Origin of the sequence: Allobosea thiooxidans (genome assembly GCF_900168195.1) — a bacterium.
Classification (GTDB): Bacteria; Pseudomonadota; Alphaproteobacteria; order Rhizobiales; family Beijerinckiaceae; genus Allobosea; species Allobosea thiooxidans.
Genome location: NZ_FUYX01000013.1, coordinates 108,275 through 161,728 on the forward strand (window position 1 = coordinate 108,275; position 53,454 = coordinate 161,728).

Sequence of the window (53,454 nt, forward strand, 5' to 3'; positions counted from 1 at the left end):
CCCTCAGTGCTGCAGGCGGAGCTGCGCCGACGCCTGCCGGGCGCCGAGGTCTCGGTCGTCAACAAGGGGGTGGGCGGGCAATCGGCCTACGACATGCTGCTGCGCATGGATGCCGACGTCATCGACGAGAAGCCCGCCATCGTCATCTGGCAGACGGTGATCAACGACGCCATCCGCGATATCGGCGAGGACAAGCTCGCCAAGATCCTCCGCAAGGGCATCGGCAAGGCCCGCGCCGCCGGCATCGACATGGTGCTGATGGATCTGCCCTGGCTGCCGCGCGAGGGCCGCTATCCGCATTACGACGATTATCGCAGGGTCCTGGGCAAGACGGCGCAGGAGCAGGGCGTCTCGCTCTTCCCGCGCTATGCGCTGATGAAGGGCTGGTCGAATACGCGCCAGTTCACTTCCGAGGAGCTCGTCGGGATGGACGGCCTGCACCTGGTCGACGCGGCTTATCGCTGCCTCGGACTCAGGCTCGCGGACGGGATCGTGGCCGGCATCGGCTCCGTCCGGATCGAAACGGCCGGCGGCAAGGCAAGGCCGTCCGACTGACCGGCCGGGCAACCCCGGCTGGAGGTGCTACTTGGCCAGCACCTCGATATCGCGGTCGCTGCCGGATTCGACCTTGAAGTCCCGCGAGTAGATCTGGCCCTCCTGCCGGGCGATCAGCACGTAGTCGCCCTCGGCCAGAATGACCTGGGGAAAGGCGCCGATCGCCTCGCGGATGACGTCGCCGCCAGGGGTAAGGACGCTGAAGGCGGTGCCGGCGAAGGCCTCTCCGCCGGTGGCGGCGACGAGCTTCAGCGTGACCTTGGCCGCGCGATGATGCAGCGTCGCGTCGGTGACCTTGCCGGTCTCGACCTTGACGTCGGCGCGCTGGATCGCGTTGGAATCGCCATAGGTCGAGACGACGTGGTAGGTGCCTTCCGGCAGGCGGATGACCTCTCCGGCCTTGGCGCCGCTCGTCACCAGCCGCCCTTCGGAATTGCCCTGCAGTGGGACGAAGACCGAGAAGGAGAGCTGCCCGGCGGGAATCGGCGCATCGCCGATCGAACCGGCGAGCGAGAGCGCACCCGCGCTGATGGCGACCTGGTCGCGCAGGCCCTGCGGCCCGAGGCTGACGCGCTTCGTGCCGCTGGCGAAGCCATAGGCGGCGTGGACGACATAGTTGCCGGACGGCAGCGAGAAGCTCGGCTCCGGGTCGTTGGAACGGGCGACGATGCGCGGAGCGGAGCCGTCGGCGGATTCCGTCAGGATGCGCCAGGCCAGGCCGGAGCGGATCGGCTTGCGGTCATTGGCGAACTGGGCCGAAATCGCGAGCTGGGCCAGCCCGTTGACGGCGGCGGGCTGCTCCGGGGCGGGGCGGGGGGCAGGCAGCGGCGTGTCGGCGCCGGGGCCGGTATCCGGCGCCGGAACCTGGGCCGAGACCGGCGAAAGCAGGACGGCCATGGCGAAGACGACGCCGGCGAGGCGGCGGCCAGCTTCAAACCCATCCAATTCCAGCATGCTTTCCGTCCTCGGCGACCCTGCGGCGATGTATGAGCAGGCTCGCTTGTCCTCATCATGGCGAAGGAATAGGTCATTTCCATCGCCATCGTCCGGATGTTTCATGACCGATACGCTCTCTCTGCTCAAGCTGCGTCGCTCGGTGCCGCCGCAGTTCCTTTCCGCCCCGGGCCCGCAGGGCGCGCAGCTCGACGAGTTGCTCGCGATCGCGGCGCGCGTGCCCGACCACGGCAAGCTCGCGCCCTGGCGTTTCATCGTCTTCACCGGCGCGGCGCGTGAGAAGGCGGCCGCGGTGGTAGCGCGCGTCTATCGGGAGAAGAACCCGCAGGCGAGCGAGGAACAGGTCGAGTTCGAGCGCAAGCGCCTGCTGCATGCACCCGTCATCGTCGGCGTGGTCTCGCGGGCGCGCCAGCACGTCAAGATCCCACTCTGGGAGCAGGAGCTCTCGGCCGGCGCCGTCTGCATGAATATGCTCGTCGCCGCCTATGCCATGGGCTATGCCGGCTCCTGGCTGACGAACTGGTTCTCCTTCGACCGCGAGATCATGACCGCGTTCGGCCTTGCCGAGGACGAACGGATGGCCGGCTTCATCCATATCGGCACGCCGACGGCGCCGATCAGTGATCGCGACCGGCCGGTGATGTCCGAGATCGTCAGCTACTACGGAGCGTGACGTGACCTATTATTCGGCGACCAAGGACGATCTCGGCTTCGCCCACGACCCCTTCAAGGCGATCGTGGCGCCGCGGCCGATCGGCTGGATCACGGCGCTGAGCGCCAAGGGCGAGGTGAATCTCTCGCCCTACAGCTTCTTCAACGCGATCTCGTCGCGGCCGAACATCGTGATGTTCTCCTCCGAGAACAAGAAGGATGCGGTCGCCTTCATCGAGGAGACGGGGGAGTTCACCTGCTCGCTGGTGACGAAGGCGCTGGCGCAGCCGATGAACCTGACCTCGGCGCCGCTGCCGCGCGGCGAGAACGAATACATCCATGCCGGGCTCGAGATGGCGCCGTCGCGCTTCGTCAAGCCGCCGCGCGTGGCGGGGACGCCGGCCGCGCTCGAATGCAAGCTGCTCTCGATCCAGCAGCTCAGGGATCTCGAGGGCAACGAGGTGCCGCGCTGGATGGTGCTGGGGCAGGTCGTCGGCACCTTCATCGACGACGCCTTCGTCAAGGACGGGCGCTTCGACACGGCCGGCGCCAACCCGATCGCGCGCTGCGGCTATGCCGATTATGCCGAGGTGACGAGCCTGTTCTCGATCCAGCGGCCGGCGGGCGGCTGACGCTGCCCGGCGTCATGCTCGCCCTTGTGGCGAGCATCCACGTCTTGAACACGGCCTCGATCGATGAAGACCTGGATGGTCGGGACAAGCCCGACCATGATGGGGAGGCAGGGGACGGCGCGTCGCGAAGCGGCGGCCGGCCTTATCCGGCCAGCGGCTTGGCGCGGTAGTCGCCGAGCGGGGCGAGGGCTCGGTTGATCGCTTCGGCGTCGAGGGCGACGCCCTCCGGCAAGGTCAGGCGCGGCGGATCGAGCGTCACCTTCGCGCCCGGTGCGAGCGCCGTGGCTGCCTGCTGGACGCGCGAGGCGCAGCCGCCGCAATGCATCCCCGAAATCGCAAAAACCTGAGTCATCCGAATCGCCTCCGGCCGTTCATTCAGCCAGTTTCCGAGCTCGCGCGAGGAGCCGCTGCGCCCTGATCAGATGGGGACGATCCAGCATCTCGCCATCGAGGCCGATGACGCCGGCGCCGGGATTGGCCTCGAACAGCGCGACGATCTGGCCGGCCTTGGCCAGCGCCTCCGGCGAGGGAGAGAAGATCTCGTTGATCGGGGCAACCTGCGCGGGGTGGATCGCCATCTTGCCGGTGAAGCCGTCGCGCCGGGCGGCCAGGCACTCGGCTCGGAAGGCGGCATCGTCGCGGAAATTGGTGAAGACGGTGTCGACCGCGTCGATCTGGGCTGCGCTCGCGGCGAGGAGCGTCAGCGCGCGGGCAAGGCGATAGGGGTCGGTGTAGGAGCCGTCCTCGAGCCGGTTGGTCTCGGCGCCGAGATCAGCCGAGAGGTCCTCGGCGCCCCAGGTCAGCGCCATCAGGCGATGCGAGGAGCGGGCATAGCTGCCGAGGCCGAAGATGCCCTTGCCGTTCTCGGTGGCGATCGGGAGGATCCGGGTCTTGCCGTCGGGCAGGTCGGCCTCCGCCTCGCGCACGGCGATCTTGGCGGCGAGGTGGCCGACATCGACGCCGCCCTCCGATTTCGGCAGCATGATCGCGTCCGGCGCGCCGGGCATCACGGCGTCGAGATCGGCGTCGCTCATGCCGGTCGTCAGGCCGTTGATGCGCACGATGAGCAGCGGCCGCTTCGCCAGCGGGCGGGTGGCCTCCAGGAAGGCGCGGGTGATCTCGCGCGCCTGCGGCTTGCCGTCGAGCGCGACCGAATCCTCAAGGTCGAGGATCAGCGCGTCGGCGCCGCTCTCCAGGCCCTTCTGCTGCTTCTTCGGGCTGTCGCCCGGCACGAACAGGAGCGAGCGCATGCCGTCAGACCGCGACCGTTGCGGGGGTGGGGCGCTTGCGCATGAAGGCCTGGCGGCGGCACTGGGCGACCAGCGTGCCGTCCTGCTTGTAGGCCTTGTGCAGGAAGTCGACGATGCCGGCATCCGGACGCGAGCGCGATTCGCGCTTGGCGACGATCTCGGTGGTGCAGTTCACGGTGTCGCCCTCGAACAGTGGAGCGGGGAAGGCGACGTCGGTCATGCCGAGATTGCCGATGGTGGTGCCGACGGTGGTGTCGTTGACCGAGATCCCGATCATCAGGCCGAGCGTGAACAGCGAGTTCATCAGCGGCTTGCCCCACTCCGTCTCGGTCGCGCAGAAATGCGCATCGATATGAAGGGGTTGCGGGTTGAGCGTCATGTTGGAAAACAACATGTTGTCCATCTGCGTGACGGTCCGCGTCAGGCCGTGCTCGATCACCGCTCCGACCTGGAAATCCTCGAAATAGATCCCGCCACGCTTGTGACGCATCACATCCGCCATCGACGCCTCCGCCTTCGCATCGCCGGCCGCTGAGCCGGCGCGAAAGTCGTAGAGCGCGATCCGCCGGGAGGGAAGCGGAAAGCGCGGCGTTAAGCTCCCGAGGGGCGTTCTTAACGCTTCGCTTACCATAATGGAGCAGGCTGAATCATGCGCTCCCGCATCGCGCGGAGGCGGTCCGCCGAAGGTCTCGATGTTCCTCTTCACCACGCCGCAGAGCCGCGAGGCGCAGCCAGCCAATCCGGTCGTCAGCGCCATCCGCCAGGGTGCGGAGCGGACGGGGGCGGGGTTCGATTACCTGCTCAAGACGGCGCAGCGCGAATCCGCCCTGGAGCCCGACGCCAAGGCGAGGACATCGAGCGCGACCGGGCTCTTCCAGTTCATCGAGCAGACCTGGCTCGCCATGGTGAAGCAGGAGGGCCCGAAGCAGGGGCTCTCGCAATATGCCGACGCGATCTCCGAGAGCGGCGGGCGGCTCAGCGTTTCCGACCCGGCAGCGCGGGAGAAGATCCTGCAGCTGCGCAACGATCCGCAGGTCGCCGCGGTGATGGCGGGCGCGCTGACCCAGAAGAACCGCGACCAGCTCGCCGGCGCCCTCGGGCGGCAGCCGCAGGCGGGCGAGCTCTACATGGCGCATGTGCTGGGCGCGCGCGGCGCTTCCGACCTGATCCGCGCCGTGGCCAGCGACCCGAGCCGCGTCGCGGCGCGGGATTTCCCCGAAGCCGCCGCCGCCAACCGCTCGATCTTCTACGACAAGGCGGGACGCGCGCGCAGCGTCCAGGAGGTCTATGGCGTGCTTGCGGCGAGCCATGCCGGCACGCAGGTCGCGGCCGGTACGGCGCAGGCCGGGCAAGCCGGACAGGGCGAGATTCCCGAAGCCGAGATCGCGGCGGCGCTGCGTCCGGGCCGGGCGAAGGGGCTGGTCGGCCTGTTCTCCACGACCGGCTCGCGCGATCCGGTCTCCCGGGCCGTGGCCGATCTCTGGACGACGCCCAGCCGGGGCGGCACGCGGGTTGCCTCGCTCGACAGCGCCGAACGCTATTTCCCGCGCCGCAACCAGGGCGGTGCGACCGAGGCTGCCGCCTCCGGCGTCGCACCAGCTGCCGGCGCGGGCAAGCCGGTCAATGCGCCCTTGCCGCCGGCGCGGCCGGACGACCTGTCGCGGCCGACGGCTGCGGCCGCGCAGACGGCCGGCAGGGCTCGGCCCGGGCCGCTCGACCTGTCAGCCTTCATGGTCCGGAGGGGCGGAGCATGATCGTTCGGCGTTTTCTGCTCTGGGCCCGCACGGCGCCGGCCGAGGCGCGCGCAGCCGGCGCCGGGGCGCTGGCCGGGGCCTATCTGCGCTCCGAGATGTCCGAGGACGACCGGCATGAGGCGGAGACGGCGCTGATCGCGCTGGTCGACGATCCCTCGCCGCTGGTCCGCCGCGCGATTGCGGAGGAGATGGCGCCCTCGATGCGCACGCCCCGCACGCTCGCGCTGGCGCTCGCCGCCCATCAGAGCGACGTCGCGGCGCTGATGCTTGCCCATTCGCCGGTGCTGACCGAGGCCGATCTGGTGGATGCGGCGGCCGTCGGCGACGTGCTGGCGCAGCGCGCCATCGCGATGCGCCGCCGCCTGCCGCTCGGCGTCTGCGCCGCGCTGGCCGAGGTCGGCTGCGAGGAGGCGCTGATCACGCTCGCCGGCAACCGCACGGCGGAGATCCCGGATTTCTCGCTCGAACGGATGGTCGAGCGCTGCGGGGACAGCGGCGCCCTGCGCGAGGCCCTGCTGGAGCGCGTCGACCTGCCGACCGGCCTGCGGCAGGCGATCGCGGCCCGGGTCTCCGACACGCTCGCCCGCTTCGTCGCCGGTTGCGGCTGGCTCACACCTGAGCGCAGCGCCAGGCTTGCGCGGGAATCGGCCGAGCGGGTGGCGGTGGCGCTCGCCGCCGGCGGCGAGGCGACCGATGCGCCGGCCGTCGTCGAGGTGCTGCGCGCCACCGGGCGCCTGACGCCCGGCCTGATGCTGCGTTCGCTCCTGAGCGGTGAGCCGGCCCTGGCGGAAGCCGCCTTCGTCTCCCTGTCCGGCCTGCCTTCCGGCCGGGTCGCGGCCCTGTTGCGCGACAGGCGCGGAGCCGGCCTCAAGGCGCTCTGTCGTAAGGCCGGGCTGCCGGTTGCGCTCGAACCGGCCTTCACCGCAGCGATCCTCGCCCTCAACGCCCGCGGCTTCGATGCGGGGGGCGCATCCTGCGGCATCGACCGTGAGCTGCTGCGCGCGGTCCTTACCGTCTGCGAGGCGATGACGGGGCCGGAAGCGGATGCGCTGATCGCGCTGCTGCGGCGCATGGACGTGGAGGCTGCCTGCGAGCAGGCCCGCCTCATGGCGGATTCGCTGGCGGACGACGCGGCGCTCGCCCTGCTGGTCGAGGCCGATCCCAGTTTCCTGGTGGGACTCGAGGCGGCCGATCTGCGCGCGGCCTGAGCCGGTTCAGTAGCCGAACTGCTCGCGCAGGATGCGCTCGTCCAGGCTGTGGCCGGGGTCGTGCAGCATGACGAGATCGACGCTGCGGTCGATCGCGATCGAGACCGAGCAGACCTCGTCGATCTGGGTGTGGTCGGCGACCGCGCTGACCGGACGCTTGTCGGCTTCCAGCACCTCGATGAAGACCTCGGCATGGTCCGGCAGCAGGGCGCCGCGCCAGCGGCGCGGCCGGAAGGCGGAAATCGGCGTCAGCGCCAGCAGCGGCGCGTCGAGCGGCAGGATCGGCCCGTTGGCCGAGAGGTTGTAGGCGGTGGAGCCGGCCGGAGTCGCGAGCAGGAGGCCGTCGGCGATCAGCTCCGACAGGCGGACCTGCCCGTCGACCGAGATGCGCAGCTTCGCCGCCTGATAGGAGCGGCGCAGCAGCGAGACCTCGTTGATCGCCTTGGCCTGGACGGTCGCGCCGTTCTGGTCGACGGCCTGCATCGAGAGCGGATGCACGACGCTGCGCTCGGCCGCCTCGAGGCGCTTGCGCAGGCCACGCTCCTTGAACTCGTTCATCAGGAAGCCGACCGAGCCGCGATTCATGCCGTAGATCGGCTTGCCGGTGCCGAGGAAGCGGTGCAGCGTCTGCAGCATCAGCCCGTCGCCGCCGAGCGCGACCACGACATCGGCCGCGGCCGGTGCGGCATTGCCGTAGCGCTCGACCAGCTTGTCGAGCGCCGCCTGCGCTTCCGGGGTGTCGCTGGCGACGAAGGAGATCGCGCCGAAACGTTCGGTCATCATGTATCCTGGAGCGGCAGGCCACGGTATCGCCGCAGGCTTAACACGGCCGGGCCGCTGGCCGCGAGGCCGCGGCAGCGAGAAAGTCGCGCAACGAAAAAGGCCGGGCGCGGGGCCCGGCCTGTCGAAGGCGTTACGGAGAGCCGGTCAGATGGCCGGGCTCCATTGCACCGGCACCATGTCGAAGCCGCTCCCGTCCCTGGCGATGTGCCCGACGGCGGGGAAGGGCGCATGGTAGAAGGCGACCTGCATCCGCTCGGCCGAAACCATGTCGAGCAGCTTGCGGCGGGTGGCGGCAGCCTGCGGCCCGTCCATGTCGAAGACCGCCGACCAGTCCGGGTTGCGCACGAAGAGCGCCGGGTGGTTGGTTGTGTCCGACATGATCATCAGCTTGCCGGTGCCGGAGGCCAGGGCGAAGACGGTGTGGCCCGGCGTGTGTCCGGGCGCCGCGACCGGGGTCAGCCCCGGCAGGATTTCCTTGCCGGGCTCGAACTGCTTCACGTCCTTGGCGATCGGCCCGAAGACGCGCCGCACGCCGGCGAAGGCGCCCTTCATCGCCTCCGGGGCGGCATTCATCTTCGCGTCGTCCATCCAGAACGCCCATTCCGCTGCCGGCACCATCGCCTCGGCATTGGGGAAGACGGCGCTGCCGTCCTTGAGCCGGAAGCCGTTGATGTGGTCGCCGTGGAAATGGCTGAAGACGACGGTGGAGACGTCCTTCGGGTCGAAGCCGGCCGCCTTGAAGTTCGTCATCCAGCGGCCCGAGGTCGGTGCGCCGGAATCGCCGTTGCCGGTATCGATCAAGGTGAGCTTGCCGCCATGCTGGACGGCGAGCGTCGTGAAGGTGATGTTCAGCGCGTCCTGAGGCAGGAAGGCCTGCTCCATCGCCTTCTTGACGTCGGCCAGCTCGGCGTTGCGGACGAAGCCTTCGAGCGGGCGGCGGGCGAAGCCGTCATTGATCGCCGTCAGCGTGATGTCGCCGATCTTGTAGCGGTAGAAGCCAGGGGCCTGGTTCACGGGAACTCCTTGTGCCTTGGCCGGGCCGAAGCCGGGCAGCTCCAGTGTCGCAGCGGCGATGAGCGCGCCTGTGCCGGCAAGGGCAGCGCGGCGCGAAAAGGGCGTATCGTGCATCGGATGGGTCTCTCCTCGGGGCGCCGCCAGAGTAGCGGCGAGGGGAGCGCGTTCAACCGCGGCGACTTGCCGATGGGTCAAGTTTCCGTGAGCCCGTTCGGCCGGGCAGGCGCCTGCGGCGAGTCGTCTGCGGCCTTCTCCGCTTCTGGCGGTGGGCGCCGGGCGAGGGCGCGCAGCATCGCGGCGCAGAGCGCGAGAGAGCCCATGACGCCCTGGCCGGAGCAGTCGGCGACGAGGGCCTGGAAGGCGACCGGGTCGTCACCGGCAAGGCATTGCAGGCTCCAGCTCCAGTCCGGCGCCTTCTGGCGCAGCAGCGAGACCGCCACGTCGATATCGGCGCTGACGGCGCCGAGCGTCTTCCAGAAGGAGCCATGCTGATAGATGCCGCCTGCGGGCGTGCGCCGGGTGGCGAGCCGCGTCGGCTTGCGCCGCACGGTGAAGCCCAGCGCCTCGTAGATATCCGCATCCAGCTCGCGGTTCGGCTTGCTGGATGCCTCGCAGCGCGTCGCGAGGGTGAGAAGATGCGTCCGGTCGTCCATTCCGTTCCGTACGGGAATCGAGCAGCGAGCCGCATGCGGCGGCGGTCAGGCCGCGACATCTAACCCATCAGGAGGCCGGGCGGCCAGCGTTCGATCGCCCGGTCGTGGCCGCCGCAGGTCAAGGCCCGACGACGGTGCCGCGGGCGCGGCCGCCAGGCACGCGGCAGGAGCAGCCGACGCCGAGCGGCGCGGGCTCGTAGAGCGTGCAGACCTTGACCGGCGTGGCGCATTGGCCGCCATCCCCTGCCGGCGCGACCTCATAGGCCGGATAAACCGGATAGGCGGGATAGTCCGGGTAGTAGGACGGGTAGCTCGCGATCGCTCCGATCGTCGCGGCGGTGGCAAGGCCCGCGGCGGCGCCCCAATAGGGATAGCCGCCCCAGTACCGGCGATAGGGCCGGTAGCCCGCGCCCCAATAGGGCCGGTAACCACCGCCCCAATAGGGTCGATTCGGATAGAAGCCGGGGCGGCCCCAGCCGCCGCCCTGCCAGCCGGGGCGGAAGCCGGCGCGATAGGCCGGGAAGGCCGGCCTCATGCCCATCGGCCTCATGCCGAGGCCGGGCGCGCCGAGACCGTGAGTCCGGAAGCCGCCGCCATAGTGGAAGCTACCTCCTCCGAAACGCGGTTGTGCGGAAGCCGTGAGACCCGTGGCCAACAGCAGCGGAATCGCATAGGTGGCGGCGAACAGGAGACGACGCATGCGAACCTCCTTCGGGCTTCCCGGACGTTTCCCGGATTGCGCCCGTCCGGGGAAACGCCTTGCGCCCATGCGTGGTTCCGTGAAGGACGCTGCTCAGTCGAACCAGGGGGGCTCGTTGGTGCAGCGATAGCCGACGAAGCAGGCATCGCTGTCGCGGCTCTGGACCCAGGCCGGCTTGAGCACCTCGTCGCGCAGGCAGAAGCTGCGATCGCGGACGAAGCGGTCATAGGTGAAGCCGCCTGTGCCGAGCACGATCGCTCCGTTGGTCTGAACGTCCCGCTGGCTGGCCGCGCAGGGGCGCGTGACTGTCGACGGGCGCGTCTGGGCGGCCGCGATCCCTGCATTCAGCACGAGAACGAGCATGAGAGCGATGGCTTTCATCGAAGCCTCCCGAACTGGCGAGAACCTGACAACGATTCCGCCCGTCAAACGTTCCTCCGGCACGGCGGATGTCAATCCCGCCACACGACGTCGTGGCATGACGAGAGCCTGGGAAACCTGAAGAAAATGGTGCCGGCTGAGGGGATCGAACCCCCGACCTTCGGTTTACAAAACCGCTGCACTACCGCTGTGCTAAGCCGGCGCCTCTGGCTGGTCGGCCAAGATTGCCGCCGAGGAAGTAATGCCTCGGCGGTGCCGTAGCGGTTACCAGCCGGTGGCTGCGAGGGCAAGCGTCTCCGGTGTAGCTGGCCCGGCTGTGCCGCGGATGCAGGCGCCGCGAGGGCCTTCGTGGATCCTGCGGTCCGGCCCGCCGCTCAGCCGACCGAACGGATGATCTCGCGATAGGCTGCTTCCGGAAATGCCTTGAGGGTCTCGGTGCGGACATTGCCGAGCATGCCGAGCTGCAGGCAGAGGCGCGCCTGCACCGCATCGTCGGGCGCCTCGCAGACGATCACCATGTCGTATCTGCCCATGGTCATGAAGAAGGCCTTGAACTCGCCTCCCATCTCCTTGATCGCCTGCTTGGCCGAGTCGAGGCGGCCTGGCGAGGCCGTGACGTTGCGGGCGCCCTGATCGGTCCAATTGGCGAGCATGATGTAGGTCGTCATCGCGCTACTCCCTGAAACCGGTCCGGTCTGTTCATCGGAAGTATCGGGCGGCGGCTCGATCGCGCCGCCTGTTAGGATTGGCTTCAGCCAGTCCCGCCGGACCTTACGTAAGGATAGCACAGCGCGCGGCAGAGGCCGACGGCAAGAAAAAAGCCCCGCCCTTGCGGGCGGGGCCGATATGGCGGTCCGAAGTGAGGATCACTTCAGGATGTCGCGGTCCTTGGTTTCCGGCAGGAAGAGCAGGCCGATCACGAAGGTGCCGAGTGCCACGATGATCGGATACCAGAGGCCGGAGAAGATGTTGCCGCTGGCGGCCACGATGGCGAAGGCCGTCGGAGGCAGGAAGCCGCCGAACCAGCCATTGCCGATGTGGTAGGGCAGCGACATGCCCGAGTAGCGGATGCGGGTCGGGAAGAGCTCGACCAGCAGGGCAGCGATCGGGCCGTAGACCATCGTCACGAACACCACCAGGATGAACAGGATGCCCGTGGCCTGCAGGGCGCGGCTGTCGGTCAGGACCTGACCGATCGACGGCGTCTTCAGGATGGTCGGGTCACCGGCCTTGGGATAGCCGGCGGCCTGGGCGGCAGCGACGAGCTCGGCGGCGGTCGCGGGCGCATCGGCGCCGTTGATCGAGGCCTTGAGCGGCGAGCCGGCCGGGCCGGGGACCAGATCGTAGTGGATCGAGTTGGTCGCCAGCGTGCGGCGGACGACGTCGCAGGGCTTGGTGAAGGTGCGGACGCCGACCGGATCGAAGAGCGTGCCGCACTGCGCCGGATCGGAGGTGAGCACCAGCTTGACCGTGTCCGTCGCGGTGATCAGCTTCGGATTGGTGGTCTTCGCCAGCATGGTGAAGAGCGGGAAATAGGTCAGCGCCGCGATCAGGCAGCCGGCGAGCAGGATGGGCTTGCGGCCGATCTTGTCCGAGAGCCAGCCGAAGAAGATGAAGAACGGCGTGCCGGCGAGCAGCGACAGCGCGATCAGCAGGTTGGCCGTGGTGCCGTCGATCTTCATCGTCTGCGTCAGGAAGAACAGCGCGTAGAACTGGCCGGTGTACCAGACCACGGCCTGGCCGGCGGTGCCGCCGAGCAGCGCGATCAGACCGATCTTGGCGTTCTGCCAGTTGCCGAAGGCTTCCGAGAGCGGGGCCTTCGAATGGGTGCCTTCCTCCTTCATCTTCACGAAGGCCGGCGATTCGGCGAGCTGGAGGCGGATCCAGATCGAGAAGCCGAGCAGGATGATCGAGAGCAGGAATGGCACGCGCCAGCCCCAGGCCGCGAAGGTTTCCGGTGACATGCTCAGGCGCAGGCCGAGAATCACGATCAGCGACAGGAACAGGCCGACCGTCGCGGTCGTCTGGATCCATGACGTATAGAAGCCGCGTCGGCCCATCGGGGCGTGCTCGGCGACATAGGTCGCGGCGCCGCCGTATTCGCCACCGAGCGCGAGGCCCTGCAGCAGGCGACAGATGATGAAGGCTGCAGGCGCGAGATAGCCGATCGTCTGGAAGCTCGGCAGCAGGCCGACGACGAAGGTCGAGATGCCCATCACGGTCATCGTGACGAGGAAGGTGTATTTGCGGCCGATCATGTCGCCCAGGCGGCCGAAGAACAGCGCGCCGAAGGGGCGGACCGCGAAGCCGGCCGCGAAGCCGAAGAGCACGAAGATGAACTTCGCCGTGTCGTTGTCGCCGGGGACGAAGGTCTGGGCGATGTTGGCGGCGAGCGAGCCCGCCAGATAGAAGTCATACCACTCGAAGACCGTGCCGGCCGACGAGGCGATGATGACTTTCCTTTCTTCCTTGGTCATCGGCCGAGGGGCGGCCCTCGAGTCCGATGTCTGTGATGCCATGCTCATGGCGCTTGTCTCCCCTGGTGAAGCCTGAAGCCGGGGGATGCCCGGCTACCTCGTTCCGCGCGCCTCGCGCTTCTGTCGTGGCGATGATCGCGCTGCCGGACGGCGAAAGAATCCCGCCATGCCAGCCTGGATCAGAGGTTTGCGCGCAGATTGTCGCAGGGGCAATCAAGCACTTGGTCTTGCACCGTTCGTCTTAAGACTATTGGGGAGTGCTTGGGCGGCGGCGCGACGATGCTGGATGAGAGGCTTTCGCGCGGCGGCCGAAACACTATAATCACAAGTCGGAGGCCGGACCAGATGCGGAAGGGGAGGCGCGCGATGTCGCGGCTTGTCGTCACCTTGGCTTGCGCGGTCTTCGTAGCGGCGGGCCTGTTTGCGCCGACGGCTTTCGCGGCCGGGCGCAGCATCGGGCCGGCGCCGGTGGCCGCCCCGGGTTTTGCCCGCCCCGCCATGCGCTTTAGCCCGCGTGCGTTGCCGGCGATGCGACCGGCCGGTCCCTGGCGGGCCGGGCGGGCGCATTTGCGCCATCACCGCGGCTTCGACTGGGCCGGAACCGGTTGGCCCTGGCTCGATACGATGATGCCGGGGCCAGGGCTGACCGTCGTCCAGCGCCCGGCGCCGGAGATCCGGCCAATCGATCCCGACGCCTTCGAGAATCTGCCGGTGCGCAGCGGTATCCGGCGGGGTCCGACGCCCGAGCCGACGATCTACCGGCTCGAAGGGCCGGCCTCGCGGCCGGTCGCGCGCGTCATCCGGGTGGCGGGCGGAGATGAGAAGCGGGCCGGCGTCCGCAGCCGGTTCGCGCATGCCGAGACCGGCGCCTTGCTGCTCACCGTGCCGCGCCGCTGATCCCGCTCAGCGACGGCGGCTCGCGACATAGAGCGCGATGGCGGTCGCGTTCGAGACGTTGAGGCTGGTGATCGCGCCCGGAACCTCGAGGCGGGCGACATGGTCGCAGAGCTCGCGCGAGCGCTGGCGCAGTCCCTTCCCCTCGGCACCCATCGCCATCACCAGCGGGCGGCGCAGCGCGACGTCGTCGAGCGCGACGTCGCCGTCCGAATCGAAGCCGATCCGCAGGAAGCCGCGCTTGCCCAGAGTCTCCAGCGCATCGCCGAGATTGCGCACGGCGATGAGCGGCACATGCTCCAGCGCGCCCGAGGCGGATTTGGCGAGGACGCCGGTGGCGGCCGGCGAATGCCGGATCGTGACGATCACCGCGGCGGCGCCGAAGGCGGCGGCCGAGCGCAGGATGGCGCCGACATTATGCGGGTCGGTGATCTGGTCCAGCGCCAGCACGACGGCATCGTCGGGCAGGCTGTCAAGATCGGGCGAGGGCAGGGGCTCGCAGATGAGGTAGAGTCCCTGATGCACCGAATCGGGCGTCAGCAGGCGGTCGATCTCGGAAGGGCGCACGATCTCGGGCTCGACCGGCAAGGTGGTGCCGACGAGTTCCTGCAGCCGCCGCAGCGCGTTCTCGGTGGCGAGCAGCCGCTTATGCCGGCGCTGCGGGTTGCGCAGCGCCTCGACGACGGGGTGGACGCCGTAGAGCACGGCCTCGTCGATATCGCCCGGCCGATGCGGCGGCGGTCCGCCGGCACGGCGAGGGCCACCGGGACGGCCTCCCGCGGGCCGGGCATGTTTCGGGCGGAATGGCGGCGCCATCGCTCTCTCCAGACTTCACCGGATTGCCGTGCCACGGCGCGGATCGCTTGGCCAGCGCGAAGACGGCGCCGGGCCCACATCATGGAGGACAGAAATGACGGACGAAGCTGCCACCGACCGGTTGGTCGTGATCACCGGCGGGCCGGGTGCGGGCAAGACGACAATGATCGAGGCGTTGGCGGCGCGGGGCCATGCCGTGCGGCCGGAGGCCGGGCGGGCGATCATCCGGGACCAGCAGGCGATCGGGGGCAGGGGCCTTCCCTGGGCCGACCGGGTGCTGTTCGCCGAGCTGATGCTCTCGGCCGATCTGCGCAGCCATGCGCAGGGGCAGGAGCAGGAGGGTCTCGTCTTCTTCGACCGCGGCCTGCCCGATATTGCGGGCTACCTCGCGCTCTGCGGCTTGCCCGTGCCGGAGCATGTCGACCGGGCAGCCGCTCGCTTCCGCTATCGCCGGACGGTCTTCATCGCGCCGCCCTGGCCGGAGATCTTCAGCCAGGATGCCGAGCGGCGGCAGGATCTCGCCGAGGCGGAGAGGACCCATGACGCCATGGTCGCGAGCTATGCGCGGCACGGCTACGATCCGATTCCGCTGCCGCTGGCGAGCGTCGAGGCGCGGATCGCCTTCGTTCTGGGCCATCTCGCCGGTTCGGGCTGAGCGACGCGGCGCCCCCGCGACGAAGCGTCCGCACAGGGAATTCGCGCGATCGGTCTTTTTGCCGTTGACAGGGAGCGACCCGGTCACCATAAGTCCGGCCGCGCCTGCCGGTCGTCGCAAAAGCGACACACCGGCGGCCCTCGGCTCCGAGAGCCGATCAGGGCGCAGGCGGGGGAATGTCCCGAGCGGCAAAGGGGGCGGACTGTAAATCCGCTGGCTATGCCTTCGCAGGTTCGAGTCCTGCTTCCCCCACCATCTTTTTTCTTAAGAATCTGATTTCCCTTCTTTTTTAGCGGCGGTTCCCGCGCCTGATGGCGAGGTGCGGGAAAGCGCGGGCCGGGCATATCTTGAATCACAGCACGACCTCCTCTTCCTGCTCAACAGTGACTTGCGAGAGGTCTTGCTGCTGCCGAGCATTCTCCCCGATCAGCACGCGAATGGTTCCGTCCGGCGCCACCTCTGAGACCGTGCGCACGCGCGCCTGAGCGACCGCGCGAACCGTGCGGGCGATGTCGGCTTGTGTGACCGTGGCGGCGGCGCGGGGCAGCGATATCGCGGCTTAGGCCGGCGTGTGGCCGATCGATGGCGTCGCGAGCCGTCTTGCGCCAATGGCTGTCGCTCATCCCCGCCTCCTTGGATCGAACGGCACGTTTCCGTGAGCTTCGGAAAGGGGATCGGGCTCGAATGCCGGTGCCAGCGCTGGGTAAGCTTTCGAAAATTGCTTTGCAGAGCGGACTTCACCCATTCTGAGGCAGCTGAGCTTGGGGCGCCGGCCCGAGAAACTCAGGTTCCGGCGCATTCTTCGAGGAACTTCCCCGCATTCGATTTGATGAGGCTGGCCATGGCTTTCGTTTTCGATGCGCATACAGCACCGGACCTCGCGAACTGGCGGCAGGGCGTTCGATTCTGCATGGTTGATGGAACCAGGCGAGCGACCTGCCTGATTGGCACTTCGACGCTGCGTGAGCTCGGGCCGGATGAACTCGAAAGCGACAAGCAATGTCTCGCTCAGTTCTACTTGCACTGCGGCGTGATCGCGTCCGCTGCTGCGCGCCTGCTGGGGGCGGGTGTTTCCGAAGGCAATTCGATCGTGCAAGTCATGCTTGCGAACCTGCTCTGAGAGTCCGTGCGACCGAGTGTGAGTTCCGTTCACTTGTGGTCCCGGGACGTCGCCGTGCGGCTCAGCCTCGGGACCGGCCCCGTAGGCCCGGCGATCGATCCGGGCGGCTGCCTTGGCTTTCGCCTTCAGCGCGGTATAGCGGTCGATCTCGGCGCGGAGCCGAGTCGAAGACGTCTTCGCCGCTGATCTGGCGGTTGCCTCTGCGGCCTGATTCGTAGAACCTGCACGAGAGTTTGCCGCAGCCAATCGAATACCACCGCGGGCCGTTCGATGAACGGAAGCTTATGAGCCGGCTGGACAGCTTCATTCGCCGCCTCGAGGCGCAGCGGGCAGTTTTGAACTGGGCGGCAGCTATGATCCGGGATCGGGAGGGGCTCGTTCTGGAGCTAGGCCTCGGCAATGGGCGGACCTACGACCATCTGCGGGAGTTGCTTTCGGGCCGAGAGATCCATGTGTTTGACTTGGAGCCGAAGCCAAACCCGTTTTCCATGCCGCCCGCACAATTCCTCGTCGTCGGCGATATGGCAAAGACGCTTCCGGCGTTTGTGGAACAGCATGGGGCGGCGGCGGTGCTTATCCATGTCGACGTCACGGTTGGCGTGCCCGAGCAAGACGCCGCCGCATTCGTGTGGTTGCCGGCCCATGTCGCAGCACTGGCAATGACCGGAGCGATCATCGTGAGCGGTTGGGCGCTCGAGCATGACAAGCTCGAGCCGTTGGCATTGCCTGACGAGGTTCCGGAAGGTCGATACTTTGCGTACAGACGCGCTGCGTAACTGCCGCCCTCCCTTCAGAGCCGGAATCCGCGCCTGCGTGAGGACGTTGATGGGGCCTCGGCCTACGATTCTCCTCGGGACTATCCTCCGGCGCTCCGGTCAGCCGATCCTTGACGGAACGCAGATACCAACCATCGGCACGAAGCAGGTCGCGCGCCGGCTGAAGACGCTCGAGGACGAGAACGCCCCCCTCAGGAAGCCGCTGGCCGAGCAGTTGCTCGACAATGCGATCCCGAAGGCCGTCGCCGCAAAAATGCGGATGGTGTGAATCGATTAGCCCGAACGCCTCGCCAGTTCGCCCGTGCCCATAAAGGGGGGGATTTTTCATATTAAAACTATCGGAATTCCTGGGGCATAACCTTTTGGAATGCCTGATGAAGCAATTGGAATTTGACGTTAATACCTACAGAATGCGAGATTTCTGAGTAAGACAACGTCATGCGAAGCAATCGCGTGGCGGATTATTTTCGTATTCGTCCCTTCGGCGCCAATTCTACTGTGCGACTTGGCGGGATGATCGCTGGGGCTGCGTGAGTCTGTCGGCAGGCGCGGACGCCTGGCCACGGCGGCTCCGGCGCCGCACATCGCATTCCGTAACTCTAAGGACCTCTCCATGACTCGGGCCGTTACAACCTACGCTGTCATCGGGGCGACGGAGCACGCGCTCGCGCTCGCGGCGGAGCTTAGTCTGGCCGGCAATCGGGTCATCGTGGCGGAGCAGGCGGCTCGCAAGGCAGCCCTGGATGCGCTGGCTGCCGCGCCCGGCCTTGACGTCGACTGTCAGGTCGAGAGCGTCGTCGGCGGCAAGCAGCGTGCGCTGGTGACCGGTATCGAGGTCGCCCCCGCTATCACGGCTGCTGTCGAGGCTGCGGAGGTCCTGATCTTCATGACGCCACAGACGGCTTATGAGGAAATCCTGACCGCATCTGCCGGAAGCCTGCGTAACGATCAGATCATCCTGCTCTGCCCGGGTGGTCTTGGCGGAGCGCTGCTGGTTGCCGGGATCGCGGCGAAGGCGGGCGCTCCCGATCTGCTCGTGGCCCAGACCTCCGCGATGCCGCTGGGTGGCCGCAATGCCGGCCCAAATGCTCTGCGTATCGCCAGCAAGAAGAAGATCCTGCCCGTGGGCGTCTTCCCGGCCTCGCGCACGCAGGAACTGCTGGAGCGGCTCGCCGCGGACTTCCCGCAACTGATCGCCAACGCCAACGCCATCGAGACCGGCTTCGCCGGCGCCGCGATGGGACTCCATCCCATCCCGATGATCATGAATGCGGCCCGCATCGAGGCGGACGGCCCCTATGTCTACGACAGCTACGAGATCACCCCGAGCATCGCCCGGGTCATCGATGCGGTCGATGCCGAGCGGCAGCAGATCCTGAAGGCGCTCGGCGCCCCGCTGACGACCTTCGCCGATATCCTGAAGCAATCCTATGGCGTTCCCGGCGACAGCTTCTATGAGGTCGTTCACGCCGTGCCGGGTTACAAGCAGGTCAAGAGTCCCCCGGACCTGCGCTATCGCTATCTCAGCGAGGATGTTCCCACCCAACTCGTCCCGGCTGTCGCACTGGCGCGGGCGCTGGGCGTCGCGACGCCGATGCTCGACGCGACCGTGAACTACACCAACGCCATGCATGGCTGCGATTACTGGCAGAGCGGCTGGAACCTCGAGAAGCTTGGCCTGGATGGGCTCGATGCGGCCGGGATCGCGGCGCTGCTCGCAAGCGGTTTCGATGCGCGCTGAGCGCGGCCCTACCTGACCAGATGGACCACGGGGCCACCCAGCCATGAACATCGTCGTGATAGGCGCCGGCATCGTCGGCGCGAATGTCGCCTTCCGGCTCGTTGAAGGCGGGGCAAAAGTCACGGTGGTCGAGGCCGGGCGTGTCGGAGACGGCACCTCGGCGCGAAGCTTCGCCTGGACCAATGCTCATCGCAAGACACCGCGCGCCTATCACGACCTGAACATCGGCGGCATGCAGGCGCATCGCGCGTTGCGCGAAAGATTTCCGCAGGGCGGCTGGTGGCACGGCGCTGGGACCGTCGAATGGGCTGCGCCCGGCGAGGACCGCGACGTCTTCAACGATCGCGTCGAACGCCTGCGCGACTGGGGCTATGCGGCGGAGATCATCGACCGCGCGCGGTTGCGGGAGATCGAGCCGGATATCGACCCGGTTGCCGTGGGCGATGCGCCGATCGGCTTCTTCCCCGATGAAGGCTGGGTCGATCCCGTCCTGATCACCCATACGCTCCTGCGTGAGGCCGTACGGCTGGGCGCTACGCTGCTGACCGAGCAGGGTCCGGCGAGACTCGTCGTTCGCGGCGGCAAGGCGGTCGGCGTCGCCTGTGCGGCGGGCGAGATTCCGGCCGACCTCGTCGTGAACTGTACCGGGTGCTGGTCGAACTCGATCACGGACGAGAAGCGCCTTCAGGTTCCGCTCGCGCCGACCTCCGGGATGCTCGCCTATACGGCCCCGGTCGCCGCCAATCTGCGCACGGTCGTTCTGGCCGCACAGTGCCACATGCGGGCGGACGGGGCAGGACGGATCGTGATCCGGCAGGATCACTATGATCGCACCATCTTGCCGGGCACCCCTGTCGACACCGCCCTTCGCGAGGCGAGCGAACTGGTCGCGATCGCGGCGCAGGTCGTGCCGTCGATCGGCCGGGCGAAGGCCGAGGCGGTCCGCATCGGTGTCCGGGCGCTCCCTGCCGACGGCAAGCCGGCGATCGGGCCCATCGGAGGGTTGGCGGGCTACTACGTCGCCGTGACGCATAGCGGCGTCACGCTCGCCCCTTTCCTGGGCCAACTGATCACCGAAGAAATCCTGTCCGGCAAGGAACGCAACGAACTCGCGGCCTTCAGGCCGGACCGGTTTCATCAGGAGAACGCGCCAGCGGCCGTCGCCTGGCGGGAGGATTGAGCTGGGCGAGACGCACCCTGTCGCCGGAATATTACTTCGGCCGGAGTCTATAACCTGCAGGAATAGGCTTCCGGCGATTTCGACTTGGACATGTCCAAGCTGCGCCCGTCATCATCAGACCAGAAAAATACCATCTCGGAGGTTCGAACATGATCAAGGCTGCGTTGCGGCTCTCCTGCCTGGCCCTTACCGTCTGCCTGCCCGCGCTGGCCACGGCCCAGGAGGTGGTGCTGAGGGCGAGCTCGGGCGCCGGCGACGTGTCGACGCTCGATGCCCATCGCGCCAGCGCCACGAGCGACAAGGCCATGGTCGGCTGGATCTATAACGGCCTCGTCCGCTTCAAGCCCGGCAGCGCCGATCCCAAGGACCTCGAGGCCGATCTGGCCGAGCGCTGGGAGCGCAGCGCCGACGGCAAGGTCTGGACCTTCTACCTGCGCAAAGGCGTGAAATTCCACGGCAGCTGGGGCGAGATGACCGCGGACGACGTGGTCTACTCGCTGACCCGGTCGGGCGACCCCAAGCGTTCCACCTTCGCGAACGACTTCCGCGCCATCGAGAAGATCGAGAAGGTCGACGACTACACCGTTCGCGTCTCGCTGAAATATCCTGACGTCAACTTCCTTGGCCGCGTCTCGAACTACCATGGCGGCAACATCGTGAGCCGCAAGGCCGCCGAGGAACTCGGCGACAAGTTCGGCGCCAATCCCGTCGGGACCGGTCCGTTCCAGTTCGTCGAGATGGTGACGCAGCAATATGTGAAGCTCGCCGCTCACAAGGACTATTTCCGCGGCAAGCCCAAGATCGACACCATCATGGCCCGCGCCATCGCGTCCGACAGCGCCCGCGAGCTCGCCTTCAGCTCCGGCGAGATCGACCTGATGTACGGCAAGCGCGAGCAGCGCTGGGTCGATAACGCCCGCAAGCGCGGCGGCTTCAACGTCGACGTTTTCGCACCCGGCGAGTTCCGTACGCTGAGCCTGAACCGGACCATGCCGCCGCTGGACAATGTGAAGGTCCGCCAGGCGGTGGCGGCGGCCATCAATGTCGACGACCTCGTCCGCTTCGTCGGCAAGGATGTCGGCCCCAAGGGTTGCTCCGTGGTGCCCCCCGGCTATCTCGGCGAGGATTGCTCGGCCGCCTACAAGTTCGACCTCGCCAAGTCGAAGGCCCTGCTGGCAGAGGCGGGATTCAAGGACGGCTTCACGATCAAGTCGATCGTCTCGAACATCTCGGCGCAGCAGCCCTTCATGGAGATCATCCAGTCGCAACTGGCCAAGGTCGGGATCAAGCTGGACATGCAGGTCGTCGACCACGCCACCTATCAGGCGCAATCGCGCAAGAACCTGAGCGGCATGGTCTTCTACGGTGCGGCCCGTTTCCCGATCGCAGATACCTATCTGTCGGAGTTCTTCCACTCGCGCGCGATCGTCGGCACGCCCACCGGCGTCACGAACTTCTCGCACTGTTCCGTGGCGGATGCCGAGATCGACGCTGCGCGCATCGAGGCCGATCCGGCCAAGCAGTTGGCTCTCTGGAAGGAAGCCCAGCGCAAGATCATGGAGGATGTCTGCGCCATCCCGCTGTTCGAGTTGCGCCAGGTTTGGGCGCATAGCGACCGCCTCGATTTCGGCTACGAGCTCAAGGGCGCGATGAACCTCGCCCCGCCGATCACCGAGCTCACCACCGTGAAGGCGCAGTGAGCCGGGCTGCGTACTGATCCATGACCAGCACGATCGAGGCGCTCGCCGCCTATGTCCATGCGGCGCGCGCGGCGCCGCTCACGACGGAAGCGCGCGAGGCCGCCTTGCGGTGCATTCTCGATCTCGTCGCCGCGGCCGCTTCCGGTGTCGATGCGCCGGGGCCGCGCGCCGCACGCAGCGCGGCGCGCATGTTGTACGGGGCCGGGGACTATCCGATCTGGTTCACCGGGGAACGGTCCAGCCTCCTGGGGGCCGTCTGGGCGAACTGCGCCGCCGCGGCGGCGCTCGACATCGACGACGGACACAGGATCGCCCGTGGCCATCCTGGCGCCGCGATCATTCCCGCAGCCTTTGCCGTCGCCCAGCAGGTCGGTGCTGCGGTCGATGATCTGCTGAAGGCGATCGTCGTCGGCTATGAGGTGGGCGTCTCGGTCGGCGCTGCGCGGCGCTTCTATGCCAATACGGGCATGTGGTCGGGCTACGGCGTCGTCGCTGCGGCCGGGCTGCTGAAGGGCACGCCCCCGGAGCAGCTTGCGCAGGCCTTCGCCATTGCCGGCGCCAGCGCGCCAAACCAGCTACATGCCGGAGCGGGGCCGGCCTTTCCGGCGCTGGAGGGGACGGATGTCAAGGAAGGCATCCCGTGGTCTGATGTAACGGCGATCTCCGCGCTCGCGCTCGCCGAGAACGGACATAGCGGTCCGCTCGCCTTGCTCGATACGGACAGCCATTTCCGCAGCGCGGAGATTGTCGCCGGGCTCGGCGACAATCTCTACATTGCCCGCAGCTACTTCAAGTTCCTTTGCTGCTGCAGGCATGTCCATGCGCCGGTGGAGGCACTGCTTGAACTGATGGCCCGGCATGCCATCGCCGCCGACGCGATCGAGGCGATCGAGGTCGACAGCTATAGCGGCGCGCTGAGGCTGACCAACCGTCCGGACCCGGAAGGGTTCACGGAGATCCAGTTCAGCATCCCCTATTGCCTGGGCCTGGTCGCCCTGCACGGTCGCGAGGCATTGCTGCCGCTCACCGCGGATTTCGTCGAGCGGCCGGAGATCGTCGCCATTGCGCGCAAGGTTTCGCTCCGGCTCGACCCTGAGATCGAGGCCCGTTTCCCTGCGGAAACGCTGACCCGCGTGACCATCGAGGCAGGTGGGCGCCGCTACGTCTCCGGGATCACCGCGCCGCGCGGTGAGGCGAGCGCGCCGCCATCGTGGCAGGAGCTCGAGGAAAAGCTGCGCATCGTCACGCGCCGCACCGCAGGGGATGTGCAGCAAGACCGGCTCCTCGGTGCGGTCGACGGGCTGCGCCGGGGCGATCTTGGCGCACTCGTCGCTGCCTTCCGCGAATTGCGGCTGGGCGGGCCGGCGTCTCCAGCCTGACGGGCCGGCAAGCCGTTTCGCGTCAATCCATCGCGGGCATGCTGTGGGAAATCTCCGCCGCGACCTCGCGGGCGGCCTCCAGGAATGCATCGACGAGCCGCGCATTGCGGCTGTCGCGGACGCGGCAGAGATAGAAGTCGAGCTGGATCGCCGGCTCGAAACGGCGGATCGCCAGCTTGTCGCGCAGGCCGCCGACAATCAGCGGATGCACGAGCGAGACGCCGGCACCGGCGGCCACGAATTCGCACAAGGTCGGCGAGACGTTCACCACCATGACCGTATTGGGGACTACGCCATGTGCTTTGAGCGTGGCAGTGGTACGCAGGCTGGTGTGGCTCTCCGGGTCGAAGGAAATGAATGGCTGACCGATCAGATCCTCGGGTCGGATCACGGATTTCGCGGCCAGCGGGTGATCGAGCGGCGCGATGAAGACCACGGGATGGCCCATCATCGGCTCAGTGTCGGTATAGGGGTTGTCGATCGGCGCGATCACCAGGCCGACATCGAGCTTTCGGTCCACGATCCCTTCCGTGATCCATTGTGAACTGCGCGACTGGACGGAGCAGAACACCCCCGGCTGCCGCGCGAGAAACGCCGTCGTCGAGCGCTCGATGAAGGAGCCGGAAAGAGCGGGCATCACGCCGATGAGCAGGCGGCCCTGCTCGTCGCGGCGGATGGTCTCGACCGCGTTCTCCACCTGGCGGAGGCCGGCGAAGATGCGATCGACCTCGCTGTAGAGTCGCATGCCATTGGGTGTCGGCGCGAGGCGGCCCTTCACCCGCTCGAACAGGCGCAGGCTCGTGTCTTCCTCCAGATGCGCGACCAGCTTGCTGATTGCGGGCTGGGAGACGTTCATCACTTCGGCGGCGCGGCTCACCGTGCCGTGTTCGATGACGGCCTTGAAGGCTTCTACTTGGCGGAGATTGAGCTGGCGCGCCATGTCATAACCTTTTGGAATAGAGTATCCATAAATTCGACTTTGACGAAATGGCGAGTAAGGCCCTAGCTGTGTCCGGGCAAGGGAAATCGCATGCGACCGGACATCATCGTCATTGGGGGAGGGACTGTCGGCGCTGCGATCGCCTACGGCCTCGCGGGCTTCAAGCAGAACGTCATGCTGCTCGACGGCGGCGACCGGGATTATCGCGCCGCACAGGCGAATTTCGGGCTGGTCTGGTTGCAGGGGAAGGGCATGGGCCTGCCCGCCTACCAGACGCTGACCCGCACCAGCGTCGGCCTCTGGCGCGAGTTCGCCACCGAGGTCGAGGGGCTCTGCGGGGCAGACCTCGCTTACGAGAACAATGGCGGCATCGCCTTCTGCATGGGCGAGGATGGCTTCGAGAACCGCCGCGCCCAGTTGCAGCGGCTTCACAACCAGTGGGATGGCGGCGAGCCCGACTGGGAGATGATCGACCGGACGGCGCTGGAAAGGCTTCTGCCCAGGGCGCGTTTGGGCAAGTCGGTATCCGGAGCGAGCTTCGGCCGCCTGGACGGCCACGCCAACCCGCTCCGACTTCTGATGGCGCTGCATGAGGGGATCGTCCGCCAGGGGGGCGTGGTGCGCAGCAATGCGATGGTCCTCAGGATCGAGCGCGTCGGGGCGGATTTCCGGCTGCTCCTCGATGGGGAGGAGCTGGTTGCGCCGCGCATCGTCATCGCTGCCGGCCTCGGCTCTGCCGCGCTCGCCGCGCAAGTCGGGCTCGACGTCCCGTTGCGCCCGCAGCGGGGGCAGGTGCTCGTGACGGAGCGGTTCGAGCCGTTCCTGCCGCTGCCGGCGAGCGGGCTGCGCCAGACAGGCGAGGGCACCGTCATGATCGGCGCGACGCAGGAAGAGACCGGCTTCGACCTCTCCACGACCAGCGACGCCGCCGCGCGGCTCAGCCGCAAGACCGTGGAGATCATGCCCGATCTCGCCGGCGCCAAGCTCGTGCGTCAATGGGCGGGCTTACGGGTCATGACGCCCGACAGCTATCCGATCTACGCGCAGTCGCAGACGCATCCGGGCGCCTTCGTCGCGCTCTGCCATTCCGGCGTGACGTTGGCAGCCTTCCACGCACGCGAACTCGCCCGCGCGATCCGCGACGGCGAGCTGCCCGACTTCCTGACTCCCTTCCACCAGAGACGTTTCGATGTTCCGAAAGCTGCATGATCCCGGCCCGTCGGCCGTGACGATCCTGATCGACGGCAAGACCGTATCGGCCGAGGCGGGCGAGAATCTCGCGGCGGTCCTGCTGCGGCAACCCGAGGGCTGGAACCGGACCTCGACGGTGTCGCAGTCGCCGCGAGCACCCTATTGCATGATGGGCGTATGCTTCGAATGCCTGGCCGAGGTCGACGGCGTGGGCTCGGTGCAGACCTGCCTGACCACGGTGCGCGACGGCATGCGCGTGTCCCGTCAGCTCGGACGCCGGGTGCTGTCGGCATGAGCGCGGTCGATCTTCTCATCGTCGGCGCCGGCCCTGCCGGCATGGCGGCCGCCGTCGCTGCCCGCCGCCATGGCCTCGACGTGCTCGTCGTTGACGACCAGCCCGCGCCCGGGGGCCAGATCTGGCGCTCGGTCGAGACCGTCGCGGCAAGCCCGCGCGGCGCGCGCCTGGGCGATTCCTATCTCGCGGGTACCGCGCGCGCCGCAGCCTTTCGCGGCTGCGGGGCGGCCTATGAGCCCGGCGCGCAGCTCTGGCAGATCGAGCCCGGATTCCGGGCCTTCGTCACCAGCGGCGGCAAGGCCCGCACAGTCTCGGCCAGGGCGGTGATCCTGGCGACCGGCGCGCAGGAGCGCCCGGTGCCGTTCCCGGGCTGGACCCTGCCGGGCGTGCTGACCGTCGGTGCCGGACAGATCCTGCTGAAGACGGCAGACCAGGTGCCGGAGAAGCCTGTCTGGATCGCCGGCAGCGGGCCGCTGCCGCTGCTCTATATCACACAGTTGCTGGCGGCCGGCGGCAAGGTCGCAGGCTTCCTCGACACCACCCCGCCCGGGCGCCTCGGCGCGGCGCTGCGGCATCTGCCGGCGGCGCTCGGCAAGGCCGGCGACCTCTGGAAGGGCGTCGCCTGGACGCTCGCCCTGAAGCGCGCGGGGGTGAAGATGGTCAAGCATGTCGCCGAGATCGAGGGCAGGGGCGAGGGCAGGCTGCAGAGCCTGCGCTACCGCAGGCAGGGCGGGACCTGGCAGGAGACGCCGGCCGAGGTGCTGCTCGTGCATGAGGGGTTGGTACCCTCGATCCATGCGCCGCTCGCCCTCGACTGCAAGGTCGAATGGCGGCGGGACCAGCACTGCTATGCGCCGGTGCTCGACGGCTGGGGCGAGAGCTCGCAGCCCGGCCTGTTCGTCGCCGGCGACGGGGCCGGCATTGCCGGCGCCATCGCCGCCGAGCATCGCGGAACCCTCGCGGGGCTGGCGGTCGCCGCTCGGCTGGGTGCTGTTTCGAGCGCGATGGCGGAGGCGGAGGCTGCGCCCGCACGCAAGCTGCTCGAACGCGAGCTCGCCTTCCGGCCCTTCCTCGACGCGCTCTACGAGCCGCGCCCGCAGGTCTTCGCGCCGCCTGACGAGACCGTCGTCTGCCGCTGCGAGGAGGTCACGGCGGGAACCCTGCGCGCGCGCGCCGCGGTCGGCCGGCCGGGCACCAACCAGGTGAAGGCTTTCACCCGCGCCGGCATGGGACCCTGCCAGGGCCGCCAATGCGGCTACACGGTCATGCACATCCTCGGCGGCGCGCAGAACCGCCCGCCGGAGGCGCTGGGCTTCTACCGCATCAGGCCACCGCTCAAGCCGGTCACGCTCGGCGAACTCGCCGCGCTCGAGCAGCCGGACAACGCCGCATGATGCCGGTATCTGCACAAGGCTTCGACGTGGCTGTGATCGGTGGCGGCCTGCATGGGCTCACGGCGGCGCTGAGCCTGGCCCGTACCGGCAGGCGGGTCGTCATCCTCGAACGCAACTGGATCGGCCGCCACGCATCAAGCGCGACGGCTGCCGGCGTGCGCACGCTCGGGCGCGACCTTGCGGAGGTATCGATCTCGCTCGAATCCATGGAGATGTGGCACCGCATAGCGAGCATCGTCGGGGACGATTGCGGCTTCCATGCGCATGGCCAGTTCAAGGTCGCCGAGTTCGACAGGCATATGCCGGCGCTGCAGGAGCGCGAGGCGACGATGCGCAAGCTCGGCTATCGCCACGAGGAGATGATCGACGCCGCCGAGATGCGGCGGCTGATCCCTTCGCTGAGCCCTCATTGCGTCGGCGCGTTGATCGCCCGCAACGACGGCGCGGCGGATCCGCACCGCACGATCGCGGCTTTCCGCGGCGCTTGCGAGCGGGCCGGCGTCACCATCGTCGAAGGTTGTGGCGTCGAGGCCGTCGAGCGCCAGGGCGCCGACTGGCTGCTGCGCTGCGGCGCCCGCAGCTTCCGCGCTCCGGCCGTGGTCAATGCGGCCGGTGCCTGGGCGGCGCGGGTGGCGGCTCTGTTCGGTGAGGCCATCGAACTGGGCGTGCGCGCGTCGATGATGATGGCCACCGAGCGGCTCGCTCCCTTCCTGGCGCCCGTCGTCAGCGTCGTCGGGAGGGCGCTGTCCTTCAAGCAATCGGATCAGGGAACGCTGGTGATCGGAGGCGGGCTGCAGGGCGCCGCCGATATCGACCGCCAGCGGAGCACCGTGAACTTCGTCGAGCTGGCGAAGGGCGCCCGCGCCTCCAGCGACCTGTTCCCGATCGTCCAGGGCGTGCGCATCGCGCGCTGCTGGACGGGCATCGAGGCGCAGACGCGGGACCATCTTCCCGTGATCGGCGCCTCGCCGCAAACCCCCGGCCTGTTTCACAGCTTCGGCTATTCCGGCCACGGCTTCCAACTGGTGCCCGTGCTGGGCGAAATCATGCGCGACCTCGTGGTGGACCAGAAGACCGCGCGCTCGATCGCTGCCTTCGCGCCGGCACGTCTGATGCAAGGCAGACACGCGGCATGATGGCTTACACGATAAGACGGCTCGTCCTGGCGATGCCGACGTTGCTGGTGATGCTGACCGCGATCTTCGTGCTGGTCAGACTCGTTCCCGGCGATGCGGCTTCGGTGATCCTGGGCGACCAGGCGAGTACCGAGGCTCTGGCGGCGCTGCGGACGAAGCTCGGTCTCGACCAGCCCCTCTACGTCCAGTACCTCACCTTCCTCGGCGACGTCTTCACCGGCAATCTCGGCATGTCGATGAGCACCGGGCGCAGCGTCATCCACGAGATGCTGACGGTGCTGCCCTCGACGATCGAGCTCACGCTGGCGGCGATCGTCATCGGGCTGATCTTCGGCCTGCCCCTGGGCGTCGCGGCGGCACTGACCCGCAATGGCTGGATCGACTATGTCTCGCGCATCGTCTCGCTGATCGGCCTGTCCTTCCCGGCCTTCGTCTCGGGCATCCTGATGCTGATCGTCTTCTCGATCCAGCTCGGCTGGTTCCCCGTCCTGGGCGGGGCGGCGAGCGGCACCGACTTCGCCGACCGCATGCGCCAGCTCGCGCTGCCGGCGCTGAACCTCGGCATCATCATGATGGCCTATGTGATGCGCGTCACCCGCTCGGCGATGCTGGGCGTCCTCACCGAGGATTATATCCGCACCGCGCGCGCCAAGGGCCTCGGCTCGTCGCAGCTCGTCCTGCAGCATGCGCTGCGTAACAGCCTGATCCCGATCATCACCATCGTCGGCCTGTATTTCGGCACGCTGATCGGCAATTCGGTGCTCACCGAGATCATCTTCAACCGGCCGGGGCTGGGCAAGCTGATCGTCGGCGCACTCAATGCGCGCGACTACACCCTGCTGCAGGGGCTGATGATCATCTTCGCCTTCTGCGTGATCATCGTGAACACGCTCACCGACCTCGCCTATGGCCTCGTCGATCCCAGGGTAAAATACGAATGACCGACATCACCGCGACCGAACCGGTGCGGCCGGGCGGACTCTGGCTCTCCTTCACGCGCAACCGCCTGTCCTGGGTCGGCCTGCTGCTGCTGGCGGCGATCGTGTTCGTTGCGGTCGCCGCGCCCTGGCTGGCGCCCTATGACCCGCTCGAGCAGAACATCGTGGCGCGGCTCGAGCCGCCTTCCGCGGAATTCCTGCTGGGCACCGATTCCTATGGCCGCGATGTGCTCTCGCGCCTGATCTACGGTGCGCGCATCTCGCTCTTCGTCGGCTTCGTCGCGATCCTGATCGCGATGGTCATCGGCACGGCGATTGGTGTGATCTCCGGCTATATCGGCGGCGTCTTCGATCAGATCGTGATGGGCGTGCTCGACGTCATGCTCTCCTTCCCGACGCTGCTGCTCGGCCTGATGATCGCGGCCATGCTGGGGGCGAGCCTGGAAAACCTGATCATCGCCATTGCGATCACCGAAGTGGCGCCCTTCGCCCGCGTCGCCCGCGCGCCGACGATCACGCTCAAGCAGCGTGATTTCGTCGAGGCCAGCCGCGCCTATGGCTGCGGGCCGCTGCGCATCATGTTCCGCCACATCCTGCCGAACATGCTCTCCGACGTGGTGGTGATGAGCTCGCTCTGGATGGCCTCGGCGATCCGCACGGAAGCTTCGCTCTCCTTCATCGGCCTCGGTGTCCCGCCGCCGACCGCGACCTGGGGCGGCATGATCCGCGAGGGCTTCGAGAACATCCTCGATGCCTGGTGGCTCGCCGTCTTCCCCAGCTTTGCCATCCTCCTCACCGTGCTCGCCCTTAATCTCCTTGGCGATGCGCTGCGCGACGCCTCCGACCCGAGGTCGCGTTGAAGCGCTGGTCCGGCGGGATGACGTCGCTCGGCGGCTGATGAGGGGCCCGGCATCGGGACCCTTGGCGACTCCGCACTCCTCCTGGCCCAAGGGAAACGACGCGGAAGCCAAAGCTCACGACAGGACCTCAAAGCGGCCGATGTCCAGTTTTCGGCTTGTGCAGCTGAAACTGGTTCTATATTGGTCCGTACCAGAGGGTGCCACTCATGCAGGGCGCGGCATGCGGGCAGCATTCAGAACGGTGCAGGGCGAGGGGGGCGTTGCCATGTCGATAGACCGCTCTGCGCCGACTGTTCGCGAGGCTGGCCGGACCTGGCATGTGCACTCGCAAGCGAGCGAAAAGGGCAGCGCTCCCTATAACGAGGACATGTCCGGCACGGCCGGATCCTGCGCCTGGATCATCGACGGCTCGGCGTTCTTCTCCGGTGCGGCCCGGACCACCAACGAATCGGAAGGGGCCTGGCTCGTCCGGCTGATCGACGCGACGTTGCAGGCGAATCCGCCTGACCGGGAAGCGTTCGACAGCTGGGCCGAGACGCTGGAGCTGCAGCTGCAGCAGGCCTATGCCGCGCTCGGCCAGGGGCATCCGGAGCGCGAGGAAGGCGAGGGGCCCTCCGCCGTGTTCGGCGTGGTCCGGCTGCTCCGCGACGGAGAGGCCTATCGCATCGAGGCGGCCGTGATCGGCGATGTCTCGATCCTGATCCAGGACGGCGATCGGCTCGAACGCTGGACCGACCCGTCGGCCGGGCCGTTCGAGGCGCGGACCATCGCGGTCGCGACCGCGGACGGGCATCGCCCCGGCGAAGTGATTTCCCCGGCGGCGCTTGAGCAGATCCATCGCAACCGGCGCTCGCTCAATCGTGCCGGCGGCTACTGGGCGATCAACCCCGGCTTGAGCTGGCGAGCCGGTCTGCGCCTGTTCTCGGCAAGGATATCGTCGGCTGCTACCATCCTGCTCGCATCGGACGGTTTCATGCGGCTCGTCGACGTCATCGCCCATCATGACGATCGCGGGCTGATGGGCGAAACGAAGCGTGTCGGGGCGGCTGGCGTCATCGCCGAGCTGCGCCGGCTCGAAGGCGCGGACCCGCGGGCGGAGCGCTTCCGGCGCGTCAAGATTCACGACGATGCCACCGCGCTCGTCGTGACGCCGCAGCCGCATGGCAACGGTATCGGGAAGTCGTCAGAGAGCGACCAGAACAACCAGGGAGAGTGAAGATGTTGGCCGGAATCGAGACCAAATCCATCGTCAGGCGCACGCTTGGCAAGCTGGCGCTGACAATGTTCGCCGCCGCGACCGCCTTCGCCGCGCCGGCGCAGGCTGAAGACCTTACCCTGTGGAGCTGGCGCCAGGAGGACAAGGCGGCCTATGCCAAGTTCATCGCCGCCTTCCGCAAGCAGCACCCTGATATCAACGTGAAGTTCGAAGCCTTCGAGGCGGCGAACTACAACACGGTGCTGTCGACCGCTCTCGCCGGTGGTACCGGGCCGGACATCGTCCAGGTGCGCGCCTATGGCACGCTCGGCGTCGGCAAGCCGGACTATCTGGTGCCGCTCGACAAGACGATGATCCCGGAATTCGCCAACTTCCCGGACTCCGCCATCGCGGCCGAGACGATGCGGGCCGACGGCAAGCTCTATGCCGTGCCCTTCGCCTCGCAGACCATGCTGATCATCTACAACAAGGAGCTGTTCGAGAAGGCTGGCGTGACGCCGCCGAACACCTGGGACGAGCTCGTCAGCGTTTCCAAGACGCTGAAGGAGAAGGGCATCAACCCCTTCGGCAACGGCACGGCGACGGCCTGGCAGAACGAGACCATCGTCGGCGCGCTGCTCTCCTCGCAGATCGGTAAGCAGTTCGAGCAGGACGTGCTCGCCGGCAAGGCGGATTTCACCGATGCCCGCTTCGTCGGTGCGCTCACCAAGCTCAACGAGATCAAGGATTACTTCGCGCCGAACTTCTCGGGCGTCGACTATGCCGCCTCGCAGCAGCTCTTCGCCGCAGGCCGGGCCGCGATGTTCGCCGGCGGCTCCTTCGAGATCGCCAATTTCCTGCGCCAGAACCCCAAGCTGAAGCTCGGCCTCTTCGCCTCGCCCGTCGCCAAGGCCGGCGATCCCCGGCTGGTCGCCCTCTATTACGACGGCGGCTACGCGATCAACGCGGCCTCGAAGAACAAGGACGCGGCGCTGAAGTTCCTGCGCTTTCTCGGCACGCCCGAATTCGGCACGGCCTTCTCGAACGATCTGCAGAACATCTCGCCGATCAAGGGCGTCGCCTTCGAGAATCCGCTTCTCAAGGAGGTTGCGGCGCTGAACCAGAGCGCGATGTCCTACATCATGCTGGTCAACTTCCGCTATCAGGAGCCGACCGGCTCGGTGCTGCTGCAATCGGGCGTGCAGAAGATGCTCGCGGGCAAGGCGACGCCGGCCGAGGTCGGTGCCGAGATCACCAAGGGCATCGCGACCTACTACGCGCCCTTCAAGAAGTAAGCGCGACAGCGACGGCGCTCGCCCCGACGCTCACGGCCTCTGCGGCCGTGAGCGCTGGTCTCGTGCAGCCGCCGCTCGCCTCCCCGGCGCATCCCGAGGACCGGAGCCGATGCAGACGGACTACAAGAACCGAGAGAGGCGCAGGCGCGCGGCGTGGATCGCTTTCCTGATCGTGCCGCCGCTGGCGATGATGCTGACCTTCGTGGTCTGGCCTCTGCTCTCGGCGCTGAGCTCCGCCTTCTATCGCTGGGACGGCATGGCGCGGGGTGAGTTCATCGGCCTGAAGAACTTCGCCGACGTCCTCGTGGGCGATCATTTCGCAGCGCTGACCTGGCGCGCCTTCCGCCACAATCTCTTCGTCTTCTTCTCGCTGTTCGTGGTGCAGAACAGCGTCGGCTTCCTGCTCGCCTGGTTCATCTATCGCGAGCCCTTCGGCTTCCGCTTCCACCGCATCGCGATCTTCCTGCCGGTGATCCTGTCGACCGTGCTGGTGGGCTTCCTGTGGAAGCTGTTCCTCGATCCGAATTTCGGGCTCGTCAACCAACTGCTCGAGATGGTCGGGCTCGGCAACCTGCGCCAACCCTGGCTCGGACAGGAAACGACGGCGCTGCCGGCGCTGGTGCTCGCCAATGCCTGGCATTGGGTCGGCTTTCCTGCGCTGGTCTATCTCGCCGGCATGCAGCGTATTCCGCGCGAGATCCTCGAGGCCGCCAAGCTCGACGGCTGCAATGGCTGGCAGATGCTGACCCGCGTGGTCTGGCCGCTGGTGACGCCTTCGACCACGATCACGCTGACGCTTCTGTTCATCGGCGCCTTCAACTGGTTCGAGCTGCCCTACATCATGGCCGGGCTCGACGGCTCGCCCTATGGCTCGACCGACGTGCTCGGCCTGTATTTCTACCGCACCGCCTTCGGCAACCAGAGCGCGGGCATCCAGGATTTCGGACATGGCAACGCGCTGGCCGTGCTGATGTTCATGTTCGTCGCCGTGGTCGCGACCGTCATCACCCAGTATCTGCGCCGGCGGGAGATCGCGCTTTGACCTCTCACGCCGCCAGCAACGATCCGCTCTTTCCGCGCAGCAGCGCCGGCAGCTTGATCGCGGCCGCGCTGCTGATCGGCAACACCGTGCTGATGCTCTATCCGATCGTCATCATGGTCTTCTCGGCCTTCAAGACGACGGCGGAGATCTTCGACGCGCCGTTTTCCCTGCCGGACTTCACCTATGTCGAGAATTTCGCGAGAATCTGGGGCGAAACCAGCCTGCCCGGCTATTTCGTCAACTCGGTCGTTATCACCGGAACCTCGATCCTGCTGACGCTGGTCCTCGGCACGATGGGCGCCTATGGGCTGGCGCGCTACAGCTTCCCCGGCAATTCGGCGATCTTCATGTTCTTCCTCGCCGGGTTGATGCTGCCGCTCAAGCTCGCGGTCATCCCGCTCTTCCTGCAGATGCGCGATTTCGGGCTGCTCGATACCCGCTTCGGCCTGATCCTGATCTACACGGCGATGGGCCTGCCCTCGACGATCTTCATCATGACCGGCTTCCTGCGCACATTGCCGGTGGAGCTGGAGGAGGCCGCGCGCATCGACGGCGCCTCCGAGCCGCGCATCATGTTCTCGATCATGCTGCCGCTCTCGATACCGCCGATGGTGATCGCCGCGATCCAGAACGCGGTGCCGACCTGGAACGACTTCTTCTTCCCGCTGGTCTTCATCCAGACCGACGCCCGCAAGACCTTGCCGCAGGGCCTTTCGGTGTTCATGGGCGAATACACCACCGACTGGGGCATGCTCTTCGCCGGCCTCACCATCGCGGCCTTGCCGCTGACCATCGTCTACATCCTGATGTCGCGCCAGTTCATCCGCGGCATGACCGCCGGAGCGGTGAAGTGACAGCCGAAACACTGATCCCGCATCGCAGCCTCGCCGTCTCCTGCCAGGCGCGGGCTGACAATCCCCTGCACGGCCCCGCCTTCATGGCAGCGATGGCCCAGGCCGCCGAACAGGGCGGGGCGCTCGCCTTGCGGGCCAACGGCCCTGCCGACATTGCCGCGATCCGCGCTGTCAGCCGCCTGCCGATCATCGGCATCCTCAAGCGCTGGGACGACCGTTTCCCGGTCTATATCACGCCGGACTTCGCCAGTGCCGAGGCGATCGCCGCGGCCGGCGCCGACATCATCGCCCTCGACGCGACGGACAGGCCGCGCGACGGCGAGCCGCTGGACCGGCTGATCGCGCGCATCCGCGACGAGCTGGGCAAGCCGGTCTTCGCCGATTGCGCGACGCTGGAGGATGGTGTGCGAGCTGCCGCGCTGGGCGCGAGCTACATTGCGACGACGCTTTCCGGCTATACGCCCGAGACCGAAGCCCGGAAGGCTTTCGGTCCCGATATTGCGCTTATTCAGGCTCTCGCGAAGGCGGTTTCCGTGCCCATCGTCGCCGAAGGCCGCTTCGAGCAGCCGGAGCAGCTCGAGACCGCCTTCGCCGCCGGTGCGCATGCGGTCGTCGTCGGCACGGCGATCACCAATCCCCGCGAGATCACCCGCCGCTTCGCCCGCCATGCCGGCGTCTGACGACAGGCTCGGCCTAGGCATCGAGACGGGCGGCACCGGATCGCGCTGGTGCCTGTCCGCCTCCTCGGGCGTGATCATCGCGCGCGGCGAGATGGAGCCGATGACCGGCCATGTCTTCACGCAGGCCGAGCGCGACCGGGTCTCCGGCATCTTCACGCGGCTGGCCGGCGAGCTTGCCGGCATCGATAGGCCGGCGGCCATCGTCGCGGGCGTCACCGGCCTCGGGCCGGAGAGCGCGGTCAGGGCGGTCTTTTCTGCAATACTGGCCACCGCTTTTGGCTGCCCTGAGGATAAAATCCTCATCGTCGACGATATGTGGCTGGGCTATCGCGCCCGTTTCCAGCCCGGCGAAGGCATTGTCGTCTATTCCGGCACGGGCTCGATCGGCTACCATCTCGGCGCCGACGGCGAGATCATCCGCGCGGGCGGGCGTGGCGTGCTGATCGACGATGGCGGTTCCGCCGCGTGGATCGCGGCTGCGGCGTTGCGCCGGCTGCTACGCCGCGAGGACGAGGCTCCGGGTTCCGGATGGGAAAGCGCGCTCGGTCACGCGCTCGCGCAGGCGCTGGGCGGAGCCTCATGGGATGCCGTGCGCACTCATGTCTATGGCGGCGATCGCGGCAGCCTTGGCCTGCTGGCGCGGGCGGTCGCCGCGGCAGCGGAGGAGGGCGATGCGCTGGCTGCCGAGATCTTCACGCAGGCGGGGGAAGAGCTGGCACGGCTTGCCCTCGCATTGCGAGCGCGGGTCGGTGCCAAGCCGGTGGCTCTCTGCGGGCGTGCCGCGACATTGTCGCCCCTGATCGCGCAGCATTTCCGGGCGCTCGTGGCGCCGCCGGTCGCGCTGGACGAAACGCAGGTCGATGTGCCCGCTTGCGCCGCAAATCTCGCCTGCGAGCTTGCCCGCTCGGACGGGAACCGGCTCTAGGAGCAACATGGCGACCGTCTATCTCGTCACCCACCCGGAAGTTGTCGTCGATCCGCAGGTCCCGGTGCCGGATTGGGGGCTCTCCGCCATCGGTTGGGCGCGCATCGAGGCCTTCTGCCAACGGCCGGAACTGGCTGGCGTGACCGATGTCTTCACCAGCGACGAACGCAAGGCGATGGATTGCGCCGAGGCCTTGCAGCGCGCTCGCGGCCTGCCTTTCACGGCGCGTGAAGACCTGCGCGAGAACGACCGCTCGGCCACCGGCTATGTCGCGCCGCCGCGCTTCTGGGAGATCGTCGACCAGTTCTTCGGGCAGCCGGATACCAGCATTCTCGGCTGGGAGAAGGCGCGGGACGCGCAGGCGCGGATCAAGGCCGGCGTCGCGGCTTGCATTGCGGCTCGTCGCGGTGCGGGTGATCTCGTGATCTTCGCCCATGGCGGCGTCGGCACGCTGCTGCTCAGCGACCTCCGCGGCGAGCCGATCTCGCGTCGGCACGGCCAGCCCATCGCCGGCGGCGGCTGCTATTTCGCCTTCGATATGGAGAGCCGGGCGCTGCGCCACGGCTGGCGCGACATTGTCCCTGAGGCAAGCCGGTACGGCGCCGTAGGGCATACCGATTCCTGACGAGCCCACGGCCTTCGCGTCAGCCCCCCGTCTTTGCGAGCGTAGCGAAGCAATCCAGGGGGACGTAGCGCTCTGCCGCTCCTGGATTGCTTCGCTACGCTCGCAAAGACGATAAGCCAGCTCCGATCCCTGACGTTCAGCTCCGGGCCCGCACCAACGAGAGCGCGCCGGCGATCGCATCGCTCTTCACATGCGACAGCCGCCGCCGCACATCCGGCGCGAGCCAGGCTTCCATCGCCGAGGACAGGCCGCCGATCAGCGCCACGCGCGGCACGTTGCGCTCGAACAATGTGCGCACCATCGCGTCGATCATCGCGGCGGCGTTCTGCATGATCATGCGGGCATGGGAATCGCCGAGATCGGCATGGCGCAGCACCAGCGGCGCGAGCGTCGCGTAATCGGTGGCATGGGCCTTGTCCATCCACGCGACCACCTCGAACGGGTCGGCCTGGAAGCGCGCCAGCACGTCCTGCGTGAAGCGCGTCGCCGGCTCGCGCCCGTCATGGGCGCGCAGCGAGACGCGGACAGCAGCGAGGCCGAGATCGGCGCCGCTGCCCTCGTCGCCGATCGGGAAGCCATAGCCGCCGATCCGCAGTTCCTCGCCATTCACGCGCGCAAGCCCGATCGAGCCGGTGCCGATGATGACGATGCCGCCATCCTCGCCGTCATGCGCGCCGAGGCAGGCGGCGAGCCCGTCGCTCTCGAACACGGTCTGTGCGAAGGGCGAATTCCAGGCGGCAAGATCCTCGCGGATGCCCTTGCGCCCGATCCCGGCAAGGCAGATGCCGGCGCGGACCCGCGGGAAATCGGCCTCGGTGAGCCCGGCTTCCGCGATTGCGCCGCGTGCCGCCTGCATCACCGAAGCAAGGGAAGCTTCGAGCCCGAGCCGGAGCGAGGCCGGCCCGGCGATGCCGGAGCCAAGCACCTCGCCGGCTGCGGTTTCGAGGCGGCAGCGGCAACCGGTGCCGCCGCCATCGACACCGAGATAGAGATCGGCTGGTGTGCTCATGCCGGGATCCGCTCGATATCGGCGCCGCAGCGCTTGAGCTTGCGGTCGAGCGCCTCATAGCCGCGGTCGAGATGATAGATGCGGCTGACCACGGTCTCGCCCTCGGCGACGAGGCCGGCCAGCACGAGGCTGACCGAGGCGCGCAGATCGGTCGCCATCACCGGCGCCGCCTTCAGGCTGGCGACGCCGCGCACGGTCGCGCTGGTGCCCTTCAGCGTGATGTCTGCGCCGAGCCGGACCAGCTCCGGCACATGCATGAAGCGGTTCTCGAACACCGTCTCGCGGATCAGCGAGGTGCCGTCCGCCACGCTCATCAGCGCCATGAACTGCGCCTGCAGATCGGTCGAGAACCCGGGATAGGCTTGGGTCATGATGTCGATGCCAGTGAGCCGGCCGGGCCGCGTCACCATCAGCCCGCGATCGCTCGGCCAGAGCCGGACGCCGGCCGCCTCCAGCGCCTCGCCGACGGCCGCGAGATGCTCGAGCCGCGCGCCGACCAGTTCGAGCTCGCCGCCGGTGATCGCGGCGGCGACCGCATAGGTGCCTGCCTCGATGCGGTCGGCGACGATCTCATGCGTCGCGGGCGACAGGTTCTGCGCACCTTGAACCAGCAGACGGTGGCTGCCGATGCCCTCGATCCTGACGCCCATCGCCGAAAGGCAGCGCGCGAGGTCGAGCACCTCCGGCTCCTTCGCGGCATTGACGATCTCGGTCTCGCCCTTGGCGCGGCTCGCTGCCAGCAACGCCGTCTCGGTCGCGCCGACCGAGGAGAAGGGGAAGACGATGCGCGCGCCGCTGAGCCCCCGCGGCGCCTTGGCCTCGATATAGCCGCCGGCCACGTCGATCTCGGCGCCGAGCGCTTCGAGTGCCTTGATATGCAGATCGACCGGCCGAGCGCCGATGGCGCAGCCTCCCGGCAGCGAAACCCGCGCCTCGCCGAACCGCGCCACCAGCGGCCCGAGCACCAGGATGGTCGCGCGCATCTTGCGGACGGTGTCATAGCTCGCCTCGCGCGGCCCGGCCTGGGCGGCATCGAGCATCAACGCATCGGTGCCGCGCTCCGTAAAGGCGACGCCATAGCCTTCGAGCAGGGTCTGCATCGTCTTGACGTCGACGACATCCGGCAGATTGCGCAGGGTCAGCGGCTTGTCCGAGAGCAGCGAGGCGGCGAAGGCCGGCAGCGCCGCGTTCTTCGCGCCGCGGATTTCGACCGTACCGGACAGCCTCTGGCCGCCGCGGATCAGGAGTTTGTCCATCAGCGGGTTTCCTTTGACCGACGCGAGCCCTCATCCTGAGGAGCGATCGCAGATCGCGTCTCGAAGGATGTTCCAGCGCGTACTGGAGCATCCTTCGAGACGGCCCTGCGGGCCTCCTCAGGATGAGGGCTGGTGTGCTGTTGGCGTGTCATCGGCTTTTCATAGCGCAGGAAGCGATGTTGCGCTCCGGCGAACTCGCGCTGGTAGTCGCGCGTGACCTGCCAGCCGGCCCGCTCATAGAAGCGCCGCGCGCCGTCGTTGTCCGCGAAGACTTCGAGCGAATGGGCGCCATGGGCCTCTGCATGGGCAAGCAGGGCGGCGCCATGGCCTTGGCCGGTCTCGGCGGCAAAGAGCATGGCGATATGCCCGTCCTTGACCAGCAGCACGCCGCGTACGCCGTCCGCATCGAGGACGGTCAACTCGGTCAGCTCGCGGAGGAAACGGGCCGCGAAATGCGCCTGGTCGAAGCCGAGCGCGGCATCGCCGATGATCGGGCGGAAATGCGTGGCATAGGCCTGTGCCATCAGCGACGCGGCAGGCGCGATATCGGCCGCGACCGCCCTGCGGATGATCACGATTGGCCCCTGAGCCGCGGATCGAGCTCGTCGCGCAGGGCGTCGCCGAGCAGGTTGAAGCCGAGCGAGAGCAAGAGGATGCCGAGTCCGGCGAAGATCGCGTTCCAGGGCGAGAGCAACACGAAATTGCGGCCCTCTGCCAGCATCAGGCCGAGCGAGGGCGTCGGCGGCTGGGTGCCGAGCCCGAGGAAGGAGAGCGAGGCCTCGACGAGGATCGCGGCGGAGAGCAGGAGCGAGCTCTGCACCAGGATGACCGAGGCGAGATTGGGCAGGATATGGCGGAGCATGATCCTGAGATCGGTCGCGCCGATCGAGCGGATGCCGGCGATGAAATCGCTCTCGACCAGCACCATGGCCGGCCCCCGGATCAGGCGCGCGAAGATCGGCACATAGACCACGGCGATCGCGATCGCGGCGCTTTCCGTGCGCGGGCCGAGCATGGCGATGATGCCGATCGCCAGCAGCATGACCGGGAAGGCGAAGAGGATGTCCATCGCCCGCATGATGATGCGGTCCCACCAGCCGCGATAGAAGGCGGCGAGGAGGCCGAGGCTGCCGCCGATGACGAGCGCGAGCCCGACCGCGATGCCGCAGGCGATCAGCGCCGTGCGGTAGCCGTAGAGGATGCGCGAGAGGATATCGCGGCCGAGATGGTCGGTGCCGAGCCAGTGCGCGAGGCTCGGCCCCTTCATCCGGGCGACGATGTCCTGCGCCAGCGGGTCATAGGGCGCGACCAAAGGCGCGGCGAGCGCGAGCCCGATCTGCAGGACGACGAAGATGCCGGCGACGACGGCGATGCGGCGGCTCTGGCTCATGACGCGGTCCTGAGCCTGGGGTCGATCAGCGCATAGGCGAAATCGACGAGCGCGTTGACCAGCACGAAGCCGACGGTGACGACGAGGATCGTGGCCTGGACCAGCGGATAGTTGCGCTCGGCAATGGCGCCGAGGATCAAGCGGCCAAGACCGGGGATCGAGAAGACCTGCTCGACCACGATCGCGCCGCCGAGCAGATAGCCGGTCATGATGCCGACGCTGGTGACGAAGGGGATCAGCGCGTTGCGCAGGGCATGCCGATAGAGCACGGCCCGTTCGCCCAGCCCCTTGGCGCGGGCGGTGCGGATATAGTCCTGGCCGAGCGCATCGAGCATCGCCGTGCGCACCAGCCGCGAGAGGTTCGCCAGGATCGGCAGGGCCAGTGCGATTGCTGGCAGCAGGAGCCGCTGGAGATTGCCGAGCGGGTCCTCGCCGAAGGGCACATAGCCGAGCGAGGCGAAGCTCGGCGCCAGCGTCGCCGTGGCGATCAGCATGACGATGCCGAGCCAGAAGGAGGGGATGGTGAGCCCGGCGATGGCGCCGACTCGTAGCACGAGATCGGCCCGCCCGCCGCGCCAATGCGCCATCAGGCAGCCGACAGGGATCGCAAGCCCCGCGCCGAGCGCGAGCGAGAACAGGGTAAGTTGGAGCGTCGGCCAGATCTGCGCGGCGATCTCCTGCATCACCGGGCGTCCGGTCCAAATCGAGGTGCCGAAATCGCCGCGCAGAGCATGGCTGAGCCAGACCCAGTATTGCTCCAGCAAGGGCCGGTCGAGACCGAGCGCGCCGCGCATCGCGGCGATGCGCTCCGGCGTCACTTCGGTATTGGCGCCGAGCATGATCGCCACCGCGTCGCCCGGGATCAGCCGGATCATCAGGAAGACGATCACGGAGATCCCGAACAGCACGATCACGAGGTCGAGGCTGCGCTGCAGCAGATGACGGAGCATGCCTCGACGTTGCTCCCCTTAGCGCAGGCTGGCGCGGCCGAGCGAGACCAGCGAGCGGTTGGCGTAGATGTCGTAGCCCTGCAGGTTGCTGCGCACTGCGCTGAACAGCGTCGGATAGGCGATATGCGCCGCCGGCCCGGTGCAACCCAGGATCTTCTGCGCGTCGCGATAGGCGGCCTGGCGCGCCGGCTTGTCCAGCGTCGCGCGGCCCGTGTCGAGCAGCGCGTCGAGCTCGGGGTTGCTGTACTTGAAGACGTTGGTCGAGCCGCCCGTGCGGAAGGCGCGGTAGAAATAATCGTCCGGCTCGATGCTGCCGGCATTGGTCGAGGCGAAGAGGTCGAAATTCGAGTTGCGCCAGTCCTGCACGAACTGGCCGAGTTCGGGGTTCTTCAGCTCGACCTTGAAGCCGACCTTGCCGAGCTGCTGCTGCACCACCTGCGCGATATCGCGGATGTCCTGCCGCGGCAGTACGGTCATGCTGACCGCGATCGGTGTCGCGACGCCGGCTTCCTTGAGCAGCGCCTGCGCCTTGGCCGGATCATAGGCGTAGCAGGGCAGGTCCTTCACATCGACGGCCCAGTCCCTCAGCACGGCCGGAAGGGGAGCCGCCGGCGCGCCGCTGCCGAACAAGGCCGCGTCGATGATCTCCTTGCGGTTCAGCGCATAGTTCAAGGCTTCGCGCACCTTCGCGTTGTCGAAGGGGGGCTTGGACGTGTTCATGCCGATCAGCGTGTAGGCGAGCTCCGTCGTCTCGCGCACCGCGATATTCGGCTTGCCCTTGAGCTGGAGCGCGGTCGCAGCATCGACATGCGGCAGCAGCGCGAACTGACCGTTGCCGATGCCGACCTGGCGCGTTGCGGCCTCCGGCACGAAATTGAACTTCACGCCGGCGAGCTTGACCTCGGCGGCATTCCAGTAGCCGGCATGCCTGGCGAGGCGGATGAAGCCATTGGGCTGCCACTCCTCGAACTTGAACGGGCCGGTGCCGACAGGCGCGCGCTGCAGCGCGTCCTTGTTGGTCTCCAGCCCGCGCGGCACGATGGCGATGCCGGTGAGCGAGGCGAGCATCGGCGCGGAGGGCTCCTTGAGCTTCAGCTCCAACGTGGTCGCATCGACGGCGGTCGCGCTCTCCATCGCGGAGAGACGGCTGGCGAGCGGCGAGCCGACATCCTTCGACAGCACGCGGCGCAGCGACGAGGCGGCATCCTCCGCCTCCATCGGCTTGCCGTCATGGAAGGTGACGCCGGAGCGCAGCTTGAACGTCACCGTCTTGCCGTCGGCCGAGGCGGTCCAGGACTGGGCGAGCCCCGGGATGATGTTGAGGTCCTTGTCGAGGGCGGTGAGCCCTTCGTAGATCGGGCCGAGCACCAGCTGCGACGAGGCGAAGGCCGTGACGATATGCGGGTCGAGCCCGGCCGGCGAAGCCTCGACGGCGACCTCCAGAACCTGTGCCGAGGCGGTGCCCGCGAGCAGCGCCAAGGCCGTTGCCGCGACGCTGCAACGCAAGGCGCGGCGCAGGCCGAGGCCCTGCTTCACGACATGATGCATGACCACCCCTCCTGATGATGTGACGGCGCCTTGTTCGGCGCTCGCGCAGCTTCTTATCGCATATGGACCACTTATGGACCAATCTGGACAAGGCTTAGCCGATCGCCTAGAGCCGGTGCAAGCCTCGCGGCATCGACTCGCGTGGTTGCTGGGGAGCGGAGCGGCGATGCGTGACCTCGACAAGTCGGTGCTGACGGCGATCGGCGTGATCAGCGGGACCTCGATGGACGCGATCGACGTCTCGATCGTCGAGAGCGACGGGCACGAGCGGCTCAGTTTCGGCGCCGGCGCCGGCTATGCTTATCCGCCCGAGACGCGCCGAGCCTTGCAGGCGCTGGTCGCCGAAGCCGAGCGCGCGGTCACCGAGCCGCTGGAGGAGCTCGAAGCCGCCGTGACCGTGGCCCATCTCGATGCGGTCAGGCGCTTCATGAACGACCAGGGGATCAAGCCCGAGAGCGTCGATCTCGTCGGCCTGCACGGCCAGACCGTCTATCACCGCCCGGAAATCCGCTTCACCCGCCAGTTGATCGACGGCCCCGCCGTGGCGCGGGCGCTCGGCATCCCGACCGTGGACCGTTTCCGCCATGCCGATGTCGAGGCCGGCGGGGAGGGGGCGCCCTTCGCGCCGCTCTATCATCGCGCGCTCGCCCTGGGGCTGGAGCAGCCGGTGATGGTTCTGAACCTCGGCGGCGTCGGCAATGTCACCTATATCGACGGCAACGAGGTGATCGCCTTCGACACAGGCCCGGCCAGCGCGATCCTCGACGATTTCGTCCTGCGCCGCCTCGGCAAGACCTATGATGCCGACGGCACGCTGGCGGCGAGCGGCAAGGTCCGCGAGGACCTCGTCGCCGACTTCATGGTCAACCCCTATTTCGACCGGTCGGCGCCCAAGTCGCTGGACCGCAACGACTTCCACCGCCGTGCCCATGTGGTGGAGGCGCTTTCCGATGCCGATGGCGCGGCGACGCTCGCGGCCTTCACGGTGGAGAGCGTGGTCGGTGCGCTCCGGCATGTGCCGAAGGCGCCGCGGCGCTGGCTCGTCACCGGCGGCGGCCGCCTGAACGGGCATTTCATGCGCCGCCTGCGCGAGCGTCTCGGCGTGCCGGTCGAGCCGGTCGAGGCGGCCGGCTGGGCCGGCGACGTCATCGAGGCGCAGACCTTCGGCTATCTCGCCATCCGCTCGGTGAAGGGCCTGCCGCTCAGCCTGCCCGGTACGACCGGCGTGCCGCAGCCCCTGACGGGTGGGCGGCTGAACCTGCCCGGTTAGCTCTGAAGCGTCATTGCGAGCGCAGCGAGGCAATCCAGAGGGACTGGGTCCAACGTCTGACCCAGATGATGACGCCGCGGTCTGGCAGCGGCCCGCAGGACGAGGAAGAGCAGCCCGCCCATCGCGGCTGTCACCGCAAAACGCAGGAAGGTGAGATGCAGGACGCCGTAGCGCGGCGAAACTGCCTTCACCACGCCGTCCATCGCCGTCAACAGGGCGATTCCGGCAAGGCGAGCAGGAAGGGCGGGACGGCGGCGGTCAGGCGGCGGGGCGGGAAATCTGCGGTTCTGGCTGCGACATGGCTTCCCTGTCCGCTTCCGGCTTGCTACTGGGCTAAAGTGGACTTAATTTGGTCTGGTCATAAGAGGCTATCCATGGCGACGGAAGATGTCAGCGCACGCTTTCAGGATCTCGATGCCTGGGGCGATCTCGATATCCTGAAAGCGCTCTACGAGGGCCAGCTCGCGGCGGTCGCGGCGATCGCGACCTCGCTGCCGGCAATCGCGGAGGCCGTCGCCGCCGCCGTGCCGCGGCTCGAGGCGGGCGGGCGCCTGATCTATGCCGGCGCCGGCACCTCCGGGCGCATCGGCGTGCAGGACGGCGCCGAACTGACCCCGACCTTCGACTGGCCGGAGGAGCGCCTCGGCTTCGCCATCGCCGGTGGTGACGAAGCGATCCTGCACGCGGTCGAGAATGCCGAGGATTCGGTCGATGATGGCACCGAAGCGATGCGCCGTGCCGGAATCGGCCAAAACGACGTCGTCATCGGCCTCGCCGCCAGCGGCCGCACGCCCTATACGCTCGCGGCGATCGGCGAGGCCAAGTCGCGCGGCGCGCTGACGGTCGGCGTCGCCAACAATCGCGGCGCAGCCCTGCTGCGCACCGCCGATCTCGGCATCCTCATTGAGACCGGCGAGGAGGTCGTCGCCGGTTCGACCCGGATGAAGGCCGGCACCGCGCAGAAGATCGTGCTCAACCTGTTCTCGACCCTGCTGATGATCCGGTTGGGCCGCGTCTATCGCGGGCTGATGGTCCATATGCGGGTCACCAACGCCAAGCTCCGGAACCGTGCGGCCGAGATGGTCGACACGATCACCGGTTGCGGCATGGAGGCGGCCGTCCGGCATCTCGATCGCGCCGGCGGCGACGTCAAGCGCGCTTCGCTGCTGGCCAGCGGCGCCGATCCCGCCCTCGCGGAGACCTTGCTCAGTCGCCATCGCGGCAATCTGCGGCTCGCCCTGGTCGAGCTTGGCTCCGGATCGGCGGCCGGCGTTCCCGTCTCCTCCAGGGCGGCACCGTGAGCGCGGGCTCACCCGGGCGTGGCGCGCGGAATCAGCGCGAAGCCACGTTGGGTGCTGCGCTCGCGGCGATGCCCGCAAAACAGCAGGCGATCCTGCAGGCGCTCGCCGGCGACGACCCGACGCCGCGCTATCTGCGGCTCGCCGGTGCGCTCGCGCGGCTGATCGAGAGCGAGGTCTTCCAACCGGGCGATGCCGTGCCCTCGGAGCGCGATCTGGCGCAGCTCACCGGCTATGCCCGCGTCACCGTTCGCAACGCCATCGACGAGCTGATCCGCAGCGGCACCCTGTCGCGCAGGCACGGCTCGGGAACTTTCGTCGCCTCGCGCATCGAGCAGCCGCTTTCCGTGCTGGCGAGCTTCTCGACCGATATCGAGAATCGCGGCGGCCGGCCCGGCTCGGTCTGGCTGTGCAAGGAACTCGCCCGGCCGAAGCCGCAGGAAACGATGGCGCTCGGGCTCGGCCCAGGCGACGGCGTCGTGCGCCTGACCCGCGTCCGAACGGCCGATGGCGAGCCGCTGGCGATCGAATGTGCCGTCGTGCCTGCGAGCATCCTGCCTTCGCCGGACCTGATCGAGACTTCGCTCTACGCCGCCCTTGCGCAGCGCGGCGCGGCGCCGGCCCATGGCGTGCAACGCATCCATGCCGGCCTCGCCACCGCCGAGGAGGCGCGGCATCTCGGCGTGCCGGCCGGCAGCGCGCTGCTGCGGATCGAGCGGCGGGCCTTCCTCGGCAACGGCAAGCCGGTCGAGTTCACGGTCTCAGCCTATCGCGGGGACCGCTACGATTTCGTCGCGACCCTGAAGGGCGAAGCCATGGGGCCGCAATCATGAGCCAATCCGAACGGCCGACCTCGCGCATGTCGCGCGAGGTCGCGGAAATCCCGCAAGCCGCCGCGCGTCTGCTGGACGAGCAGCGGGAGACGATCGCGCAGGTCGCGGCGGCGCTCGACATGCGCCGCGTCAGCCACGCCGTGGTCAGCGGCCGCGGCAGCTCCGGCCATGCCGGCACGCATCTGCGCTATCTCATCGAAACCCGCCTCGGGCTGAGCGCCGCTCCCGCGGCTCCTTCGGTGGTGACGCGCTACGGCGCAAGCCCGCGTCTCGGGGAAGCGCTCTATATCCTGATCTCGCAATCGGGCCGCAGCCCGGATCTGGTCGCCGCGGCCGAGCAGGCGACGGCCGCCGGCGCGCAGACCATCGCCATCGTCAACGACGCGAACTCGCCTGCCGCCCGGGCCTGCCGCCATGTCATCCCGATCGCCGCCGGCCCCGAACTCGCGGTTGCCGCGACCAAGACGGTGGTGAACACCATGCTGGCCGGTCTGCTGCTGGTCGCTGCCCTTGCCGAGGACGAAGCGCTCGCCGCTGCCGCTGGGGTCGCCCCCGAGCGGCTGGCGCAGGCGCTCGCCCTCGACTGGTCGGCCTGGGCGCGTCGCCTGTCCGGCGCCCCTGCGGGTTTCGTGATCGGTCGCGGGCTCAGCCTTGGCCCGGCTCGCGAAGCGGCGCTCAAGGCTGCCGAGGTGCTCGGCGTGCCGGTGCTCGCCTATAGCGCCGCCGAGGTTCTGCATGGTCCGAAGGCGGCGATCCGCGGCGAGCATCCGGTGCTCGGCCTCAATGCCGGCGGCGAGGTGTCCGACAGCATCGAGGATGCGCTGGCGACGCTGGGCCGCGCGGGCAGCCCGGTCTTCTCGGGCTCAGGGCCTCGGCCGAGCCTGCCCGGGCTCGGCCCCGGGGAACCGGCGCTCGACGCCATCGCCTTGCTGGTGCCGGTCTATCGTGCGCTCGAGGCCGAAGCCGTCCGGCTCGGTCGCGACGTCGACAGCCCGCCCGGCCTGCTCAAGGTCACGGAGACGTTGTGATGGCAGCCGCCCGGCAAGCCTGGCGTGCGAAGCGCTTGTTCGACGGCACGCGCATCCTGAACGATCGGGTCGTCGTCGCCGAGGACGGCATCGTCAGTGCCATCCTGGCCATCGACGCCGCGCCGGAATGTCCGACCGAAGACCTGCCGGACGATGCCGTGCTGGCGCCGGGTTTCATCGACATCCAGGTCAATGGCGGCGGCGGCGTCATGCTGAACGACAGCCTGACAGCCGAGGGCGTCGCCACGATCTCGGCCGCCCATGCCCGCTTCGGCACGCGCTTCCTGCTGCCGACGCTGATCAGCGCCAGCCGCGCCGACATCGCCCGGGCGATCGCCGCGACGCGAGAGGCGATCGCGCAGGGTGTGCCGGGTGTGCTCGGCGTGCATCTCGAAGGTCCCTTCATCAATCCCGAGCGCAACGGCGCGCACCCGCTCGCCAATCTGCTGCGGCCGGAGCCGTCGGATGCCGACCTGCTCGCATCGCTGGGGCCGACCGGGACGACGCTGGTGACGCTCGCGCCCGAATGCGTGCCGGAGGGCTTCATCCGCGCCCTGGTCGATCGCGGCGTCAGGGTTTGTGCCGGCCACAGCAATGCCACCGCCGCGGTGATGGCGCGCGCCCATGCCGAAGGGCTCTCCGGCGTCACCCATCTGTTCAACGCCATGTCGCAGCTCGGTTCGCGCGAGCCGGGCGTGGTTGGCGCAGCGATGTCGGATCTGGGTCTCGCCGCCGGCATCATCGCCGATGGCCATCATGTCGCCTGGCCCTCCTTCCAGGCAGCCTTTCGCGCGATCGGGCCGGGGCGGATGATGCTGGTCACCGACGCCATGGCGACGATCGGTGCGTCGCGCGACGCCTTCGAGCTGTTCGGTGAGACGATCCATGTCAGCGAAGGGCGGCTGGTGAATGCCGAGGGCCGGCTGGCCGGCGCGCATCTCGACATGAACACCGCGATCCTCAACGCGCATCGCCATGGCGGCGCTACCCTGGCCGAGGCGCTGGCGATGGCGAGCACCACGCCGGCAGCCTATCTCGGCCTCTCCGGCAGCCATGGCCGGATCGCGCCGGGGCGAAAGGCCGTCTTCTCCATCTTGCGGACCGCGGCGTGATCTCCACGACCGCTGGCTAGCTGTATCTCGTTTCGTTGCGTTATTTGCGGTGAGCTGATGCGTCAAAAAAAGGCAAACTACGGTCGCCTCACGACGCCCCTAACGCCAAACCATCGCGCATCGCGGCCACCTAGCGTCTCGCGATGCCATTTTTGGCACGCTGCAACTGAGGCGCGGGATCATCTCACTGATTGTCGATGTGGCCGGTACCTGTCGATGGGGCGGGACAGGCGCACGTTCTTCGATTCCGGAATTCGGAGCGCCGCGGCCTTGCCGGCGGGGCGAGACGTTGCGGCGCCCCGGCCGGTCGGGCCGGGGCGCTCATTGTCAGTAGACCCAGCGGCAGATCCGCTCCGGACGCCCGAAGCGGTTGCGGCGCACGGTGCAGACCTGGCGGCGCGGGCGGGGCCGGCGATAGCGGCCGTAGTACTGCGTGAACTCCGCATCCGTCTGGTCGAGAGCCGCGGCGGCCTCGGCCGGAAGCTCCGTCGCGGATGCGGACTCGCTCGCGATCACGGTTCCGACCGCGGTGGCCGCAGCGCCGCCGAACAGTGCGGTCAAGAATGAGCGTCGGTTCATGTCCATCTCCTTCGTTGGAGAGGGGAACAGAGCCGTCGATGGTTAACGGGCGGTAAATTTCCACGCGGCGCATGGCGCCATGCAGGAACGGTCTATCCCGGCCACGTCATCGGCAGGATGATGGCGGTAAACAGCGCAGCGACGATTGCGGTGCGCGCCCACATGGCGAGCACGCGACTGCTGTAAGGCATGGTCGTCTCCCCTTTGGTTGGGCTCACACGACCACGAGAGGGGCGCTTCATCAAGGCGGTGGGGCATTGTCGTATCGCTACCTGGGCGGCAGGTGCCGCGCCCCTGCGCCGCAGCGGAGCGGCGGAGGCGGTTCAGAGCTTCCTTCTGCTCTCGCGCCAGTCAGCAGGCCGTCGAGACACCTTCGCCGATGGTGCCCGTCAAGCTCAGGCATCTGCCCGGAGCCATTGCCGCAGGGCCGCGTTGACCGGATCGGGGTTCTCGATCGGTGTCATGTGGCCGCTGTCCGGCACGGCGACGAGTCTGGCGTGGGGCGCGAGTCGCGCCATCGCCCGATGCTCCGCAAGCGGGGTCAACTGGTCGTCCTCGCCGCAGAGGATGAGGAGGGGGCAGGTCAGTCCGGAAAGCACGGCGGCGCCATCCTTCCGCAGGATGCCGTTCTGGCGCAGGAACACTTCGGCGCCGAGCCGCTGCGTCATGCTCCTGATCCGATTGACGATGGTTTCGTCCTGCAGGTGGCTCTTGCCGAGAAAGCTCCTGAGCAGGCGGTCGCCGAAGCCGTGGAAGGTCCCCGGCGCACGGGCGGCCTTGTCGCGCGCTTCTCGCGCCGCTGCCCTGTCGGGGCCGTCCGGCTCGATCGAGGTATCGAGCAGCGCCAGCCGATCGAGGCGCTGGCCCGCGATGCGCGCGATCTCGATGGCGACATAGCCTCCCAGGGAGAAGCCCGCCAGCGCGAAGCGCGGCGGAGCCTGGGCCAGCACGCTCAATGCAAGTGCCTCGAGGCTCTCGCCCTGCGTGATGTCGGCAACCCGGCAGTCGGCGATGTCGGCCAGGGCCGCCAGCTGGTCGCGCCACAGCTCGGCGTCGTTCAGGAGTCCTGGAATCAGGATGAGCGGCGGCAGAGCCATGCGAAACCCTCCTCAGTCGGTGACACGATCCGGCATGGATCGCGGGAGGGCGTGGATGCCGGTACCGGGTCGCCGGGCATCGCGCTCATCCCCAATGCGCCTGCGCGGACACGCAGATCGCGCCGTCTTGCCTGGCTGTCCAGAGCGCGAGGCCGCCTTCCGCCTCGTTCGCATGGAGGGCGAAGCCATCGTGATCGAAGAGCGGGGAGAGGCCGCGGAAGCTGAAGCGCTTCGGCGGCGCACCCCTGATCTCGGCGGCATAGTTGCAGAGCCAGGCGGCCTGCAGCGGGCCATGGACGACGAGGCCGGGATAGCCCTCGACCTCGCTCGCATAGGGGCGGTCATAGTGGACCCGGTGACCGTTGAAGGTGAGCGCCGAATAGCGGAACAGCATCGGCGCGCCGGCTTCCTTCGCGCGCCGATGCGTGCCCGCCTCGCGCGCCGGCGTCGTCGGGGCGGCGCTGCCCGGCATCGTCGCGTCGCGGTAGACGATATCCTGCCGCTCTTCCAGGACGAGCGCTCCGTTCGCCTCCAGCCGGTGGCTCACCGTGACAAAGCAGAGCGTGCCGCTGCGCCCCTGCTTGAGCACGACGTCCTCGATCCGGGAGATGCGCCTCGTGGCGTCGCCGACCCTGAGATCGGCGTGGAACGTCAGGGCGCCGCCGGCCCACATCCGCCGTGGCAGCGGCACGGGCGGCAGGAAACCGCCGCGGCTCGGATGGCCGTCGGATCCGAGCGCCGCCGTGGGAGCGGCAGGTTGGGCCAGGCAGAAATGGATCAGCTGCGGGGCGATCTCGCCCCGTCCCGGGGGCTCGCCGGGGAAATCCATCGTCGCATGGTATTTGCGCGCGAGATCCTCGCCGACGATGTCGAGGCCGATATCCTCGCGGCCGATCCAGCCGCGCAGATGGTCGATGCAGAGGGCAGGGCTCGCTTCGTTCATGAGTGGTCTTCACTGATCCAGGCAATGGTGTTCTTCGGGGCGAGGCGCGCTCCGGCAGGGCAGGGCGGCACTCATCCCGTGCCGCCCGAACTCGCTCTCGTCAGGGCTTCGGTGCGTCGAACCCGCCTGGGAGCCCCGGTCCGCCGAGGCCTGGGATCTGGATGGACTCGAACTGCTTGTCGATGGCCTTCTGGTCGAGCTGCACGGCGGAGGCCTTGTAGTGCATCACCATCTGCGGGAAGAACACGACCAGCGCCACCATGATGCACTGGATCACCACGAAGGGCACCGCGCCCCAGTAGATCTGGCCGGTGGTGACCGGCGCCATCATCTTGCCGGTGACGCGGTCCTTGTAGGGGTTCTTCGGCGCGACCGAGCGCAGGAAGAACAGCGCGAAGCCGAAGGGCGGGTGCATGAACGAGGTCTGCATGTTCACGCCCAGGATGACGCCGAACCAGATCAGGTCGATGCCGAGCTTCTCCGCCGCCGGCCCCAGCAGCGGCACGACGATGAAGGCGAGCTCGAAGAAGTCGAGGAAGAAGGCGAGCAGGAAGACCATCACGTTGACGACGATCAGGAAGCCCGTCGCCCCGCCCGGCAGCCCGACCAGCAGATGCTCGACCCAGAGATGGCCGTTGACCCCGTAGAAGGTCAGCGAGAACACGCGCGCCCCGACCAGGATGAACAGCACGAAGGCCGAGAGCTTGGCGGTCGATTCCGTCGCCTGCCGCAGCAGGTCGAAGGTCATGCGCTTCTTGCCATAGGCGAGCAGGATCGCGCCGGAGGCCCCCATCGCGCCACCCTCCGTCGGCGTCGCGACGCCGATGAAGATCGTGCCCAACACCAGGAAGATCAGCGCCAGCGGCGGCACCATCACGAACACCACCTGCTCGGCCATGCGCGAGAGCAGGCCGAGCCCGAGCAGCTTGTTGGCGAGCGCGATGACGAAGGAGATCGCCACCATCAGCGACATGGTCAGCACGACGAAGTCGGCGCCGGCCTTCACCGAGGTGAAGAGCTTCATGTAGCCATAGGCGAGGCCGAGCGAGATCAGCGCGACGACGAGCAGCGAGAGCCGCCGGGTCTTGCCGTCGGCATCGCGCAGGGTCTGCGCCTCCGGCGGCAGGCCGGGGGCGCGGCCGGGCGCGACGATCGTGATCAGGAAGACGTAGCCGGCATACATCGAGGCCAGCACCAGGCCCGGGATGAAGGCGCCTTCATACATGTCGCCGACCGAGCGGCCGAGCTGGTCGGCCAGCACGATCAGCACCAGCGAGGGCGGGATGATCTGGGCCAGCGTGCCCGAGGCCGCGATGACGCCCGAGGCGAGGCGCCGGTCATAGCCGTAGCGCAGCATGATCGGCAGCGAGATCAGGCCCATCGAGATCACCGAGGCCGCGACCACGCCGGTGGTGGCGGCGAGCAGCGCGCCGACGAAGATCACCGCATAGGCGAGGCCGCCGCGGATCGGCCCGAAGAGCTGGCCGATGGTGTCGAGCAGGTCCTCGGCCATGCCGGAGCGCTCGAGGATCAGCCCCATGAAGGTGAAGAACGGCACCGCCAGCAGCACGTCGTTGTTCATCGTGCCGTAGATGCGCTCCGGCAGCGCCTGCAGGAAGTTCTCCTGGAACAGGCCGAGCTCGATGCCGATCAGCGCGAAGAGCAGGCCGTTGGCGGCGAGCGCGAAGGCGACCGGATAGCCGAGCAGCAGGAAGACGACGAGGGCGGCGAACATCACCGGCGCCATGTTGACGCGCAGGAAGTCGCCGAGCCCGCCGCCGGCGGCGAAGGCGTCGCCGGTATGCAGGCCGAAGAAGGCGAGGAGGGTGAGCGCGAGCAACAGGCCGGCGACGCGCGGCAGGCGGTGAGCGGTCATGCGAGGGTTCCGGGCTTCCTGCGGGCCGCTCACGAGGCGAGGCCCTGTTCCTTGGCTTGGTCGAGCAGGCGCTGGGCTTCCGCCTCGGCCGCCGCGGCATGGCCGAGGACCTGCTCGTCGTCGTCGAGATCGCCGCGCATGATCGCGACCTGCTTGATGATCTCGGAGACGCCCTGGAAGCTCAGCATCACGAAGCCGACCACGACCAGGCCCTTGGCCGGCCACTGGGCCAGGCCGCCGGCCGAGAGCGACTGCTCGTCGATCGCATAGGAGCGCAGGAAGAACGGCACCGAATGGTAGACGATCAGCAGCGCGAACGGCATCAGGAAGAAGATGTGCCCGAGCAGCTCGATCCATTGCCGCACCCGCCGCGGCAGCATGCTGTTCACGATGTCGATGCGGATATGCTCCTTCACCTGCAGCGTCCAGGACGCGCACATCAGGAACACCGCCCCGAACAGCATCCACTGCAGCTCGAGCAGCGAGTTCGACGACCAGTTGAAGATCTTGCGGATGACCGCGTTGCCGGCCGCGATGATCACCGCCACGAAGATCAGCCAGGCGACCTTCCTGCCGATCTGGCCATTCACCGCGTCAATGACACGGCTGACTGCGAGGAGGC

56 protein-coding genes and 2 tRNA genes (1 of these 58 running past the window's edge) are annotated in these 53,454 nt (G+C 68.0%); 33 read left to right on the forward strand and 25 right to left on the reverse strand.

The window, feature by feature from the left end; translation table 11 throughout:
* On the forward strand, positions 1 to 555 hold the 3' portion of the coding sequence (locus tag B5Y19_RS20510; RefSeq protein ID WP_055727883.1) for an SGNH/GDSL hydrolase family protein. The gene continues 171 nt to the left of window position 1, outside the view; the window shows 555 of its 726 coding nt (coding positions 172–726); the start codon falls outside the window, past its left edge; its stop codon occupies positions 553 to 555.
* Between the two features lie 27 nt (positions 556 to 582).
* Here the strand turns inward: B5Y19_RS20510 and B5Y19_RS20515 are convergent, their stop codons facing one another.
* Entirely contained in the window at positions 583 to 1,509 is a 927-nt protein-coding gene (locus tag B5Y19_RS20515; RefSeq protein ID WP_055727882.1) for an RgsD C-terminal domain-containing protein, read from the reverse strand.
* Between the two features lie 103 nt (positions 1,510 to 1,612).
* On the opposite strand from B5Y19_RS20515, the gene B5Y19_RS20520 reads away from it, so the two are divergent.
* Both B5Y19_RS20520 and B5Y19_RS20525 read left to right on the forward strand, forming a co-directional pair.
* Positions 1,613 to 2,182: a nitroreductase family protein gene (locus tag B5Y19_RS20520; protein WP_055727881.1), complete on the forward strand. Its 570-nt coding sequence runs from the start codon at positions 1,613 to 1,615 to the stop codon at positions 2,180 to 2,182.
* Between the two features lies 1 nt (position 2,183).
* Positions 2,184 to 2,792, forward strand: coding sequence for a flavin reductase family protein (locus B5Y19_RS20525; RefSeq protein ID WP_055727880.1), 609 nt, complete (start codon positions 2,184 to 2,186; stop codon positions 2,790 to 2,792).
* 142 nt (positions 2,793 to 2,934) lie between these two features.
* Here the strand turns inward: B5Y19_RS20525 and B5Y19_RS20530 are convergent, their stop codons facing one another.
* From B5Y19_RS20530 to B5Y19_RS20540, 3 genes are read right to left on the reverse strand one after another with little or no spacing between them, the layout of a single operon-like run.
* Positions 2,935 to 3,144, reverse strand: coding sequence for a heavy-metal-associated domain-containing protein (locus tag B5Y19_RS20530; protein ID WP_139384493.1), 210 nt, complete (start codon positions 3,142 to 3,144; stop codon positions 2,935 to 2,937).
* Between the two features lie 19 nt (positions 3,145 to 3,163).
* Positions 3,164 to 4,042, reverse strand: a complete 879-nt coding sequence (locus B5Y19_RS20535; RefSeq protein ID WP_055727878.1) for an HpcH/HpaI aldolase/citrate lyase family protein — start codon at positions 4,040 to 4,042, stop codon at positions 3,164 to 3,166.
* 4 nt (positions 4,043 to 4,046) lie between these two features.
* Entirely contained in the window at positions 4,047 to 4,799 is a 753-nt protein-coding gene (locus B5Y19_RS20540) for a MaoC family dehydratase (RefSeq protein ID WP_342060166.1), read from the reverse strand.
* Between B5Y19_RS20540 and B5Y19_RS20545 the strand changes: the two genes are divergently transcribed.
* Complete coding sequence (locus tag B5Y19_RS20545; RefSeq protein WP_055727876.1) at positions 4,735 to 5,796, forward strand: hypothetical protein; 1,062 nt, start codon at positions 4,735 to 4,737, stop codon at positions 5,794 to 5,796. The genes B5Y19_RS20540 and B5Y19_RS20545 overlap by 65 nt on opposite strands.
* Positions 5,793 to 7,004 (forward strand): DUF2336 domain-containing protein, encoded by a 1,212-nt coding sequence (locus B5Y19_RS20550; protein ID WP_055727875.1) that lies wholly within the window; start codon positions 5,793 to 5,795, stop codon positions 7,002 to 7,004. The genes B5Y19_RS20545 and B5Y19_RS20550 overlap by 4 nt, the downstream gene beginning before the upstream one ends.
* A gap of 6 nt (positions 7,005 to 7,010) precedes the next feature.
* Here the strand turns inward: B5Y19_RS20550 and B5Y19_RS20555 are convergent, their stop codons facing one another.
* The 8 genes from B5Y19_RS20555 to B5Y19_RS20590 all read right to left on the reverse strand — a co-directional run bounded on the left by B5Y19_RS20555 (position 7,011) and on the right by B5Y19_RS20590 (position 13,012).
* Positions 7,011 to 7,784: an NAD kinase gene (locus tag B5Y19_RS20555; protein ID WP_055728014.1), complete on the reverse strand. Its 774-nt coding sequence runs from the start codon at positions 7,782 to 7,784 to the stop codon at positions 7,011 to 7,013.
* Between the two features lie 147 nt (positions 7,785 to 7,931).
* Positions 7,932 to 8,915, reverse strand: a complete 984-nt coding sequence (locus tag B5Y19_RS20560; RefSeq protein WP_055727874.1) for an MBL fold metallo-hydrolase — start codon at positions 8,913 to 8,915, stop codon at positions 7,932 to 7,934.
* 77 nt (positions 8,916 to 8,992) lie between these two features.
* The gene (locus B5Y19_RS20565; RefSeq protein ID WP_055727873.1) at positions 8,993 to 9,454 is read right to left on the reverse strand and encodes a hypothetical protein; all 462 of its coding nucleotides are present in this window, start codon (positions 9,452 to 9,454) and stop codon (positions 8,993 to 8,995) included.
* A gap of 118 nt (positions 9,455 to 9,572) precedes the next feature.
* Positions 9,573 to 10,154 (reverse strand): hypothetical protein, encoded by a 582-nt coding sequence (locus B5Y19_RS25865; RefSeq protein WP_139384494.1) that lies wholly within the window; start codon positions 10,152 to 10,154, stop codon positions 9,573 to 9,575.
* Positions 10,155 to 10,247: 93 nt separating this feature from the next.
* The gene (locus tag B5Y19_RS20575; protein ID WP_244555664.1) at positions 10,248 to 10,535 is read right to left on the reverse strand and encodes a hypothetical protein; all 288 of its coding nucleotides are present in this window, start codon (positions 10,533 to 10,535) and stop codon (positions 10,248 to 10,250) included.
* 127 nt (positions 10,536 to 10,662) lie between these two features.
* Positions 10,663 to 10,737 (reverse strand) — tRNA-Thr (locus B5Y19_RS20580).
* A gap of 172 nt (positions 10,738 to 10,909) precedes the next feature.
* The gene (locus B5Y19_RS20585) at positions 10,910 to 11,203 is read right to left on the reverse strand and encodes a GYD domain-containing protein (protein ID WP_055727871.1); all 294 of its coding nucleotides are present in this window, start codon (positions 11,201 to 11,203) and stop codon (positions 10,910 to 10,912) included.
* 198 nt (positions 11,204 to 11,401) lie between these two features.
* Complete coding sequence (locus tag B5Y19_RS20590) at positions 11,402 to 13,012, reverse strand: MFS transporter (RefSeq protein ID WP_055727870.1); 1,611 nt, start codon at positions 13,010 to 13,012, stop codon at positions 11,402 to 11,404.
* A gap of 366 nt (positions 13,013 to 13,378) precedes the next feature.
* Between B5Y19_RS20590 and B5Y19_RS20595 the strand changes: the two genes are divergently transcribed.
* Complete coding sequence (locus tag B5Y19_RS20595; RefSeq protein ID WP_079592017.1) at positions 13,379 to 13,909, forward strand: hypothetical protein; 531 nt, start codon at positions 13,379 to 13,381, stop codon at positions 13,907 to 13,909.
* A gap of 6 nt (positions 13,910 to 13,915) precedes the next feature.
* Here the strand turns inward: B5Y19_RS20595 and B5Y19_RS20600 are convergent, their stop codons facing one another.
* The gene (locus tag B5Y19_RS20600) at positions 13,916 to 14,722 is read right to left on the reverse strand and encodes a TrmH family RNA methyltransferase (RefSeq protein WP_055727868.1); all 807 of its coding nucleotides are present in this window, start codon (positions 14,720 to 14,722) and stop codon (positions 13,916 to 13,918) included.
* 94 nt (positions 14,723 to 14,816) lie between these two features.
* On the opposite strand from B5Y19_RS20600, the gene B5Y19_RS20605 reads away from it, so the two are divergent.
* The 9 genes from B5Y19_RS20605 (at position 14,817) to B5Y19_RS20645 (ending at position 23,273) form a co-directional block, all read left to right on the forward strand.
* The gene (locus B5Y19_RS20605; RefSeq protein ID WP_055727867.1) at positions 14,817 to 15,377 is read left to right on the forward strand and encodes an AAA family ATPase; all 561 of its coding nucleotides are present in this window, start codon (positions 14,817 to 14,819) and stop codon (positions 15,375 to 15,377) included.
* Between the two features lie 170 nt (positions 15,378 to 15,547).
* Positions 15,548 to 15,632, forward strand: a tRNA-Tyr gene (locus B5Y19_RS20610).
* A gap of 586 nt (positions 15,633 to 16,218) precedes the next feature.
* Positions 16,219 to 16,497 (forward strand): DUF1488 family protein, encoded by a 279-nt coding sequence (locus B5Y19_RS20615; RefSeq protein ID WP_176168677.1) that lies wholly within the window; start codon positions 16,219 to 16,221, stop codon positions 16,495 to 16,497.
* Positions 16,498 to 16,730: 233 nt separating this feature from the next.
* Positions 16,731 to 17,273 (forward strand): class I SAM-dependent methyltransferase, encoded by a 543-nt coding sequence (locus B5Y19_RS20620; RefSeq protein WP_244555665.1) that lies wholly within the window; start codon positions 16,731 to 16,733, stop codon positions 17,271 to 17,273.
* A gap of 37 nt (positions 17,274 to 17,310) precedes the next feature.
* On the forward strand, positions 17,311 to 17,541 hold the full coding sequence (locus B5Y19_RS26760) for a hypothetical protein (protein ID WP_139384495.1): 231 nt from the start codon (positions 17,311 to 17,313) through the stop codon (positions 17,539 to 17,541).
* Between the two features lie 345 nt (positions 17,542 to 17,886).
* Positions 17,887 to 19,014 carry an NAD/NADP octopine/nopaline dehydrogenase family protein gene (locus B5Y19_RS20630; protein WP_055727863.1) on the forward strand — a complete coding sequence of 376 codons (1,128 nt, stop codon included), beginning with the start codon at positions 17,887 to 17,889 and terminating at the stop codon, positions 19,012 to 19,014.
* Positions 19,015 to 19,057: 43 nt separating this feature from the next.
* A complete protein-coding gene (locus B5Y19_RS20635; protein ID WP_055727862.1) occupies positions 19,058 to 20,194 on the forward strand; it encodes an NAD(P)/FAD-dependent oxidoreductase in 1,137 nt (378 codons plus the stop codon).
* Positions 20,195 to 20,343: 149 nt separating this feature from the next.
* Positions 20,344 to 21,894 carry an ABC transporter substrate-binding protein gene (locus tag B5Y19_RS20640; protein ID WP_055727861.1) on the forward strand — a complete coding sequence of 517 codons (1,551 nt, stop codon included), beginning with the start codon at positions 20,344 to 20,346 and terminating at the stop codon, positions 21,892 to 21,894.
* Positions 21,895 to 21,914: 20 nt separating this feature from the next.
* Entirely contained in the window at positions 21,915 to 23,273 is a 1,359-nt protein-coding gene (locus B5Y19_RS20645; protein ID WP_055727860.1) for an MmgE/PrpD family protein, read from the forward strand.
* Between the two features lie 22 nt (positions 23,274 to 23,295).
* Here the strand turns inward: B5Y19_RS20645 and B5Y19_RS20650 are convergent, their stop codons facing one another.
* The gene (locus B5Y19_RS20650; RefSeq protein ID WP_055727859.1) at positions 23,296 to 24,213 is read right to left on the reverse strand and encodes a LysR substrate-binding domain-containing protein; all 918 of its coding nucleotides are present in this window, start codon (positions 24,211 to 24,213) and stop codon (positions 23,296 to 23,298) included.
* Between the two features lie 90 nt (positions 24,214 to 24,303).
* Here B5Y19_RS20650 and B5Y19_RS20655 point away from each other — a divergent pair, with 90 nt between their 5' ends.
* The 13 genes from B5Y19_RS20655 (at position 24,304) to B5Y19_RS20715 (ending at position 36,643) form a co-directional block, all read left to right on the forward strand.
* Positions 24,304 to 25,422, forward strand: a complete 1,119-nt coding sequence (locus tag B5Y19_RS20655; RefSeq protein WP_055727858.1) for an NAD(P)/FAD-dependent oxidoreductase — start codon at positions 24,304 to 24,306, stop codon at positions 25,420 to 25,422.
* Positions 25,403 to 25,699, forward strand: a complete 297-nt coding sequence (locus B5Y19_RS20660) for a (2Fe-2S)-binding protein (protein WP_055727857.1) — start codon at positions 25,403 to 25,405, stop codon at positions 25,697 to 25,699. Before B5Y19_RS20655 ends, B5Y19_RS20660 begins: the two co-directional genes overlap by 20 nt.
* Positions 25,696 to 27,093 carry an NAD(P)/FAD-dependent oxidoreductase gene (locus B5Y19_RS20665; RefSeq protein ID WP_055727856.1) on the forward strand — a complete coding sequence of 466 codons (1,398 nt, stop codon included), beginning with the start codon at positions 25,696 to 25,698 and terminating at the stop codon, positions 27,091 to 27,093. The genes B5Y19_RS20660 and B5Y19_RS20665 overlap by 4 nt, the downstream gene beginning before the upstream one ends.
* A gap of 26 nt (positions 27,094 to 27,119) precedes the next feature.
* A complete protein-coding gene (locus tag B5Y19_RS20670) occupies positions 27,120 to 28,229 on the forward strand; it encodes an NAD(P)/FAD-dependent oxidoreductase (protein WP_244555666.1) in 1,110 nt (369 codons plus the stop codon).
* Positions 28,226 to 29,170, forward strand: a complete 945-nt coding sequence (locus B5Y19_RS20675) for an ABC transporter permease (protein ID WP_055727855.1) — start codon at positions 28,226 to 28,228, stop codon at positions 29,168 to 29,170. Before B5Y19_RS20670 ends, B5Y19_RS20675 begins: the two co-directional genes overlap by 4 nt.
* Positions 29,167 to 30,027: an ABC transporter permease gene (locus tag B5Y19_RS20680; protein WP_055727854.1), complete on the forward strand. Its 861-nt coding sequence runs from the start codon at positions 29,167 to 29,169 to the stop codon at positions 30,025 to 30,027. The genes B5Y19_RS20675 and B5Y19_RS20680 overlap by 4 nt, the downstream gene beginning before the upstream one ends.
* A 319-nt stretch (positions 30,028 to 30,346) precedes the next feature.
* Positions 30,347 to 31,243: a hypothetical protein gene (locus B5Y19_RS20685; RefSeq protein ID WP_139384496.1), complete on the forward strand. Its 897-nt coding sequence runs from the start codon at positions 30,347 to 30,349 to the stop codon at positions 31,241 to 31,243.
* 2 nt (positions 31,244 to 31,245) lie between these two features.
* A complete protein-coding gene (locus tag B5Y19_RS20690; protein ID WP_055727852.1) occupies positions 31,246 to 32,517 on the forward strand; it encodes an extracellular solute-binding protein in 1,272 nt (423 codons plus the stop codon).
* 109 nt (positions 32,518 to 32,626) lie between these two features.
* Positions 32,627 to 33,559, forward strand: coding sequence for a carbohydrate ABC transporter permease (locus B5Y19_RS20695; protein WP_079592019.1), 933 nt, complete (start codon positions 32,627 to 32,629; stop codon positions 33,557 to 33,559).
* Positions 33,556 to 34,413: a carbohydrate ABC transporter permease gene (locus B5Y19_RS20700; RefSeq protein ID WP_055727850.1), complete on the forward strand. Its 858-nt coding sequence runs from the start codon at positions 33,556 to 33,558 to the stop codon at positions 34,411 to 34,413. The genes B5Y19_RS20695 and B5Y19_RS20700 overlap by 4 nt, the downstream gene beginning before the upstream one ends.
* Positions 34,410 to 35,093, forward strand: coding sequence for an N-acetylmannosamine-6-phosphate 2-epimerase (locus B5Y19_RS20705; protein ID WP_244555667.1), 684 nt, complete (start codon positions 34,410 to 34,412; stop codon positions 35,091 to 35,093). Before B5Y19_RS20700 ends, B5Y19_RS20705 begins: the two co-directional genes overlap by 4 nt.
* Positions 35,080 to 36,018 carry a BadF/BadG/BcrA/BcrD ATPase family protein gene (locus B5Y19_RS20710; protein ID WP_055727849.1) on the forward strand — a complete coding sequence of 313 codons (939 nt, stop codon included), beginning with the start codon at positions 35,080 to 35,082 and terminating at the stop codon, positions 36,016 to 36,018. Before B5Y19_RS20705 ends, B5Y19_RS20710 begins: the two co-directional genes overlap by 14 nt.
* A 7-nt stretch (positions 36,019 to 36,025) precedes the next feature.
* Positions 36,026 to 36,643 (forward strand): histidine phosphatase family protein, encoded by a 618-nt coding sequence (locus tag B5Y19_RS20715; protein ID WP_055727848.1) that lies wholly within the window; start codon positions 36,026 to 36,028, stop codon positions 36,641 to 36,643.
* A gap of 136 nt (positions 36,644 to 36,779) precedes the next feature.
* Here the strand turns inward: B5Y19_RS20715 and B5Y19_RS20720 are convergent, their stop codons facing one another.
* From B5Y19_RS20720 to B5Y19_RS20745, 6 genes are read right to left on the reverse strand one after another with little or no spacing between them, the layout of a single operon-like run.
* A complete protein-coding gene (locus B5Y19_RS20720; protein WP_055727847.1) occupies positions 36,780 to 37,652 on the reverse strand; it encodes a glucosamine kinase nucleotide-binding domain-containing protein in 873 nt (290 codons plus the stop codon).
* On the reverse strand, positions 37,649 to 38,908 hold the full coding sequence (gene murA / locus B5Y19_RS20725; protein WP_055727846.1) for a UDP-N-acetylglucosamine 1-carboxyvinyltransferase: 1,260 nt from the start codon (positions 38,906 to 38,908) through the stop codon (positions 37,649 to 37,651). The genes B5Y19_RS20720 and murA overlap by 4 nt, the downstream gene beginning before the upstream one ends.
* Complete coding sequence (locus tag B5Y19_RS20730) at positions 38,908 to 39,483, reverse strand: GNAT family N-acetyltransferase (protein WP_055727845.1); 576 nt, start codon at positions 39,481 to 39,483, stop codon at positions 38,908 to 38,910. Before B5Y19_RS20730 ends, murA begins: the two co-directional genes overlap by 1 nt.
* The gene (locus tag B5Y19_RS20735; protein WP_055727844.1) at positions 39,480 to 40,298 is read right to left on the reverse strand and encodes an ABC transporter permease; all 819 of its coding nucleotides are present in this window, start codon (positions 40,296 to 40,298) and stop codon (positions 39,480 to 39,482) included. Before B5Y19_RS20735 ends, B5Y19_RS20730 begins: the two co-directional genes overlap by 4 nt.
* Entirely contained in the window at positions 40,295 to 41,248 is a 954-nt protein-coding gene (locus tag B5Y19_RS20740) for an ABC transporter permease (RefSeq protein ID WP_055727843.1), read from the reverse strand. Before B5Y19_RS20740 ends, B5Y19_RS20735 begins: the two co-directional genes overlap by 4 nt.
* Positions 41,249 to 41,266: 18 nt before the next feature.
* Positions 41,267 to 42,796 carry an ABC transporter substrate-binding protein gene (locus tag B5Y19_RS20745; RefSeq protein ID WP_055727842.1) on the reverse strand — a complete coding sequence of 510 codons (1,530 nt, stop codon included), beginning with the start codon at positions 42,794 to 42,796 and terminating at the stop codon, positions 41,267 to 41,269.
* Between the two features lie 166 nt (positions 42,797 to 42,962).
* Between B5Y19_RS20745 and B5Y19_RS20750 the strand changes: the two genes are divergently transcribed.
* The 5 genes from B5Y19_RS20750 to nagA all read left to right on the forward strand — a co-directional run bounded on the left by B5Y19_RS20750 (position 42,963) and on the right by nagA (position 48,337).
* A complete protein-coding gene (locus B5Y19_RS20750; protein ID WP_079592021.1) occupies positions 42,963 to 44,066 on the forward strand; it encodes an anhydro-N-acetylmuramic acid kinase in 1,104 nt (367 codons plus the stop codon).
* A gap of 374 nt (positions 44,067 to 44,440) precedes the next feature.
* The gene (locus B5Y19_RS20760) at positions 44,441 to 45,367 is read left to right on the forward strand and encodes an N-acetylmuramic acid 6-phosphate etherase (protein WP_055727839.1); all 927 of its coding nucleotides are present in this window, start codon (positions 44,441 to 44,443) and stop codon (positions 45,365 to 45,367) included.
* 47 nt (positions 45,368 to 45,414) lie between these two features.
* Positions 45,415 to 46,197: a GntR family transcriptional regulator gene (locus B5Y19_RS20765; protein ID WP_244555668.1), complete on the forward strand. Its 783-nt coding sequence runs from the start codon at positions 45,415 to 45,417 to the stop codon at positions 46,195 to 46,197.
* Complete coding sequence (locus B5Y19_RS20770; protein WP_055727838.1) at positions 46,194 to 47,225, forward strand: SIS domain-containing protein; 1,032 nt, start codon at positions 46,194 to 46,196, stop codon at positions 47,223 to 47,225. The genes B5Y19_RS20765 and B5Y19_RS20770 overlap by 4 nt, the downstream gene beginning before the upstream one ends.
* Positions 47,225 to 48,337: an N-acetylglucosamine-6-phosphate deacetylase gene (nagA, locus tag B5Y19_RS20775; protein WP_079592022.1), complete on the forward strand. Its 1,113-nt coding sequence runs from the start codon at positions 47,225 to 47,227 to the stop codon at positions 48,335 to 48,337. The genes B5Y19_RS20770 and nagA overlap by 1 nt, the downstream gene beginning before the upstream one ends.
* Before the next feature lie 327 nt (positions 48,338 to 48,664).
* Here the strand turns inward: nagA and B5Y19_RS20780 are convergent, their stop codons facing one another.
* From B5Y19_RS20780 to B5Y19_RS20800, 5 genes are all read right to left on the reverse strand, one after another.
* Positions 48,665 to 48,916 (reverse strand): hypothetical protein, encoded by a 252-nt coding sequence (locus B5Y19_RS20780; protein ID WP_055727837.1) that lies wholly within the window; start codon positions 48,914 to 48,916, stop codon positions 48,665 to 48,667.
* 395 nt (positions 48,917 to 49,311) lie between these two features.
* Positions 49,312 to 50,013: an alpha/beta fold hydrolase gene (locus B5Y19_RS20785; protein ID WP_079592024.1), complete on the reverse strand. Its 702-nt coding sequence runs from the start codon at positions 50,011 to 50,013 to the stop codon at positions 49,312 to 49,314.
* A gap of 85 nt (positions 50,014 to 50,098) precedes the next feature.
* Complete coding sequence (locus B5Y19_RS20790) at positions 50,099 to 50,956, reverse strand: HTD2 family dehydratase (RefSeq protein ID WP_055727835.1); 858 nt, start codon at positions 50,954 to 50,956, stop codon at positions 50,099 to 50,101.
* Between the two features lie 100 nt (positions 50,957 to 51,056).
* Positions 51,057 to 52,703, reverse strand: coding sequence for a TRAP transporter large permease (locus B5Y19_RS20795; RefSeq protein WP_079592031.1), 1,647 nt, complete (start codon positions 52,701 to 52,703; stop codon positions 51,057 to 51,059).
* A gap of 158 nt (positions 52,704 to 52,861) precedes the next feature.
* The coding region (locus B5Y19_RS20800) for a TRAP transporter small permease subunit (protein ID WP_079592032.1) at positions 52,862 to 53,454 on the reverse strand (593 nt) is incomplete at its 5' end.

Bases quoted from the DNA above. Each gene is read 5' to 3' on its own strand.
- B5Y19_RS20645 (WP_055727860.1), top strand. From the start codon at position 21,915: ATGACCAGCACGATCGAGGCGCTCGCCGCCTATGTCCATGCGGCGCGC.
- B5Y19_RS20555 (WP_055728014.1), bottom strand. From the start codon at position 7,784: ATGACCGAACGTTTCGGCGCGATCTCCTTCGTCGCCAGCGACACCCCG.
- B5Y19_RS20545 (WP_055727876.1), top strand. From the start codon at position 4,735: ATGTTCCTCTTCACCACGCCGCAGAGCCGCGAGGCGCAGCCAGCCAAT.
- B5Y19_RS20660 (WP_055727857.1), top strand. From the start codon at position 25,403: ATGTTCCGAAAGCTGCATGATCCCGGCCCGTCGGCCGTGACGATCCTG.
- B5Y19_RS20780 (WP_055727837.1), bottom strand. From the start codon at position 48,916: ATGAACCGACGCTCATTCTTGACCGCACTGTTCGGCGGCGCTGCGGCC.
- B5Y19_RS20585 (WP_055727871.1), bottom strand. From the start codon at position 11,203: ATGACGACCTACATCATGCTCGCCAATTGGACCGATCAGGGCGCCCGC.
- B5Y19_RS20715 (WP_055727848.1), top strand. From the start codon at position 36,026: ATGGCGACCGTCTATCTCGTCACCCACCCGGAAGTTGTCGTCGATCCG.
- B5Y19_RS20790 (WP_055727835.1), bottom strand. From the start codon at position 50,956: ATGAACGAAGCGAGCCCTGCCCTCTGCATCGACCATCTGCGCGGCTGG.
- B5Y19_RS20750 (WP_079592021.1), top strand. From the start codon at position 42,963: ATGCGTGACCTCGACAAGTCGGTGCTGACGGCGATCGGCGTGATCAGC.
- B5Y19_RS20565 (WP_055727873.1), bottom strand. From the start codon at position 9,454: ATGGACGACCGGACGCATCTTCTCACCCTCGCGACGCGCTGCGAGGCA.
- B5Y19_RS20630 (WP_055727863.1), top strand. From the start codon at position 17,887: ATGACTCGGGCCGTTACAACCTACGCTGTCATCGGGGCGACGGAGCAC.
- B5Y19_RS20665 (WP_055727856.1), top strand. From the start codon at position 25,696: ATGAGCGCGGTCGATCTTCTCATCGTCGGCGCCGGCCCTGCCGGCATG.
- B5Y19_RS20795 (WP_079592031.1), bottom strand. From the start codon at position 52,703: ATGGCGCCGGTGATGTTCGCCGCCCTCGTCGTCTTCCTGCTGCTCGGC.
- B5Y19_RS20680 (WP_055727854.1), top strand. From the start codon at position 29,167: ATGACCGACATCACCGCGACCGAACCGGTGCGGCCGGGCGGACTCTGG.
- B5Y19_RS20635 (WP_055727862.1), top strand. From the start codon at position 19,058: ATGAACATCGTCGTGATAGGCGCCGGCATCGTCGGCGCGAATGTCGCC.
- B5Y19_RS20710 (WP_055727849.1), top strand. From the start codon at position 35,080: ATGCCGGCGTCTGACGACAGGCTCGGCCTAGGCATCGAGACGGGCGGC.
- B5Y19_RS20745 (WP_055727842.1), bottom strand. From the start codon at position 42,796: ATGCATCATGTCGTGAAGCAGGGCCTCGGCCTGCGCCGCGCCTTGCGT.
- B5Y19_RS20560 (WP_055727874.1), bottom strand. From the start codon at position 8,915: ATGCACGATACGCCCTTTTCGCGCCGCGCTGCCCTTGCCGGCACAGGC.
- B5Y19_RS20675 (WP_055727855.1), top strand. From the start codon at position 28,226: ATGATGGCTTACACGATAAGACGGCTCGTCCTGGCGATGCCGACGTTG.
- B5Y19_RS20740 (WP_055727843.1), bottom strand. From the start codon at position 41,248: ATGCTCCGTCATCTGCTGCAGCGCAGCCTCGACCTCGTGATCGTGCTG.
- B5Y19_RS20735 (WP_055727844.1), bottom strand. From the start codon at position 40,298: ATGAGCCAGAGCCGCCGCATCGCCGTCGTCGCCGGCATCTTCGTCGTC.
- B5Y19_RS25865 (WP_139384494.1), bottom strand. From the start codon at position 10,154: ATGCGTCGTCTCCTGTTCGCCGCCACCTATGCGATTCCGCTGCTGTTG.
- B5Y19_RS20640 (WP_055727861.1), top strand. From the start codon at position 20,344: ATGATCAAGGCTGCGTTGCGGCTCTCCTGCCTGGCCCTTACCGTCTGC.
- B5Y19_RS20550 (WP_055727875.1), top strand. From the start codon at position 5,793: ATGATCGTTCGGCGTTTTCTGCTCTGGGCCCGCACGGCGCCGGCCGAG.
- B5Y19_RS20535 (WP_055727878.1), bottom strand. From the start codon at position 4,042: ATGCGCTCGCTCCTGTTCGTGCCGGGCGACAGCCCGAAGAAGCAGCAG.
- B5Y19_RS20695 (WP_079592019.1), top strand. From the start codon at position 32,627: ATGCAGACGGACTACAAGAACCGAGAGAGGCGCAGGCGCGCGGCGTGG.
- B5Y19_RS20650 (WP_055727859.1), bottom strand. From the start codon at position 24,213: ATGGCGCGCCAGCTCAATCTCCGCCAAGTAGAAGCCTTCAAGGCCGTC.
- B5Y19_RS20590 (WP_055727870.1), bottom strand. From the start codon at position 13,012: ATGACCAAGGAAGAAAGGAAAGTCATCATCGCCTCGTCGGCCGGCACG.
- B5Y19_RS20540 (WP_342060166.1), bottom strand. From the start codon at position 4,799: ATGGCGCTGACGACCGGATTGGCTGGCTGCGCCTCGCGGCTCTGCGGC.
- B5Y19_RS20760 (WP_055727839.1), top strand. From the start codon at position 44,441: ATGGCGACGGAAGATGTCAGCGCACGCTTTCAGGATCTCGATGCCTGG.
- B5Y19_RS20770 (WP_055727838.1), top strand. From the start codon at position 46,194: ATGAGCCAATCCGAACGGCCGACCTCGCGCATGTCGCGCGAGGTCGCG.
- B5Y19_RS20690 (WP_055727852.1), top strand. From the start codon at position 31,246: ATGTTGGCCGGAATCGAGACCAAATCCATCGTCAGGCGCACGCTTGGC.
- B5Y19_RS20515 (WP_055727882.1), bottom strand. From the start codon at position 1,509: ATGCTGGAATTGGATGGGTTTGAAGCTGGCCGCCGCCTCGCCGGCGTC.
- B5Y19_RS20785 (WP_079592024.1), bottom strand. From the start codon at position 50,013: ATGGCTCTGCCGCCGCTCATCCTGATTCCAGGACTCCTGAACGACGCC.
- B5Y19_RS20600 (WP_055727868.1), bottom strand. From the start codon at position 14,722: ATGGCGCCGCCATTCCGCCCGAAACATGCCCGGCCCGCGGGAGGCCGT.
- B5Y19_RS20605 (WP_055727867.1), top strand. From the start codon at position 14,817: ATGACGGACGAAGCTGCCACCGACCGGTTGGTCGTGATCACCGGCGGG.
- B5Y19_RS20615 (WP_176168677.1), top strand. From the start codon at position 16,219: ATGGCTTTCGTTTTCGATGCGCATACAGCACCGGACCTCGCGAACTGG.
- B5Y19_RS20575 (WP_244555664.1), bottom strand. From the start codon at position 10,535: ATGAAAGCCATCGCTCTCATGCTCGTTCTCGTGCTGAATGCAGGGATC.
- B5Y19_RS20655 (WP_055727858.1), top strand. From the start codon at position 24,304: ATGCGACCGGACATCATCGTCATTGGGGGAGGGACTGTCGGCGCTGCG.
- B5Y19_RS20520 (WP_055727881.1), top strand. From the start codon at position 1,613: ATGACCGATACGCTCTCTCTGCTCAAGCTGCGTCGCTCGGTGCCGCCG.
- B5Y19_RS20720 (WP_055727847.1), bottom strand. From the start codon at position 37,652: ATGAGCACACCAGCCGATCTCTATCTCGGTGTCGATGGCGGCGGCACC.
- B5Y19_RS20595 (WP_079592017.1), top strand. From the start codon at position 13,379: ATGTCGCGGCTTGTCGTCACCTTGGCTTGCGCGGTCTTCGTAGCGGCG.
- nagA (WP_079592022.1), top strand. From the start codon at position 47,225: ATGGCAGCCGCCCGGCAAGCCTGGCGTGCGAAGCGCTTGTTCGACGGC.
- murA (WP_055727846.1), bottom strand. From the start codon at position 38,908: ATGGACAAACTCCTGATCCGCGGCGGCCAGAGGCTGTCCGGTACGGTC.
- B5Y19_RS20530 (WP_139384493.1), bottom strand. From the start codon at position 3,144: ATGACTCAGGTTTTTGCGATTTCGGGGATGCATTGCGGCGGCTGCGCC.